This window comes from Pseudaestuariivita atlantica (genome assembly GCF_001205715.1).
Lineage (GTDB): Bacteria > Pseudomonadota > Alphaproteobacteria > Rhodobacterales > Rhodobacteraceae > Pseudaestuariivita > Pseudaestuariivita atlantica.
In genome coordinates this window covers 167663-222616 of the sequence record NZ_AQQZ01000001.1, presented here as the reverse complement: position 1 = coordinate 222616, position 54954 = coordinate 167663, and the positions used below count along the sequence as shown (strand labels likewise).

60 protein-coding genes and 4 tRNA genes (1 of these 64 running past the window's edge) are annotated in these 54954 nt (G+C 66.7%); 16 read left to right on the top strand and 48 right to left on the bottom strand.

The genetic code is table 11. The features are described from left to right. From ATO11_RS01115 to ATO11_RS21990, 9 genes are all read right to left on the bottom strand, one after another. Window positions 1-98 carry the 5' portion of a GNAT family N-acetyltransferase gene (locus tag ATO11_RS01115; RefSeq protein WP_050528988.1) on the bottom strand. 487 nt of this gene lie to the left of the window's left edge, so 98 of the gene's 585 nt are visible here — the first part of the coding sequence; it begins with the start codon at window positions 96-98; its stop codon lies beyond the left edge, outside the window. After that, window positions 95-487, bottom strand: coding sequence for a ketosteroid isomerase-related protein (locus tag ATO11_RS01110; RefSeq protein ID WP_050528987.1), 393 nt, complete (start codon window positions 485-487; stop codon window positions 95-97). The genes ATO11_RS01115 and ATO11_RS01110 overlap by 4 nt, the downstream gene beginning before the upstream one ends. Before the next feature lie 3 nt (window positions 488-490). Next, window positions 491-937, bottom strand: coding sequence for an arsenate-mycothiol transferase ArsC (locus tag ATO11_RS01105; RefSeq protein WP_242601323.1), 447 nt, complete (start codon window positions 935-937; stop codon window positions 491-493). Between the two features lie 21 nt (window positions 938-958). Beyond that, on the bottom strand, window positions 959-1438 hold the full coding sequence (locus ATO11_RS01100) for a UPF0262 family protein (protein WP_050528985.1): 480 nt from the start codon (window positions 1436-1438) through the stop codon (window positions 959-961). A gap of 59 nt (window positions 1439-1497) precedes the next feature. After that, window positions 1498-2154 carry a hypothetical protein gene (locus tag ATO11_RS01095; protein WP_050528984.1) on the bottom strand — a complete coding sequence of 219 codons (657 nt, stop codon included), beginning with the start codon at window positions 2152-2154 and terminating at the stop codon, window positions 1498-1500. Continuing rightward, on the bottom strand, window positions 2151-3452 hold the full coding sequence (gene hisD, locus ATO11_RS01090; protein WP_050528983.1) for a histidinol dehydrogenase: 1302 nt from the start codon (window positions 3450-3452) through the stop codon (window positions 2151-2153). The genes ATO11_RS01095 and hisD overlap by 4 nt, the downstream gene beginning before the upstream one ends. 256 nt (window positions 3453-3708) lie before the next feature. After that, complete coding sequence (locus ATO11_RS01085; RefSeq protein ID WP_050528982.1) at window positions 3709-4167, bottom strand: DUF2948 family protein; 459 nt, start codon at window positions 4165-4167, stop codon at window positions 3709-3711. Beyond that, complete coding sequence (murA, locus tag ATO11_RS01080; RefSeq protein ID WP_050528981.1) at window positions 4164-5432, bottom strand: UDP-N-acetylglucosamine 1-carboxyvinyltransferase; 1269 nt, start codon at window positions 5430-5432, stop codon at window positions 4164-4166. Before murA ends, ATO11_RS01085 begins: the two co-directional genes overlap by 4 nt. 4 nt (window positions 5433-5436) lie before the next feature. Continuing rightward, on the bottom strand, window positions 5437-5595 hold the full coding sequence (locus ATO11_RS21990) for a hypothetical protein (protein WP_165586908.1): 159 nt from the start codon (window positions 5593-5595) through the stop codon (window positions 5437-5439). Window positions 5596-5727: 132 nt separating this feature from the next. On the opposite strand from ATO11_RS21990, the gene ATO11_RS01075 reads away from it, so the two are divergent. After that, window positions 5728-5802: transfer RNA gene (locus ATO11_RS01075), tRNA-Thr, on the top strand. A 145-nt stretch (window positions 5803-5947) separates the two neighbouring features. On the opposite strand, the gene ATO11_RS01070 is transcribed toward ATO11_RS01075, so the two are convergent. The 20 genes from ATO11_RS01070 to ATO11_RS00975 form a co-directional block, all read right to left on the bottom strand. After that, a tRNA-Asp gene (locus tag ATO11_RS01070) sits at window positions 5948-6024 on the bottom strand. An 86-nt stretch (window positions 6025-6110) separates the two neighbouring features. Continuing rightward, window positions 6111-6365, bottom strand: a complete 255-nt coding sequence (locus tag ATO11_RS01065; protein WP_050528980.1) for a hypothetical protein — start codon at window positions 6363-6365, stop codon at window positions 6111-6113. A gap of 381 nt (window positions 6366-6746) precedes the next feature. Next, a complete protein-coding gene (locus ATO11_RS01060) occupies window positions 6747-7676 on the bottom strand; it encodes a 3-hydroxyacyl-CoA dehydrogenase NAD-binding domain-containing protein (protein ID WP_050528979.1) in 930 nt (309 codons plus the stop codon). Between the two features lie 3 nt (window positions 7677-7679). After that, window positions 7680-8405, bottom strand: a complete 726-nt coding sequence (locus tag ATO11_RS01055; RefSeq protein ID WP_050528978.1) for an SDR family NAD(P)-dependent oxidoreductase — start codon at window positions 8403-8405, stop codon at window positions 7680-7682. Next, a complete protein-coding gene (locus tag ATO11_RS01050; protein ID WP_050528977.1) occupies window positions 8402-9820 on the bottom strand; it encodes an aminobutyraldehyde dehydrogenase in 1419 nt (472 codons plus the stop codon). Before ATO11_RS01050 ends, ATO11_RS01055 begins: the two co-directional genes overlap by 4 nt. A gap of 12 nt (window positions 9821-9832) precedes the next feature. After that, complete coding sequence (locus tag ATO11_RS01045; protein WP_050528976.1) at window positions 9833-10603, bottom strand: SDR family NAD(P)-dependent oxidoreductase; 771 nt, start codon at window positions 10601-10603, stop codon at window positions 9833-9835. Continuing rightward, window positions 10593-12110, bottom strand: a complete 1518-nt coding sequence (gene betC, locus ATO11_RS01040) for a choline-sulfatase (protein WP_207382926.1) — start codon at window positions 12108-12110, stop codon at window positions 10593-10595. Before betC ends, ATO11_RS01045 begins: the two co-directional genes overlap by 11 nt. Before the next feature lie 191 nt (window positions 12111-12301). After that, a complete protein-coding gene (locus ATO11_RS01035) occupies window positions 12302-13570 on the bottom strand; it encodes an ABC transporter permease (RefSeq protein WP_050528975.1) in 1269 nt (422 codons plus the stop codon). Next, window positions 13567-14346 (bottom strand): taurine ABC transporter ATP-binding protein, encoded by a 780-nt coding sequence (locus ATO11_RS01030; protein ID WP_423212693.1) that lies wholly within the window; start codon window positions 14344-14346, stop codon window positions 13567-13569. The genes ATO11_RS01035 and ATO11_RS01030 overlap by 4 nt, the downstream gene beginning before the upstream one ends. A 129-nt stretch (window positions 14347-14475) precedes the next feature. Next, entirely contained in the window at window positions 14476-15477 is a 1002-nt protein-coding gene (locus tag ATO11_RS01025; protein ID WP_050528974.1) for a taurine ABC transporter substrate-binding protein, read from the bottom strand. Window positions 15478-15689: 212 nt separating this feature from the next. Next, complete coding sequence (locus ATO11_RS01020; protein ID WP_050529391.1) at window positions 15690-16955, bottom strand: glutamate-5-semialdehyde dehydrogenase; 1266 nt, start codon at window positions 16953-16955, stop codon at window positions 15690-15692. Window positions 16956-17016: 61 nt separating this feature from the next. Then, entirely contained in the window at window positions 17017-18123 is a 1107-nt protein-coding gene (proB, locus tag ATO11_RS01015) for a glutamate 5-kinase (protein ID WP_050528973.1), read from the bottom strand. Next, window positions 18111-19148: a GTPase ObgE gene (gene obgE, locus ATO11_RS01010; RefSeq protein ID WP_050528972.1), complete on the bottom strand. Its 1038-nt coding sequence runs from the start codon at window positions 19146-19148 to the stop codon at window positions 18111-18113. Before obgE ends, proB begins: the two co-directional genes overlap by 13 nt. After that, window positions 19145-20158 carry a GNAT family N-acetyltransferase gene (locus tag ATO11_RS01005; protein WP_207382925.1) on the bottom strand — a complete coding sequence of 338 codons (1014 nt, stop codon included), beginning with the start codon at window positions 20156-20158 and terminating at the stop codon, window positions 19145-19147. Before ATO11_RS01005 ends, obgE begins: the two co-directional genes overlap by 4 nt. A gap of 8 nt (window positions 20159-20166) precedes the next feature. Further along, the gene (locus tag ATO11_RS01000) at window positions 20167-20703 is read right to left on the bottom strand and encodes a GNAT family N-acetyltransferase (RefSeq protein ID WP_050528970.1); all 537 of its coding nucleotides are present in this window, start codon (window positions 20701-20703) and stop codon (window positions 20167-20169) included. Further along, window positions 20700-21305: a LysE family translocator gene (locus tag ATO11_RS00995; RefSeq protein WP_050528969.1), complete on the bottom strand. Its 606-nt coding sequence runs from the start codon at window positions 21303-21305 to the stop codon at window positions 20700-20702. The genes ATO11_RS01000 and ATO11_RS00995 overlap by 4 nt, the downstream gene beginning before the upstream one ends. Continuing rightward, window positions 21302-21823, bottom strand: coding sequence for a GNAT family N-acetyltransferase (locus ATO11_RS00990; protein ID WP_050528968.1), 522 nt, complete (start codon window positions 21821-21823; stop codon window positions 21302-21304). The genes ATO11_RS00995 and ATO11_RS00990 overlap by 4 nt, the downstream gene beginning before the upstream one ends. Window positions 21824-21907: 84 nt before the next feature. Then, a complete protein-coding gene (rpmA, locus tag ATO11_RS00985; RefSeq protein ID WP_050528967.1) occupies window positions 21908-22177 on the bottom strand; it encodes a 50S ribosomal protein L27 in 270 nt (89 codons plus the stop codon). A gap of 6 nt (window positions 22178-22183) precedes the next feature. Next, window positions 22184-22909: a 50S ribosomal protein L21 gene (locus tag ATO11_RS00980; RefSeq protein ID WP_050528966.1), complete on the bottom strand. Its 726-nt coding sequence runs from the start codon at window positions 22907-22909 to the stop codon at window positions 22184-22186. A 231-nt stretch (window positions 22910-23140) separates the two neighbouring features. Then, complete coding sequence (locus ATO11_RS00975; protein ID WP_050528965.1) at window positions 23141-23956, bottom strand: DUF2059 domain-containing protein; 816 nt, start codon at window positions 23954-23956, stop codon at window positions 23141-23143. Between the two features lie 141 nt (window positions 23957-24097). On the opposite strand from ATO11_RS00975, the gene ATO11_RS00970 reads away from it, so the two are divergent. Beyond that, window positions 24098-24187 (top strand) — tRNA-Ser (locus tag ATO11_RS00970). Between the two features lie 84 nt (window positions 24188-24271). Here the strand turns inward: ATO11_RS00970 and ATO11_RS00965 are convergent. Beyond that, window positions 24272-25192 carry an NAD-dependent epimerase/dehydratase family protein gene (locus ATO11_RS00965; protein WP_050528964.1) on the bottom strand — a complete coding sequence of 307 codons (921 nt, stop codon included), beginning with the start codon at window positions 25190-25192 and terminating at the stop codon, window positions 24272-24274. 196 nt (window positions 25193-25388) lie between these two features. After that, a complete protein-coding gene (hemN, locus tag ATO11_RS00960) occupies window positions 25389-26747 on the bottom strand; it encodes an oxygen-independent coproporphyrinogen III oxidase (protein ID WP_050528963.1) in 1359 nt (452 codons plus the stop codon). Between the two features lie 54 nt (window positions 26748-26801). Here hemN and fnrL point away from each other — a divergent pair, with 54 nt between their 5' ends. The 10 genes from fnrL to ccoS all read left to right on the top strand — a co-directional run bounded on the left by fnrL (window position 26802) and on the right by ccoS (window position 35810). Next, window positions 26802-27530 carry a transcriptional regulator FnrL gene (fnrL, locus tag ATO11_RS00955; protein ID WP_050528962.1) on the top strand — a complete coding sequence of 243 codons (729 nt, stop codon included), beginning with the start codon at window positions 26802-26804 and terminating at the stop codon, window positions 27528-27530. 110 nt (window positions 27531-27640) lie between these two features. Continuing rightward, entirely contained in the window at window positions 27641-28063 is a 423-nt protein-coding gene (locus ATO11_RS00950) for a universal stress protein (protein ID WP_050528961.1), read from the top strand. Between the two features lie 92 nt (window positions 28064-28155). Beyond that, on the top strand, window positions 28156-29781 hold the full coding sequence (gene ccoN / locus ATO11_RS00945) for a cytochrome-c oxidase, cbb3-type subunit I (protein WP_050528960.1): 1626 nt from the start codon (window positions 28156-28158) through the stop codon (window positions 29779-29781). Window positions 29782-29794: 13 nt separating this feature from the next. Continuing rightward, window positions 29795-30520: a cytochrome-c oxidase, cbb3-type subunit II gene (ccoO, locus tag ATO11_RS00940; RefSeq protein ID WP_050528959.1), complete on the top strand. Its 726-nt coding sequence runs from the start codon at window positions 29795-29797 to the stop codon at window positions 30518-30520. Window positions 30521-30530: 10 nt separating this feature from the next. Next, window positions 30531-30761 (top strand): cbb3-type cytochrome c oxidase subunit 3, encoded by a 231-nt coding sequence (locus tag ATO11_RS00935; protein WP_082176114.1) that lies wholly within the window; start codon window positions 30531-30533, stop codon window positions 30759-30761. Next, the gene (ccoP, locus tag ATO11_RS00930) at window positions 30754-31608 is read left to right on the top strand and encodes a cytochrome-c oxidase, cbb3-type subunit III (RefSeq protein WP_050528957.1); all 855 of its coding nucleotides are present in this window, start codon (window positions 30754-30756) and stop codon (window positions 31606-31608) included. Before ATO11_RS00935 ends, ccoP begins: the two co-directional genes overlap by 8 nt. Window positions 31609-31685: 77 nt before the next feature. Continuing rightward, on the top strand, window positions 31686-33098 hold the full coding sequence (ccoG, locus tag ATO11_RS00925) for a cytochrome c oxidase accessory protein CcoG (protein WP_050528956.1): 1413 nt from the start codon (window positions 31686-31688) through the stop codon (window positions 33096-33098). Further along, window positions 33095-33544 carry a FixH family protein gene (locus ATO11_RS00920; protein WP_050528955.1) on the top strand — a complete coding sequence of 150 codons (450 nt, stop codon included), beginning with the start codon at window positions 33095-33097 and terminating at the stop codon, window positions 33542-33544. The genes ccoG and ATO11_RS00920 overlap by 4 nt, the downstream gene beginning before the upstream one ends. Further along, entirely contained in the window at window positions 33541-35676 is a 2136-nt protein-coding gene (locus ATO11_RS00915) for a heavy metal translocating P-type ATPase (RefSeq protein WP_050528954.1), read from the top strand. Before ATO11_RS00920 ends, ATO11_RS00915 begins: the two co-directional genes overlap by 4 nt. After that, the gene (ccoS, locus tag ATO11_RS00910; RefSeq protein ID WP_050528953.1) at window positions 35673-35810 is read left to right on the top strand and encodes a cbb3-type cytochrome oxidase assembly protein CcoS; all 138 of its coding nucleotides are present in this window, start codon (window positions 35673-35675) and stop codon (window positions 35808-35810) included. The genes ATO11_RS00915 and ccoS overlap by 4 nt, the downstream gene beginning before the upstream one ends. A 23-nt stretch (window positions 35811-35833) precedes the next feature. Here the strand turns inward: ccoS and ATO11_RS00905 are convergent. From ATO11_RS00905 to iscR, 13 genes are all read right to left on the bottom strand, one after another. Further along, window positions 35834-35910 (bottom strand) — tRNA-Arg (locus ATO11_RS00905). Window positions 35911-35974: 64 nt separating this feature from the next. Then, on the bottom strand, window positions 35975-37477 hold the full coding sequence (locus ATO11_RS22455; RefSeq protein ID WP_134643047.1) for a calcium-binding protein: 1503 nt from the start codon (window positions 37475-37477) through the stop codon (window positions 35975-35977). 67 nt (window positions 37478-37544) lie between these two features. Continuing rightward, window positions 37545-38765: a cysteine desulfurase gene (locus ATO11_RS00895; RefSeq protein ID WP_050528951.1), complete on the bottom strand. Its 1221-nt coding sequence runs from the start codon at window positions 38763-38765 to the stop codon at window positions 37545-37547. After that, window positions 38758-39369, bottom strand: coding sequence for a Yip1 family protein (locus ATO11_RS00890; RefSeq protein WP_165586907.1), 612 nt, complete (start codon window positions 39367-39369; stop codon window positions 38758-38760). The genes ATO11_RS00895 and ATO11_RS00890 overlap by 8 nt, the downstream gene beginning before the upstream one ends. A gap of 2 nt (window positions 39370-39371) precedes the next feature. Next, window positions 39372-39848, bottom strand: a complete 477-nt coding sequence (locus ATO11_RS00885; RefSeq protein WP_050528949.1) for a hypothetical protein — start codon at window positions 39846-39848, stop codon at window positions 39372-39374. A 3-nt stretch (window positions 39849-39851) separates the two neighbouring features. Next, on the bottom strand, window positions 39852-41126 hold the full coding sequence (gene sufD / locus ATO11_RS00880; protein WP_050529390.1) for a Fe-S cluster assembly protein SufD: 1275 nt from the start codon (window positions 41124-41126) through the stop codon (window positions 39852-39854). Continuing rightward, entirely contained in the window at window positions 41126-41881 is a 756-nt protein-coding gene (sufC, locus tag ATO11_RS00875) for a Fe-S cluster assembly ATPase SufC (protein ID WP_050528948.1), read from the bottom strand. Before sufC ends, sufD begins: the two co-directional genes overlap by 1 nt. A 75-nt stretch (window positions 41882-41956) precedes the next feature. Then, complete coding sequence (locus ATO11_RS00870) at window positions 41957-42394, bottom strand: hypothetical protein (RefSeq protein WP_050528947.1); 438 nt, start codon at window positions 42392-42394, stop codon at window positions 41957-41959. A gap of 147 nt (window positions 42395-42541) precedes the next feature. Further along, window positions 42542-42853: a heavy metal-binding domain-containing protein gene (locus ATO11_RS00865; RefSeq protein ID WP_050528946.1), complete on the bottom strand. Its 312-nt coding sequence runs from the start codon at window positions 42851-42853 to the stop codon at window positions 42542-42544. Then, window positions 42850-43176, bottom strand: a complete 327-nt coding sequence (locus ATO11_RS00860) for a hypothetical protein (protein ID WP_050528945.1) — start codon at window positions 43174-43176, stop codon at window positions 42850-42852. The genes ATO11_RS00865 and ATO11_RS00860 overlap by 4 nt, the downstream gene beginning before the upstream one ends. Before the next feature lie 16 nt (window positions 43177-43192). Continuing rightward, window positions 43193-44716, bottom strand: a complete 1524-nt coding sequence (gene sufB / locus ATO11_RS00855; protein ID WP_050528944.1) for a Fe-S cluster assembly protein SufB — start codon at window positions 44714-44716, stop codon at window positions 43193-43195. A 12-nt stretch (window positions 44717-44728) separates the two neighbouring features. Then, complete coding sequence (locus tag ATO11_RS00850) at window positions 44729-45808, bottom strand: cysteine desulfurase family protein (protein WP_050528943.1); 1080 nt, start codon at window positions 45806-45808, stop codon at window positions 44729-44731. 61 nt (window positions 45809-45869) lie between these two features. Beyond that, window positions 45870-46328: a Fe-S cluster assembly transcriptional regulator IscR gene (gene iscR, locus ATO11_RS00845; protein WP_050528942.1), complete on the bottom strand. Its 459-nt coding sequence runs from the start codon at window positions 46326-46328 to the stop codon at window positions 45870-45872. A gap of 170 nt (window positions 46329-46498) precedes the next feature. On the opposite strand from iscR, the gene ATO11_RS00840 reads away from it, so the two are divergent. After that, window positions 46499-47152 (top strand): alpha/beta hydrolase, encoded by a 654-nt coding sequence (locus ATO11_RS00840; protein WP_050528941.1) that lies wholly within the window; start codon window positions 46499-46501, stop codon window positions 47150-47152. A gap of 2 nt (window positions 47153-47154) precedes the next feature. Further along, complete coding sequence (locus ATO11_RS00835) at window positions 47155-47397, top strand: hypothetical protein (RefSeq protein WP_050529389.1); 243 nt, start codon at window positions 47155-47157, stop codon at window positions 47395-47397. A 118-nt stretch (window positions 47398-47515) separates the two neighbouring features. Here the strand turns inward: ATO11_RS00835 and katG are convergent, their stop codons facing one another. Continuing rightward, on the bottom strand, window positions 47516-49699 hold the full coding sequence (katG, locus tag ATO11_RS00830; protein WP_050529388.1) for a catalase/peroxidase HPI: 2184 nt from the start codon (window positions 49697-49699) through the stop codon (window positions 47516-47518). A gap of 137 nt (window positions 49700-49836) precedes the next feature. On the opposite strand from katG, the gene ATO11_RS00825 reads away from it, so the two are divergent. Then, window positions 49837-50736, top strand: coding sequence for a hydrogen peroxide-inducible genes activator (locus tag ATO11_RS00825; RefSeq protein ID WP_050528940.1), 900 nt, complete (start codon window positions 49837-49839; stop codon window positions 50734-50736). Between the two features lie 3 nt (window positions 50737-50739). On the opposite strand, the gene ATO11_RS00820 is transcribed toward ATO11_RS00825, so the two are convergent. Beyond that, window positions 50740-51186, bottom strand: a complete 447-nt coding sequence (locus ATO11_RS00820; RefSeq protein ID WP_050528939.1) for a MarR family winged helix-turn-helix transcriptional regulator — start codon at window positions 51184-51186, stop codon at window positions 50740-50742. Continuing rightward, window positions 51179-52321, bottom strand: coding sequence for an Acg family FMN-binding oxidoreductase (locus ATO11_RS00815; RefSeq protein WP_242601321.1), 1143 nt, complete (start codon window positions 52319-52321; stop codon window positions 51179-51181). The genes ATO11_RS00820 and ATO11_RS00815 overlap by 8 nt, the downstream gene beginning before the upstream one ends. A gap of 145 nt (window positions 52322-52466) precedes the next feature. On the opposite strand from ATO11_RS00815, the gene ATO11_RS00810 reads away from it, so the two are divergent. Beyond that, entirely contained in the window at window positions 52467-53645 is a 1179-nt protein-coding gene (locus ATO11_RS00810) for an alpha-hydroxy acid oxidase (RefSeq protein WP_050528938.1), read from the top strand. A 111-nt stretch (window positions 53646-53756) separates the two neighbouring features. On the opposite strand, the gene ATO11_RS00805 is transcribed toward ATO11_RS00810, so the two are convergent. Continuing rightward, entirely contained in the window at window positions 53757-54899 is a 1143-nt protein-coding gene (locus ATO11_RS00805) for an MFS transporter (RefSeq protein ID WP_050528937.1), read from the bottom strand. Window positions 54900-54954 lie beyond the last annotated feature (55 nt).

The window sequence follows — 54954 nt, the reverse complement described above, 5'->3', positions numbered from 1 at the left end:
AGGTACGGCCATTCGCGGAAGACACCGATGCGCAGGCGGGCGACGTCCGGCAGCGCATCCTGCAGCGCCGCGCCGGTCAGCACCTCGACCCGGATCATCCGGCCACCTGCCGCATCCAGTCGGCAAGGTTGTAATAGGTCACGACCCGCGTAATGCGCCCGTCCGCGACCGTGAAAAACGACCCCGCCGGCAGGCGATAGGTCTGGCCCGCCGCCTCGGGCAACCCATCGTCGGTGGCGAGGTAGGTGCCGTTCACCACGTATTCGGCAGCGGCGCGGGTGCCGCCTTCGGCCTCGAACACCACCATGTCGGTCAGCGTTTCGCGGTAGCAGCGGGACATGTGGGCGCAAAATTCGCGGAAGGCGTCGGTGCCCGTGCGCACCGCGCCCTCGTTCACGTGATGCGCCACCTGCGGATCAAGGCAGGCGATCATCCCGTCGATATCGCCCGCGTTGAACGCGACGAAATAGCGGCGGATCAGGTCCATCCCCTACCCTCCTTCCGGCGTGCCGAACCGCGCGATCAGGCGCTCGCGGATCTGGTCACGCGCCTCGCGGTACTGGCGCAGCTTGGCCTCCCGCGTCTCCCCCACGCCGGTCGGGTCCATGATCGGCCAGTATTCCACGTCGAGGTGGAAATACCGCGTCAACTCCAGCGCCCGCCGCTGGCTGGCGGGCGACAGGGCGACGACAAGATCGAACGAGCCAAGGTCATCGCCCCATTCTTCCATGTCGTCGAATGAACGCGACCGGTGCCGCGACAGTTCGACCCCCAGTTCGGCGCAGACCGCGATGGCGAACCCGTCGATTTCAAGGTCGTTGTGTACGCCCGCCGACTGCACGTAGGTCCCGGTGCCGTAGAGTTGCTTCATCATCCCCTCGGCCATGGGCGAGCGGATGGCGTTGTGATCGCAGCAGAACAGCACCGACGTGGGCATGGGCTGGTCCGCAGGCATCGATCAGCCCCCGAAATGCAGGACGCAGACCAGCGTGAAGAGGCGCCGGGCCGTGTCGCCGTCGATCTCCACCTTGCCCTCCAGCCGTTCCTCGAGGATGCGCGCGCCCTCGTTGTGGATGCCGCGGCGGGCCATGTCGATGGTTTCGATCTGCGCCGGTGCGGCCGTTTTCACGGCGTCGAAATAGCTTTCGCAGATCTGGTAGTAATCCTTCACCACCTGCCGGAAGGGCGACAGGGACAGGTGAAACTCGGCCGCGGGGGCGTCGGCCTCGGTCTTCACGTCGAAGACCAGGCGCTTTTCGCGGATCGCGAGGTCCAGCTTGAAAGGGCCCGGCGGCACGTCGCGGCCGGTCTTTGCCGGCAGGGCAAAGCTGTTGTCTTCCAGAAGATCGAAAATCGCCACCTTCCGCTCCTGCTCGATTTCCGGCGTGGGCGGGGCGAGGTTGCTGTCATCCAGCGCGATATCGACGATGCGGGACATGGGACCGTTTCCTGTAACTGGCACGAGGCGTAGCGGAGCATATCCGCATTGGCAATCCGTTACGCCGCGACGATCAGCGCCGCGATCAGCAGGATAAAGCCGAGGATCCGCGGCGCGTGGACCGGCCAGTTCCGCACAAGGTTGCCCCGGTGGGGGTGGTACATCACGAGGAAGGGCAGAAACACCATCTGGAACAGCGGGTAGATGCCGTTCCACCCGCCCTCGGGCGGGTCGAGCGTGACGCCGACGATGATCGCCGTCGCAGCGATAGGCCAGCCATAGACCACGAACCGCCCCAGCAGGCTGCCCGATGCCGGACGGTCGAGGTCATAGACGCGGGCGGCGTGGGGCAAGCGCCGTGGCAGAAGGAACCCGGTAACGACGCCGATGATCAGCCCGGTAACGGCTGATTCACGCAGGTCATCGAGCGTGATCGCGTCCCCCGTCCACGTCGCAAGCGCGGTCAGAGCCACGAAAAACGCAACCACCGTGCAGACGAACAGCCACCGGACGGGGTTGAGGATCCGGGAGGCGATCCCGGTTTCCCCGGTTTCCGCCCCGGCGGCGCTGCTTTCCAGCGCGGGCTGAGCAAGCAGGCCAAGCGCCGCGGCCAGCATCACGCGGGACATCAGATCGGGCGCGTCAGGTGACAGGCCCCAGACCAGACCCGCCAGGGCGACGGGAATGATGATGAAGGTGATGGGCAGCCCCCTCACCGGTTCAGCCGTTCCAGCCGCGCGGTCACGCTCAACCCGTGCGCTTCGAGGCTTTCCGAGGCCGCCAGCCGTTCGGCGGCGGGGCCGATGGCGCGCAGCGCGTCGGGCGTCATCTTGGCAAGCGTCGTGCGTTTGAGGAAGTCCATGACCGACAGCCCGGAGGAGAACCGCGCCGACCGCGCCGTGGGCAGCACGTGGTTCGGCCCGCCGACGTAATCGCCGATCGCTTCCGGCGTCCACTGGCCGATGAAGATCGCGCCGGCGTGGCGGATGCGGTCGGACAGGGCGTCGGGATCGGCGACGCAGAGTTCAAGGTGTTCAGGCGCGATGCGGTCGCTCAGCGCCACCGCCTCGTCCAGCGAGGCGACGGTGACAATCGCGCCGAAATCGCGCCAGCTGGCACCCGCGATGGCACGACGTTCCAGCGTTTCCAGCCGCTTTTCAACGGCTTGCGCGACGGCCTTGCCAAACTCCGCATCGGTCGTGATCAGGATCGACTGCGCGCTTTCGTCGTGTTCGGCCTGGCTCATCAGGTCGAGTGCGATCCAGTCGGGGTCATTGTCGCCATCGGCGATCACGAGGATTTCCGACGGGCCCGCGATCATGTCGATCCCGACCTTGCCGAAGACCCGCCGCTTGGCGGCGGCGACGAAGGCGTTGCCGGGGCCGGTGATCTTGTCGACCGGCGCGATGGTGTCGGTGCCATAGGCGAGGGCCGCCACGGCCTGCGCGCCGCCGATGCGATAGATTTCATCCACCCCCGCCGTGTGCGCGGCGTAAAGAACCAGCGGGTTCACCGCGCCGTCGGGCGTGGGCACGGTGATCGCCAGCCGTTCGACGCCCGCGACCTTGGCGGGGATCGCGTTCATCAGGACCGATGACGGGTAAGAGGCAAGACCACCCGGCACGTAAAGGCCCGCAGCACTTACGGCGGTCCAGCGCCAGCCAAGCTCTGCCCCGTCGGGATCGGTCCAGCGCGCGTCCTGCGGCATCTGGCGGACGTGGTAGGCGCGGATGCGTTCGGCGGCGAGGTCGAGCGCCGCCTTGTCCTCGGGCGCAACCTTCGCGCACTCCGCGGCGATCTCGTCGGACGAAAAGCGCAGCGTTTCGGGCGTCAGCGTCACGCGGTCGAACTTTTCGGTCAGCTCCAGCACGGCGGCATCGCCACGATTGCGCACATCGTCGATGATGCCCGCGACGACGGCATCCACGTCGGGGCTGTCTTCCCGCTTGGCGGCCAGAAGCGCCCGGAACCGGGGTTCGAAATCAGCGTCGCGCGTGTCGAGGAACTGGGGCATCGGACGTCCTTCCATGTCCCGGCGGGGTTAGCAAAGGGCGCGGGGCGTCTCAAGCGGGTGTGACACCAAGACACCTGAGCCTTGCCTGCGCGGAATCAAGGCCGAAGGCCGCCGCGCATCGCCGGGCCGCCCCCCGGCACGGCGATTTGGCCGCCGCACGCGCCTTGTCCGAGCCTATTGCGGGTATGGCCAACATAAAGAGAGACAGCACAACCGGTGGATCGCCGCACCGCGGCCCGCCGATGCGCGGCTCGGCTCACTCCGGGTGCGTCGGCGCCTTGCCCGACGGCGCGGCATAGGGGCGCGTCACGTCCTTCAGCCGCACGTCCAGCGCCTCGACCGTGATCCGCAGCGCGCCGTCGCCGGCAAGCGTCAGGTGCACGTAACCTGTCCCGTCCTCGCCCGGCTCGAACGAGACGGACAGAAGCGACAGCACCGTGTCTCCGTCTCGCGCGATGCCCTGGCTGGCCACGGCAACCACGTCGGACACGACCAGCAGGGACCGCACGCGTTCAGCCTCGGCCCGGCCCTCTTCCCATCGGAAGCGGTTGATAAGCGCGACGAACTGGCGATCCTTGCGCACCCATTTCAGGTCCGCGCCCGACAGGACCGCGTCCTGCACCAGCGCCGACAGGACCTGCAGGTCCTCGACATCCATCGCGCCGAGGTTGACGGGGCGTTCCCGCCCGTCTTCGAACCGCGCGTCCCCCGTCACTGGGCCCGCACCCGTTCGATCCGGGCACCGACGCCGCCCAGCTTTTCCTCGATCTTCTCGTACCCGCGGTCGAGGTGGTAGACCCGGTTCACCGTGGTCTGGCCTTCCGCCGCAAGCCCCGCAAGGATCAGCGAAACCGAGGCGCGAAGGTCGGTCGCCATGACCGGCGCACCCTTCAACCGCTCGACGCCCGTGACCGTCGCTGTCCCGCCATGCACATCGATCCGCGCGCCCATGCGCACCAGTTCAGGCGTGTGCATGAACCTGTTTTCGAATATCTTTTCCTCCAGCACCGACACCCCGTCCGCCGTGCACATCAGCGCCATCATCTGCGCCTGCAGGTCGGTGGGGAAGCCGGGGAAGACCTCTGTCGTGACGTCCACGGCCTTCACGCGCCCGTTCTTGCGCGCGACCTTCAGGCCCTTTTCCGTCTCGGTCACCGACACGCCCGCCGCGTCGAGCTTTTCGCAGAACGCCTCGATCAACCCGATGCGCCCGCCAAGGCATTCGACCTCGCCACCCGCGATCACGGGGGCCAGCATGTAGGTGCCCAGTTCGATCCGGTCGGTGACGACGGGGTGGGTCGCACCGTGCAGCCGGTCCACGCCCTGGATCTCGATGGTCGAGGTCCCCTCGCCCTCGATCTGCGCGCCCATCTTCTTCAGGCACGCCACCAGGTCGACGATTTCAGGCTCGCGCGCGGCGTTCTTCAGAACCGTCGTGCCCTTGGCAAGCGTCGCCGCCATGACAAGGTTCTCGGTCGCGCCGACGGAGGGGAAGCGCAACTCGTGCACCGCGCCTTTCAGGCCACCGGGGGCCTTGGCGTGCAGGTAGCCGTCCTTCAACTCGATCTCGGCACCCAGCGCCTCGAGCCCGACGGTGTGAATGTCCATCGGGCGCGCGCCGATCGCGCACCCGCCAGGCAGCGACACGACGGCGCGGTGTTCGCGTGCCAGCATCGGCCCCAGCACGAGGTTCGACGCCCGCATCTTGCGCACGATGTCGTAATCGGCGGTGTGGTTGCTGATCGTCTTCGACGACATCGCCACCACCTGCCCTTCGGCCAGCGCCGACACCTCCGCGCCCAGCGACGACAACAGCGCCGTCATCGTGCGGATATCGCTCAGCCGCGGCATGTTCGTCAGCGTCAGCGGCTCCTCGCTCAGAAGCGTGGCGGGCATCAGCGTCAGCGCCGCGTTCTTGGCCCCCGCGATAGGGATCTGGCCGTTCAGCGCGCCGCCACCCGTGACAATGATCGAATCCATGTACTCAGTCCTGACCTGTCTTCGGAGGTTTGCCTCCCGTGTCCCCCCGCACCCGCGCCTGCGCCTTGCGGCGCGCCAGGTTTGCCTTCAGCGCCGCTTTCAACCGCTCGTCGCGGGTTGCGGGCTCTTTCCGGTCCTTGGGCGTGTCCGGGGTTCTGCTCATGTGGGCCGTGGTACCGCAGGCGCGCGCAAGCGTCCAGAACAAGCCGCCCCGCCCCCGCGCCACGCCCGAGCTTTTTCACGATTTGACCGCTTGCGGTGCGTGAGATTTGCGTCTAACACGCCGCCCACGCGGGCTGCTGTAGCTCAGAGGTAGAGCACTCCCTTGGTAAGGGAGAGGTCGAGAGTTCAATTCTCTCCAGCAGCACCATCCCACCCCGGAAATCGGTCGTCAAACAGCCCCGCACCGGCGCGTTCGCGCACGGGTCGTCGGGCTTTGGCAAATTCCGGTTGCGCCACGCGCAAACGCGCTGCGCCACCAAGCCGGAACATGTCTGCGATGTCTGGAGAAGAAGTGGCGCGGTTGACGGGGCTCGAACCCGCGACCCCCGGCGTGACAGGCCGGTACTCTAACCAACTGAGCTACAACCGCGCGTGGCGTGCTGATTAGGCCAAGCACAGGGCGGCGTCAATCGGCATTTGGCGAGAAATCCGAAATTCGACGAGAACGTCGTGCGGTCAGCCGGCCTCGGCATATTCGGCGGCCACGCGGTCGAGCTCCGCCGACAGCAGGATCAACCGCGACACCGTATCCGATCCCTTGTCGCGCGCCAGTTCATAGGCGGCAAATTCGACCAGCCCGGCAGCGGCGGCCAAGGCGTTGCTCGTCGCCTGCTGACCGCCCTCGCGCTCCATGGCACGCAAATGTCTTTGCACGGCCTCGCGCACTTTCGGGCCATCGATCTCGTCGAAAATCAAACTGTCCAACGTCATTGCCGTAATGTCCTGAGTGTTCTCGTTATGCGGGAGTATCGGATGGCGGAAGGTACGGTTATGGGAAACTCATCATCATTTTCCACCTCGATTCAGCGCATGACGTCGCGTCCGGTTGGATATTCGACCCGTCATCATTCCCATCGGGAACAAGAAATGACGCAAAGCGAAGAAAATTCAACTGAAACGCGCGAGAATCGTTCTTGCGAGACGTGTGCGACACGTGCTTTGCACGCGGAACGGGCGATTGTCGCAAGCGCCTGATGCCTGCGGCCCCGCAAGCTCCTCGCCCCGCATCGGGAACAACGTGAGCGTGTCCCGCCGAGGATGCGCACGAACCAGCCCGGCGGTGCTGACCCGCCTCGCCCGTTCCGGCGCAACCTAGATGCGGGGCTTTCCAGCCGTTGCGCGCAGCATGGCCGTGATCAGGTCATCGCGCGCGGTCGCAAGGCTTTCAAGGTCGCGGCCATCCGTCGCCTCGGCCACGCCGTCTGCCAGCATCCGGATGACCTCAGGCGTCATGCGGGCGTCTTTCATGTCCGCCCACCAGCGATCAAAGCTCGGCCCGTAGCGGGCGCAGTATTCCGCGATCCCGCCCGGTCCGGCAGCCATGTGCCAGAGCGTTGTCGGACCGCCCGCCGCCCACCTTAATCCCGGCCCCGACCAGATCGCCTTGTCGATATCGCCGACGCTTGCGACCCCGTCGCGCGCAAGGTTGATCGCCTCGCGCCACAAGGCCGCCTGCAGGCGGTTGGCGACGTGGCCGGGGACCTCTTTCTGCACCCGGATCGTGACCTTGCCGTTGGCGGCATAGAGCGCCTCTGCCACCTCGACCGCGCCGGGGCGGGTGTGGTCGTTGCCCATCACCTCGACCAGCGGGATCAGGTGCGGCGGGTTGAACGGATGGCCAAGGATCAGCGGCGCGGGGTCGTCCCACGCCTCCTGCAACTCGCTCAGCATCAGGCCCGAAGCGGAGGTTGCGATGACCGCGTCCTGCCGCAGGTGCGGCTCGATCTCCTGGTACAGCGCATGTTTGACAGGCAACCGTTCAGGCACGTTTTCCTGAATGAAAACAGCGTCCTTCACGGCGTCCTTCGCGTTCTGCACGAAATCGAATTGCGGCGGTGCGTCGGCCCCCGTCAACCCAAGATCCTGCAAAACCGGCCACGCGTCGGCCACGTAGCGGCGCACGAAGGCCTCGGCCCCGTCGACCGGGTCGAACACCCGGACGGGGTGGCCACCCGCACAGAACAGGGCCGTCCAGCTGGCGCCGATCACGCCCGCGCCAAGTATCCCGATCGGTTCGCGCATCGCTTACCCTCCTCCCGGTTGGATGGGCGAGGCGGCGGTCATGCCCCCGTCCACCGTGAACATCTGGCCCGACGCGAACGCCGCCGCGTCCGAGGCCAGCCAGACCGCCATCGCGGCAATATCCGCCGGCTGGCCGAACCGGCGCACGGGGTGGCGCGCCAGCGCATCCGCCCGCGCCGCCGCCGGGTCGTCGGCCAAGGCGAACCCGGCCTCCAGCATGCCCGTTTCGATCCACCCCGGACAGATCGCGTTGCACCGGATCGCGGGGCCATGATCCACCGCGATGGACCGCGTCAGCCCGTGCACGAACGCCTTCGACCCGTTGTAAAGCGCCATCGACGGGTCCGCGACATGGCCCGAGATCGACCCGATATTGATGATCGACCCGCCCGCGCGCATGCGCGGGATCGCGGCGCGACAGGTGTTGAACACCCCCCGGCAATTGATCCCGACGACCGCGTCCCAATCGTCATCGGTGCTGTCGGCCACGGTCTTCTCGACCTGCACGCCCGCATTGTTCACCAGCACGTCCAGATCACCGATTTCCGACAGCATTGCAGCGACTTGCGCAGCATCGCTCACGTCACAGGTGACCCACCCAGCCAGGTCCCGCGGCGTGCGCCCGCAGGCAAACACTTCGGCCCCTTCGGCGCGGAACGCCTCGACGATGCCAAGGCCGATCCCGCCGCCGCCGCCCGTGACCAGCGCGCGTTTGCCCGCAAGCCTCAATGCGCCACCATCACGTGCCGGACCGAGGTATAGGCGTCGAGCCCGTAGACGGACATGTCGCACCCCGTGCCCGACCCTTTCATCGCGGCCCACGGCATCTCGGCGCAGGGCATCCCGTGGGTGTTGACCCATGTCATGCCGTACCGCAGCCGCGCCGACATCTGCATGGCCACGCCCACGTCGCGGGTCCAGACGCTGGATGCGAGCCCATAGCCGCTGGCATTGGCGATCTTCAGCGCCTCTTCGGCCTCGGAAAAGCGGCTGATCGTGACCACCGGGCCGAAGATTTCCATCTGCGCGACGTCGGCGGCGTTGTCGACATTGGCGAGCACCGTTGGCTGGTAGAAATACCCCGCCCCCTCGCCCGCGCTGCCGCCCTGCACGACCTCGACCGAGCCGCGCGCAGCCTCGACGAAGCCCGCCACGCGGTCGCGCTGCACGGCGTTGACGAGCGGCCCCATCTCGGTCCCGTCGGCATGGGGCGCACCCGTCTTGATCTGGCCCACAGCGTCCGCCGCGGCGGCCACCAGCCGGTCATAGAGGCCCGCCTGCACCATGATGCGTGTCGGCTGGGCGCAATCCTGCCCGGCATTGAAGAACGCGCCATAGCGGATCGTCTCGACCACCGCGTCCAGATCGGCATCGTCAAAGACGATGACAGGGGCCTTGCCGCCGAGTTCGAGGTGCACGTGCCGGATCTGCTGGCTGGCCGCGCGCATCGCGGCCTTGCCCGTCGCGGGGGAGCCGGTGATCGTGATCGCCTCCATCGCGGGGGCGTTGATCAGCCGGTCCCCGATGGACGGCCCGCGCCCGTGCACGATGTTCAGCACGCCCTTCGGCACGACGTCGGCCAGCAATTCACCCAGCCGCAGGGTCGATAGCGGCGTGATCTCGGACGGTTTCAGCACCATCGTGCAGCCCGCCGCAAGGGGCGCGGCGATCTTCCACGCGGCCATCATCATCGGGTAGTTCCACGGCGCGATGGCCGCGACCGGACCCACCGGGTCGCGTCGGATCATGCTGGTATGCCCCGCCACGTATTCCGCCGTGGCCGACCCCGACATCGTGCGCGCCGCACCCGCCATGAAGCGGTAGGTGTCGATGGTCAGCGGCATCTCGTCGTCGCGGGCCGACGGCCACGGCTTGCCCACGTCGAGGCTTTCCAGCTCCGCCAGCTCGTCCTGGTTGTCCTCGATCACCTGCGCGATGGTCAGAAGCAATTCGGCCCGCTCGCCGGGCGTGACCTGGCTGTAGCTTTCGAACGCCTCGGCACAGGTGGCGACCGCCGCGTCCAGCTGCGCCTCGGACGCCTCGGACACCCACGTGATCGCTTCCCCGGTCGAGGGGTTCACCACCTCCAGCGCTTCGCCCTCGCCCGCGACCAGTTCGCCATTGATCAGCATGTTCGTCTGCATCCCCGTCCCCTCCTAAAGCTTCATCTGCTGGACCTGCGCGCTCAGCCCGCCATCCAGCACCCACAATTGCCCGCTCGCATACCGCGCCTCGTCGGACGCCAGCCACAGGACAAGGTTCGCCACGTCCTCGGGCGTGCCGTAGGTGCGCATCGGGTGCACGTCGCGCACGGCCTGTTGCAGCGCGTCGATGGTCTTGCCGCCGCCGCCCGAGCCTTCGCCCGTGAAAAAGGATTGCAGCATGGGCGTGTCCACGTAACCGGGACAGACCGCGTTCACGCGGATGCCCTCCGGCCCGTGATCGCAGGCCATGGCGCGGGTCAGCGCGTGCACCGCGCCTTTGGTCGCGCAATAGGCCGCAAGGCCGGGATCGGCGATGAACCCGTCATAGGACCCGAAATTCACGATCGACGGCCCCTGCCCCTTCCGCAGAAGCGGCAGGAAATGCTTCGACGTCAGGAAGGTGCCGGTCACGTTCACCGCGAAGGAGCGGTTCCATTCCTCCAGCGACGTCTCCTCGATGGTCTTCTCGATCTCGATCCCGGCCGCGTTGACGAGGATGTCGAGCCGGTCGCCGACCTCCGTCACAGCGGCCTTCACCGACGCCTCATCGGTCACGTCCAGCGGTACGAAGCGAGACGGCCCATCAGGGCCGGCGAGCGATCCGTCCTCGGTGAGGTCACCCGCATAGACGGTCGCGCCCTCCCGCGCGAAGCGGTCGCAGATCGCGCGCCCGATCCCGCCGCGCCCTCCGGTGACGAAGGCGATCTTGCGCTCAAGCCTCATCCGACCCTCCCCGGAACGGCGGAAAGCGCCCCTTTTCCTGCACGACGCGGTAATCCATGTGGTTGCGCACGTATTCGTTCGACGCATCGCGCGGCGGCTGCCAGTCCCAGTGGGTCGGCTGGCCGTGCTGCATCCCGCGATAGACCGCCTGCCGCTGCGCCTGGTAGGCGAGGACATCGGCCGTCAGCGCCTCGAAATCCCAGCGGTCGGCCACCTCGGCGGCAAAGGACGCGGCCTCGTCGGCGTAATCGGGATCGTCGGCAAGGTTCACCTGCTCCTCGGGATCGTTCTCCACGTCGTAAAGCATCGGCGGATCGCCGGGTGCGGCCATGTACTTGAACGCGCCCCGGCGGATCATCACCTGCGGCACGTCCACGCCCTCGGCGCAGTATTCCGAGATCGCGGCGCCCTCGGTCGTCTCTCCCGCCAACTCGGGGACCAGTGACCGGCCTTCCAGCGGCAGGCCAAGCTCCGGCGCGGTGCCGCCAAGGTCCAGCAACGTCGGCACAAGGTCGACCAGCGAACAGGGGCTGTCACACGTCCCCGTCTCCACCCCCGGTCCGGCCACGATCAGCGGCACACGGGCGGAGTGTTCGAAATGGGTCATCTTGTACCAGAGGCCCCGCTCGCCCAGCATGTCGCCGTGGTCCGAGGTCACGATCACCACCGTGTCGTCCAGCTGCCCCGTCTCCCTCAGCGCCTTCAGCATGATGCCAAGGTTGTGGTCCACGTGGCTGACATTGCCGTAATAGCCCTGCCGCGCGCGGCGCACCTGGTCCTCGGTCGGGGGCGGCACAAGGTCGGTGCCGATGGCCGCGCGGATGCGCTGGGTCTGCGGGTCGTCGGCCTCGGGGATGGTGGGCAGGTCGATCTCGTCCGCGTCGTAGAGGTCCCAGAAATCGTGCGTGGGCAGGTAGGGATCGTGCGGATGGATCAGCGACAGGACCATGCACCACGGCGCCTGTTTCTGCATCGCGCGCTCGATCACCCAGCGGCGGGCGAGGAAGGTCGCCTCGTCGTCGTATTCCACCTGGAACGAGGTCGCGACCGGCCCCGCCTCGATCACGCTGTCGAGGTTGTGGTACCACTTGTCGATCCGCTCGTCCGGCGCGCGCCAGTCGGGAATCCACGCAAGGTCGGCGGGGTAGACATCGGTCGTCAGCCGCTCTTCGAACCCGTGCAACTGGTCGGCGCCCACGAAATGCATCTTGCCCGACAGGCAGGTGCGATAGCCCGCCTCGCGCAGGTAATGCGCGAAGGTCGGCGTGGCCGAGGGCAGTTCGGCGGCGTTGTCATAGGCGCGGATCGACGAGACGTGCTTGCCCGTCATGAACGCCGCGCGGGATGGCGCGCAGAGCGGCGAATTGCAATAGGCCGCATCGAACCGCATGCCGCGCTTGGCCAGCCGGTTCATGTGCGGCGTCTGCACGACGGGATGGCCATAGGCGCCGGTGAAATGCGGCGCCAGCTGGTCGGCCATGACGATGAGGATGTTGGGTGCGGACATGGAAATCTCCCGGAAAGCCAAAACAGACCGGGCGGCGCCCGGCGCGTCAGGCGGACGCGGGCGGCGGTTGGTAGGTCATGGGTTTCACATGTCTCACATGTGGCAGCTTGGCACAGGCACTGCGCGTGACGCCATGAAAAAGACGACACGCGCAGGTCGGTTTCAGCCGTGAAGCCGCCGGGCGGCGCCGATCAGGCGCGGCCCTTCCACGGAACAAGGAAGCGCTCGGCCTGCCGCATCAGGATGTCGATGCCGTACCCGATCACGCCGATCAGGATGATGCCGACGATCACGATGTCCGTCAGGTTGAACCGCGAGGCGACCATGATCATCATGCCCGCGCCCTTTTCCGCCGCGACCAGTTCGGCGGCAACCACGGTGCCCCAGCAGACCCCCATCGCGACGCGCGCGCCGGTGAAGATCTCGGGCAGCGAGTTCGGCACGATCACGTAGCGCATCACCTGCCACTTGCTGGCACCCAGCGAATAGGCCGCGTGTACCTTGGAAATGTTCACGCCCGACACCCCCGCCCGCGCGGCGATCGCCATGATCCACAATGCGGCGAGGAACAGCAGGATGATCTTGGCGTCCTCCTCGATCCCGAACCAGATGATGACCAGCGGGATCAGGGCCAGCGGCGGCACGGGCCGCATGAATTCCACGATCGGGTCGAACCAGCCCCGGAACCAGTTGCTGAGACCCATCGCGTAGCCCAGCGGGATGCCGATCAGCGCCCCGAAGAAGAAGCCCACGACCACGCGGAAGAGCGACCAGCCAAGGTGTTCGAGCACCGTGAAGTTCTGGTAGCCCTCTTGCGTGAGGTCGATGAACCGCGCCCACACGGCCTCGGGCGATGGCAGCCAGATCGGCTCCATCTGCATGCCCTTGGCGGGGGTGAAGTTGATCGTGCCCTTATCAGTAATCGCGACGGTGCCGTTGGCGGTGCGCACGCGTTCGCCGGCCGAAATGGGCTTGCCGTCGATCGCGATGATCTTCGCACCGTCGGCCTTGCGCTTGGCCTCGTCGTTCTTGTCCCAGAGGATAAGACCGGACCGCCACGCCCCGATCAGGACGCTGTCGTTCTTGGCAAACCCGTCGCCGGGATCGACCTCGGGCGCGTCGGGCTTCTGGTCGACGGGATGCACGCGCACCGTGACAACCGCGTCGTCGGTGCCGGCAGGCCCCTCGGCGGTGTAGGCGAACGAGGTATCGCCCACGAACGGCCCCGGCATGTGCAGGAATTTCGGCAGCAGGGCCGACCCGGTGAACATGCCCCACAGCACGAACAGCGCCACGACCGAGATGATCGAGGCCCACCTGTCCGCGCGCACGGCGCTTTCATCGCCGAATGTCACGGTCTTGAGCGAGGTGAAGTCGCGCGGCTGGGTGCGCCGCACGATGAATTTCACGGCAAAGAAGGCGCCAACAAAGATGGCGACGTAGATCAGAAGGGGGATCATGCGCCTGCCTCCTCGGTCCGGCCCATGATTTCTTCTTCCATGTCCCAGATCATCGACAGGATCTCCTCGCGCTTGGGCCCGTAATCGGGATGCGTCTTGACCTCGCGCAGGTCCTTGCCCACGCCCAGATCGGCAAAGGGCAGACGGTATTCCTTGTGAATGCGGCCCGGACGCGGGGCCATGACCAGCAGGCGTTCGCCCAGCAGCAGAGCCTCTTCGACCGAGTGGGTGATGAGGATGATGGTCTTGCCCGTCTCTTTCCAGAGCTTCAGGACAAGGCCCTGCATCTTCTCGCGCGTCAGCGCGTCGAGCGCGCCGAGCGGTTCGTCCATCAGGATGACGTCGGGATCGTTGGCAAGGCAGCGGGCCAGTGCCACGCGCTGCTGCATGCCGCCCGACAGTTCATAGACCATCTTTTCCTTGAAATCCTGCAGGCCCACCACGTCGAGCAGGTGGTCCACCGTCTCGCGGCTTTCCGCCTTGGGGGCGCCCTTCATCTTGGGGCCGAAGCCCACGTTGTCGCGCACGCTCATCCATTCGAACAATGCGCCCTGCTGGAACACCATGCCGCGTTCGGCGGCGGGTCCCTCGACCCGGTCGCCGTTCAGGCGGATTTCGCCCGAGGTGGGGGCGAGAAAGCCCGCGACGATGTTCAGAAGGGTCGTCTTGCCGCATCCGGACGGGCCAAGAACGGACATGAGTTCCCCGCTCTGCAGCGTCAGGGACACGTCCTGCAACGCCTGCACGTAATCGCCGTTCGGCAGGTCGAAGCGCATCGAGATGTTGTCGATCACTAGGTCGGACACGGTGTCCTCATATGTTTCGGAGGTTGGCGCAGCGGCCCCGGACACGGCCCGGAGCGGGTGGGCGCGCGAGACCTCCCGCGCGCCCGTCGTCGTATCGGATCAGTTCGCGATCGCTTCGAGCGGACCGGTGTTGACTGCATTCTCGTAGGTGTCGAGAGCGCCGTCGATCGAGCCGGCCTGCACGAAGACGTCGGCGACGCCTTTCATGAAGGACTGGGCATTGCCGCCCAGCCAGCCCGCGCCCAGCTGGTCTGCCACGGTCGGGAAGGTGAAGGTCGAGATGGTTTCCATCGTCGCCTGTTCATCCATGCCCGCATCCTTTGCGATCACCGGCAGCATCTTGGCGTGGTTCGCCTCGTCCGCCCACATCGCGTTGGCGTCGGCGGTGACCTTGAGGAATGTCGCCATCACGTCGCCGTTCTCGGCCACGAAGCCCGCGGGCGCCGAGGTCACGTCGAACACCAGGATGCCCAGTTCGGTCTTCTCGTCGCCGGTCAGCAGGACGTTGCCGTGCTCTTTCATGCGGCGCAGCGAGCCGCCCCAGCCGCAGGCCATGTCGACGGCACCCTGTGCCAGCGCGGCCGCGCCTTCCGGCGGGTTCATGTTGACGATTTCCATCGACGCCGGATCAACGCCGAAATGTTCCATCTGCTTGAGGTAGCCGTAATGGGCCGCGGTGCCGAGCGGAACGGCGACCTTCTTGCCGGCCAGTTCCGACGCGCTGTCCTTGTCGATTTCCAGTGCCGAGGCGACGACGCAGTTGTCGTTGTCGGCATAGGACACGGCCACGTCGACGATCTGCAGGTCCTGTCCACCCGAGGTGGCGACCACGAAGGGCGGCAGACCCTGGCTGACCGAGATCTGGATGTCGCCCGAGGCCATCGCGGCGGACATCGCGACGCCCGAGTCGAACGCGCGCCAGTTGACTTTCATGCCCAGCGCTTCGTCGTACATGCCTTCGACCTTGGCGAACTGGAAGGGCATCGGCCATTCCAGGAAGTAGGCGACGGTAATCTCGCCATGCGCGTCAGCCGCGGCCATCTGCGCCGAAAGCGCCATCGCGGTGCCCGCGAGAAGCGCGGTCAGGTTTTTGCGTTTCATGAAGTTCTCCCTTTTTCATGCAGGCCGCCGCATTGTTGTTATCGGGCGACCGGCCGGCGCACGCATAGCGGAACCGGCGTCTGACATCTTTCCGTCACACGCCGCGAAAGGCAACAGGTTCGTGCGCAAATGGAAAGCGTCAGTTGGACCGGGTGCATGAGTCCAGACGCCGGATTGCCCGGAAAACGCGCCGCGAAACCGGCCCGTGCCCCTTATCCGCGCACCGTGCCGTCGCCGGTCACGAGGTACTTGAAGCTGGTGAGCTGGGCCGCGCCCACCGGCCCGCGCGCATGCATCTTGCCGGTGGCGATGCCGATCTCGGCCCCCATGCCGAATTCGCCGCCATCGGCGAACTGGGTCGAGGCGTTGTGCATCAGGATCGCGCTGTCGAGCCGCTGGAAGAAGCGGTCGGCGGTGGGCTGATCCTCGGTCAGGATGCAGTCGGTGTGGCTGGAGCTGTAGCGGTTGATATGCGCGATGGCACCGTCCACGTCATCGACGACGCGCGCCGACATGATCATGTCGAGGTATTCGCGTCCCCAATCGTCCTCACTCGCGGGCACCGTGCCCTCGATATGCGCCAGCCCCTCGTCCACGCGCATTTCGACGCCCCGGTCGATCAGGGCGCGGATGACGCCCTGCCCCAGCGTGTCCACCACGTCGCGGTGGATCAGCAGGCATTCGGCGGCACCGCAGATGCCGGTGCGGCGGGTCTTGGCGTTCAGCACCACGTCAAGCGTCTTCTGCGGATCGGCGGCCTTGTCGACATAGATGTGCACGATGCCTTCGAGATGGGCGAAGACCGGCACCCGCGCCTCGCGCTGGACAAGGCCGACAAGACCCTTGCCGCCGCGCGGCACGATCACGTCGATGTAGTCGGTCATGGTCAGCATCTCGCTCACCGCGGCGCGGTCGCGGGTGGGCACGCGCAGGATCGCGTCCTCGGGCAGGCCGGCGGCGCGGAGGCCCGCCTGCAGGCAGGCATGGATCGCGCCCGACGAATGGAAGCTTTCCGACCCGCCTCTCAGGATCACCGCGTTGCCCGATTTCAGGCACAGCGCGCCCGCATCCGCCGTCACGTTGGGTCGTGATTCGTAGATCACGCCGATCACGCCGAGCGGCGTGCGGACCCGGCGGATATGCAGTCCCGAGGGCCGGTCCCATTCGGCCAGCACCTCGCCCACCGGATCGTCCTGCGCCGCGACCGCGCGCAGGCCGTCGGCCATGGCGGCGATCCGGGGCCCATCCAGCATCAGCCGATCCATCATCGCCTCCGACAGCCCCTTGTCCCGGCCATAATCGAGGTCCTTTGCATTCGCGGCGAGGACCTCGTCGCTCCCTTGCGTGAGCGCCTCGGCGGCGGCGTCGAGCGCGGCGCGTTTCCGGTCGGCCGGGGCGAAGGCGAGGATTGCCGCGGCGGCCTTGGCGCGCTGGCCGAGGTCGGCCATCAGGGCGGGGATGTCGCTGAGATCTTTCATCGGGTGGTCCTCGTGGCGCGGGAGGGAGCCTCCGGCGGACATATTTGTAAAGAGAAGAAGCCTAGAAAGCGAGATCGTCGCGATGGATGAGCGCGGCGCGGCCGGGATAGCCCAAGAGCGCCTCGAACCGGGAGGAGTGCTGGCCCTGGATGCGGGCGGCCTCGTCGGAGGTGTAGCGGGTAAGGCCTTGCCCGAGGCCCTGCCCGTCGGGGCCGAGCACCGCGACCGGGTCACCGCGTTCGAAGCTGCCGTCGATCCGGGTGACGCCAGTGGGCAGGAGCGATTTGCCGGAGGAGAGCGCGCGGACGGCGCCCGCGTCGAGGTGCACGCCGCCGCGCGGTTTCATCGCCGCGATCCATGCCTTGCGGGCCGAGGCCGGGTCTGTCTGCGGCGTGAACCATGTGACCGGGGCGCCTGTTTCCAGCGCGGCAAGGGCATGGTCTGGGGTGCCCAGCGCGATGGCCATGGCGCAGCCTGCCGCCGTGGCCGTCTTGGCCGCCATCAGCTTGGTCTTCATCCCGCCCTTGGACAGGCCCGAGCCGGCGTCACCCGCCATCGCCTCGATCGCCGGGGTGATGCGGTCGACCGTGTCGAAGCGTTTGGCGTTGGGGTTGGTGGCGGGGTTGGCGGTGTAGAAACCGTCCACGTCGGACAGCAGGATGAGGTGATCGGCGCCGACGGTGACCGCGATCTGGGCTGCCAGCCTGTCATTGTCGCCGAACCGGATTTCGTCGGTGGCGACGGTGTCGTTCTCGTTCACGATGGGCACGACGCCCAGCGACAGGAGCTGGCCCAGCGTGGCGCGCGAGTTGAGGTAGCGGCGGCGGTCGGCGCTGTCTTCGAGCGTGACGAGGACCTGCGCCGTCTTCAGCCCGTGCAGGCCCAGCGCATCCTCGTAGGCGCGGGCGAGCCGGATCTGGCCCACCGCCGCCGCGGCCTGCGATTGTTCGAGCGGCAGCGTGTCGGAGCCGAGGCCAAGCACGCCCCGGCCCAGCGCGATGGAGCCGGACGAGACGATCACCACGTCCGTGCCGCGCGCGCGGATCGCGGCGACATCGGCGGCAAGGGCGGTCAGCCAGGCGTCGCGCAAAGCGCCCGTATCGCGGTCAACAAGTAGGGCCGAGCCGATCTTGACGACGACGCGGCGGGCCTCGCTCAGGGGTGCCACGGCGTGTCCTCCCCGCCATCGGGGCGTTCGGCGCGGCGTTCGGTATCGATCACGCGGCGCAGCGCGCGCAGGACCTCGGGCACGCCCTGCCCCGACACGCCCGACATCACCATCACCTCGCCGCCCGAGGCCTCGGCCACTTCGGCGCGCTGCATCTCGGTCAGTTCGTCGTCGAGCGCGTCGATCTTGTTCAGCACCGTGATGCGCGGCTTGGTGGCGAGGTCGCCGCCATAGGCTTCAAGCTCGGTGATGATGGTGCGGTAGTCGGCGGCGGGGTCATCCACGGTGCCGTCGACCAGGTGCAAGAGCACGGCGCAGCGTTCCACGTGGCCGAGGAAGCGGTCGCCGATGCCGCGGCCTTCATGCGCGCCTTCGATCAGGCCGGGGATGTCGGCCACCACGAACTCGGTATTGTCGATGCCCACCACGCCGAGGTTGGGGTGCAGCGTGGTGAAGGGGTAATCGGCGATCTTGGGCCGCGCGTTCGAGGTCGCGGCAAGGAAGGTCGACTTGCCCGCGTTGGGCAGGCCCAAAAGACCCACATCGGCGATCAGTTTCAGCCGCAGCCACAGCGTGCGGTCAACCCCCGGCTGGCCGGGATTGGCGTGGCGCGGGGCCTGGTTGGTCGAGGTCTTGAAATGCAGGTTGCCGAAGCCGCCATTGCCGCCGCGCGCCAGCAGGACGCGGTCGCCCACGTTGACGAGGTCGGCGATCACGGTTTCCTCGTCCTCGTCGAGGATTTCCGTCCCGGCGGGCACTTTCAGCACGATGTCGTCGCCCGAGGGGCCGGTGCGGTTCTGGCCCATGCCGGGCCGACCATTGTCGGCGAACCAGTGCTGCTGGTAGCGGAAATCGATCAGCGTATTCAGGCCTTCGACCGCCTCGGCCCAGACCGAACCGCCCTTGCCGCCGTCACCGCCATCTGGCCCGCCGTATTCGATATACTTCTCGCGCCGGAAGCTGACCGCTCCGCCGCCGCCCGATCCGGAGCGGATATAGACCTTGCAGAGGTCGAGAAATTTCATGTGGCGGCCTCGAATGCGTTGCGGGTCAGGCGATAGAGCCAAATGGGCGCAGGCTCAACCCGCGCGGCGGATGTGCCCATGCCCGTGCCGGTCCGTTCGAACCCGATGGAGCGCAGGATGTGGTCGGAGGCCGGGTTGTCGGTGAAGACGTCCGCCGTCAGCGAAGCGAGCCCGAAGCGCGCGAACAGGTTGGCGCAGAAGGCCACCATCGCCGCGCGGCCATATCCCTGCCCCTGAGCCGCCGGGTCGAGGAAGTAGAACACGTCGGGCGCGTCACCCGCATCCACGCCGACGGACCCGATCAGCCTGTCATCCGCGTAGACCCCCAGGCGAAACGGCGGGGCCGACGCGTCACAGGTAGCCGCGATGAACTCCCCGGCCTCCGCCGTGGTCCAGTCGGGCGGGAACCTGAACAGCATGCGGCCCACCGATGCCTGGGTCACGATGTCCCGCAATGCCTCGGCATCCGTGCTTTGCATGGGGCGCAGCACCAGCGGCCCCGCCGTCAGCGCCACGGGGGTGCGCGCGGTCCAATCGTCACGGGTCAACCGCATCCCGCGCGACACGACATCGTCGCCCACGTACTCGGCTTTGCGCGGCGTGTCTTGCCCGGTGTAGGAAAATCCCAGCTTGACCAGCACACGCTGTGACCGGGAGTTGCCATAGGCATGGCTGCTTGGGATCACCGTGCCATTGCGGCGATGGAAGAAATCGTCGAGCGCCGCCGCGCTTGCCTCCCCGGCATAGCCGCGCCCCCAGACGCGCGGGGTGAACCAGAACCCCAACTCGTGCCCGGCGTTCACGACACCCACCGGCCCGCTGTCATCCTCTACAAGCCACACCGGCTGGTCGGCCACGCGGGCGATGAATGCCTGCGCGTCCGGCAGGCCGTAGGGATGCGGCATGGTCAACAGCCACCGTGCCACCAGCGGGTCATCCGCGATCCTGCGCAGCGCCGCCCCGTCGGCGGGCACGGGTCGGCGCAGAACCAGCCGACGGGTTTTCAGCACCGGAAGGGTCACATCTGTCTCAGGTAGGTCCAGGTGGGGACGTTTGCGGCACGGGCCACGCAATAGACCTCGGCATCGCCGATATAGGCGAAACCGCAATCGGTCAGCACCTTGGCAGAGACGGGATTGTCCTGGAACACCGACCCGAACACCGTCTTGCACCCCTGCGGGTTGGTATCGAGCAGCGCGTCGAGCCCTGCCCGCGTCACGCCCTTGCCCCAGAAGGCGGGCGCGACCCAGTAGCCGATCTCGGACTGGTCGTCCGACAGGCGTTCCAGCGACATCAGCCCCATCACCTCGGGCCCGCCGGTGCGGGTGCCGTCGAGGACCCAGACATCCTCGGTCCGGTCCCCGCTCAACGCGCGGACAAGGAATGCCTCGGTCGCGCCGGGCGGCAGGGGATGGGGGATCGACGTGGTCATCATCGCGATGCGCTGGTCGGACCCGTAATGCGAAATCAGCCCCGCATCGGAATGGCGCACCGGGCGCAGGTCGAACCGGTCGGTTTCGATCACCGGTTGCGCGGTCATGGTTGCAGCTGTCATGGGGTCTCTCCTCCCGCCAGCAGAACGTTGAGAACTGAAAGAACGATGAGCACCGCAAGCCCGACCATCAGGGCGCGTTCGTACCGCGTGCCCGCGACGGTGCGCGCAAGGCGGTCGCCGAAATAGGCCCAGACCGGGTGCAGCACCAGTTGCACGGCAAGGAACCCGGCGGCGACGGTCGCGGTGGCGATCAGTGCGGGTGTCGCCGGATCGACGAAGCCGGTAAAGGCCGTCAGGATCATCGCCCAGGCCTTGGGGTTGAGCGGGTGCACGGCGAGACCGGCCATCAGGCCGGGCGAGCGCCCCCCCGCCCCGGGTGCCAGACGCGTGAAGGCCACGCGCCACGCGAGCCAGCAGATATAGGCGACGGCCGCCCATTTCAGCGCCTCGAACACCGCCGGATACCGCGCCAGCACGCTCATCACGCCGAACCCGATGGGCCAGATGATCAGCTGCTTGCCCAACGCCACGCCCGCCACGAAGGGCAGCGCCCGGCGGAACCCCTGCGCCGCACCCGTCGCCAGAAGCGCCATGTTGGCCGGACCCGGAGAGCCCACCTGCGCGGCGGCGAAGACAAGGAAAGAGCCCAGGGCGACGCTCATGCCAAACCCTCCCACGCGTCGCGGGTCAGGCGGTAATTGGTCTGCGGCAGGTCCTCGCCCCGTGCCCGGCAGAACCCGGTGCAGGCGCCCTCGGCGCGGACGAAGCCCAGCTTTTCCAGCACCCGGACCGAGGCGGGATTGCCTTCGAACACGCAAGCCGAGACCTCTCCCGCATCCTTGGTCCGTTCGAAATACGCCCGCAGCATCAGCCGTGCGGCGCGCGTCGTGATGCCCTGCCCCCACGCCCTGCGCGCCAGCCAGTACCCGATCCGCCCGTCCACCCGCATCGTTCCGACGCAGGCACCCTGCCACTCGATCACGCCGGCGTCGGGCCAGAGCGGCGAGCCATCCTCGTTGGCCAGCTTCACGTCGGCCTCGGCGAAGGGATGGGGGATGCCCGCCGTCCACTTCGCGACCTCGAAATCGCCAAGACCCGCGACAATCGCGGGCACATCACCCGGCGTCGCCGGGCGCAGACGCAACGCGCCATCCTGAAGGACCTCAATGGGATGGGTCATGGCCCACCTCGCAAATTAAAAATGAAAAAGGGACCGGCGGTGTCGCCGATCCCTTTCAAGAAAACCCTAAATCGGGGGTTCGGCTTACTCGGCAGCCTCCGCCATTGGGAGAACCGAAATATACGTGCGGCCCTTGAAACCCTTGCGGAAGGTCACGGCGCCTTCTTCGGTCGCGAAGATGGTGTGATCCTTGCCCTGGCCCACGCCATCGCCCGGCCAGAACTTGTTGCCGCGCTGGCGCACGATGATGTTGCCGGGGATCGCATGCTGACCACCGAAGAGTTTCACGCCAAGGCGACGACCGGCAGAGTCGCGCCCGTTCCGGGATGAACCGCCTGCTTTCTTGTGTGCCATGAGGTCTTACTCCGCTTCCTTGGCGAACTCGGCCGCCTGTTCAATCCAGTTGTCCCGCTCGATCCGGCCCTTGAAGGACAGACGATCATCCATATAGGCAATCTCGTCCGAACCCCAAGCCGCGATCTGGTCGAAGTGGAACACGCCGTTCTCGTGCAGCAGGCCTTCGAGCTTCGGACCCACGCCCGAAATCTTCTTCAGGTCGTCCGGCTTGCCGCCGCGCGCTTCGGTCAGCAGGTTGGCGGGCTTGGTGCCTTCGCTGTCCGCTGCCGGCGCGGCCTCGGCCTTCTTCTCGGCCTTGGGGGCCTCGGCCTTCTTCTCGGCTTTCTTGGCGGGCTTCTTCGCCTCGGTCGCGGCGACGGCCACGGCTGCGACCGAACCCGCGCCGATGGCGGCCTTCACGCCGGTCTTGTCACCGCCCGATGCGAGGATCTCGGTGATCCGCACCATGGTCAGTTGCTGGCGGTGGCCCTTCGTGCGCTGTGAGCCGTGCTTGCGGCGGCGCTTGACGAAGTGGATGACCTTGTCGCCCTTGACCTGGTCCACGACCTCGGCCTGCACAGCGGCGCCGTCGACCACGGGCGTGCCCACGGTGACCTTGTCACCGCCCAGCATCAGGATCTCGTTGAATTGCACGGTTTCACCCGCATCCGCGGCAAGCTTCTCGATCTGCAGCGTGTCGCCGGATTGCACCCGGTACTGCTTCCCGCCGGTCTTCATGACTGCGAACATGTCGCGTCTCCTGTGTCTTTCGCGTCCCGAGGCACCGGTTCCGGTTTTCTGCGGGGGCTGTTTCGCGCGCCCCGCGCCATGGTAACAGCGCACGCCCTTCCGGCGTGTCATTGAAACGAGCCCGCGCAATGCGGCAGACGCCATCCAAAGTCAAGAGCCTTCCGGCGTGTCCCGCGACAAACCCGCAATCAGGGCCACGGTGTTTCTCGTCCGGGGCCCGTCGTGCGCGGACTACAGGTCCTGCACCTGCATCTCGCGCGCGATGGCGCGGCCCAGCGCATAGGAAATGTCGGAATACATCGCGTCGAACCCGGCAAAGAGCGCCCGGTTCAGCGCCATGCCCGCCTTGGTCGCCGACAGGTCGATGTAATCCTGCAGGACGTCATCCTCGACCGGCTTGTAGGCCAGCAGCAGGAAGCCGTAGACCCATTCGCGCGTGTCGCTGCGGGTCTCTTCCTCCTGCTCCCACACGTCGCGCAGGATGTCCTCGTCGCCAAGGTCCAGCGCCCCGCCATCGACGAGGCCCTGGTAGAAGACGATGTTGGAGTTGAGCGCGCCGACCACATTCGAATCCACGAGGTCGTTGACCTCTACGAACTCGGTGATCTGTCGGAAACGGTCGTCGGGGTTTTCCTCGGCGGCGTGGAAGGCGTCCTTCGCCGCTTCCTCGACCGCCTCGTCCATCATCGCCGCCCGCGCCGACAGTTCGAGCGAGATCAGCTGCCGCCCGCCGGGGCTTTCGAAGAAGTCGATCAGCGGCGTGATGTCGGTGCCGTCGATCGCCTCGGCGAAATTGACGCGCACCGTCTGTGTCATGCGGTCGGTGTCATAGATGCGCGCGACCGCCGCGCGCCAGCTTTCATCGGGGCCGCCGGGCACCATCTGCGCGGCCAGTTCGTCACCATAGGCAAGCCCCTCGTCGCGCATGATCGCCACGATCCCGTCCACACCCATCGCGTCGAGCAGCCGGTCCGGCAGGGACGGCTCGGACCATGCGAGCCCCGGCACGACGGCAAGGGACAGGGCGGCGAATGTGGCGCGGATCATGCGGGGCTCCGATTGGACGCGGGGTCATGGAGGAGGTAGCTTCTCGCCATGCGTATTCCAAGGCCCGGCAGGCGCGACAGGGGCGTTTTCGGCTTGCAGAGGCGGAAACCCACCGCTAAACGACCGCCACCAGACCCCCGCGGAGAGGTGCCGGAGTGGTCGAACGGGGCGGTCTCGAAAACCGTTGTGGGTGCAAGCCCACCCAGGGTTCGAATCCCTGTCTCTCCGCCACTATCCCGAAAAATCCTGCTTCATCAGCGCCTTGCGAGGCGATGTTGATGTTCTTTTTGCCCCGGCCCCGGTCGCTGGTCGACCCTAGGCCCTGGCCAGCCCCGCCGCTTCGAGGATCTCCCGCACCCCGTCATGCAGCGAAATCGTCGGCGTCCAGCCCAGCACCTCGCGGGCGCGGGTCGTGTCGAGCTGGGCAAAGCCGGGCTCGGTGCCGCTTTCGACGAATTCCAGCGCCAGTTCGCGGCCGCTCAATTCCTGCACCAGCGCGATCAGGTCGTTGATCGAGGTGCCCTGCCCAGTGCCGATGTTCACGATGCCCGATCCGCCGACCTTGATCGCGGCCTCGATGGCGCCGCGCACGTCGATGACGTTGACGTAGTCGCGCTGCATCTCGCCCGAACCGAAGACGCGGAAGGGCGTGCCGGTATCCATCGCGCTGACCATGGTGGGGATCACGCCGAAACCGGGCTTGATCGGCTGGCCGAGGCCATAGGCGTTGGTCACCCGCAGGATCGTCGCCTCGAGCGTGGTTTGCGCGGCGGCCTGCAGGTGCATCTCGACGATGGCCTTTTCCAGCCCGTACTCGGTTTGCGGGCTGCACAGGTGGGTTTCGTGGATCACCGCCTCGGACGTCGTGCCATAGACCGCGCCGCCCGACGACAGCAGGATGTAATGCGCGCGGCTGCCCGCGTTGATCAGTCCGTCGATGATCCGCAGGTGCGGCCGGATCCGCAGGTTGATGTCGCGCGTCTGCACCATTCGCCCGCGCCCGCGCGACACCAGGTCGACGATGACATCGGCGTCGCTCAGCCACTTGATGTCGACGGCTTCGAGGTCTTCGATTAGAACCGGCGCCGGAAGCCCGTCGATGTCGGGCGATGGCGTGGCGTGCCGCCTGACCCAGTGCAGGTCGACATCCGCCCGTCCCGAAAGGGCGCGCAGGACATGGGCCCCGATGAAGCCGGACCCGCCCAGCACCACGATTTTCAAAGTCTTGCCCGCCATTGCAAATGATCGTCCTGAAAAAAATCCATCACGTCCGCGCCGTGGCGCAGTTCGCATGTCGCTGGATATAAAGGGAGTTGCAAGCCTTGGCGATGCTCAAAATACCTCCGCGCCCCGCAACGCGACGGCCCTGCCAAGGAATTGGCCACGTGCGATGGCCCTTTCCCGTGTCGCGGGAGCCGGGCGTTGCAAGGGATCAGACGGCGAGGCTGTGGATGCCGGGGCGCGTGCCGCTTGTGTCCAGCCGCGCGGCCAGAAGCCGTGCCAGCGGTTCCAGTCCGGGCCTCAGGCGCAATTGCCCGCCCGTGCGCTCCAGCGCGCCGGGAAAGGTGCGGTCGAGGTCCAGAAGGCGCGCGCGCAGGTCGCCGGTGAAGGACGGATAGGTTTCGGCCATGTGGCGGGGGTCGATCGCGCCGTCGCACATCAGGCTTGAGATCAGCGCCCGCACGAACCGGTCCTGCCCGGACAGGACAAGCCCCTTGTGGCCCGCCAGCCCGCCCGCGCCGATCCGCTGGTTGTAGGCAGAGGTCGGGACCGCGTTCTGGCTGTAGCCCTGCGGGAAACTCGATATCGCCGAAGCACCAAGACCGATCAGCGTGTCGCAGGGATCGTCGGTATAGCCCTGGAAATTGCGCTTCATCCGGCCGTTTCGCGCGGCCACGGCAAGGCTGTCACCGGGACGCGCGAAATGGTCGATGCCAAGCGCGTCGAACCCCCAGGTAACCAGCTGGTCGCGCGCGATTGCCGACATCTTGTAGCGGCGTTCGGGGTCCGGCAGGGCGACGCTGGGTATCATCACCTGCCGCTTGCTCATGTGCGGGACATGGGCATAGCCGTAAAGCGCCAACCGGTCCGGCGACAGCGTCACCACCTGTTTCAGCGTCGCCAGCAATCCAAGCGAGGTCTGGTAGGGCAACCCGTACAGAAGATCGACGTTCAAGCTGCGCACGCCGTTGCGCCGCAGGCGCGTGATCACGTCCTGCGTCACCCCGAAACCCTGCTCGCGCCCGATGGCCTTCTGCACGCGGGGGTCGAAATCCTGCACGCCGACGCTGGCGCGCGTCATGCCCTTCTCCGCCAGCGCGTCGAGCACGTCCTGCGCTGCCTCGGTCGGGTCTATCTCGACCGAGAACTCGAACTCGGGACTGCGGGCGAACACGGCGTCGATCCGGTCGATGAGCCGCGTCATCATGTCCCCGCTCAGAAGCGTCGGCGTTCCTCCGCCAAGGTGCAGCCGCGCCATCGGCGGGCGCGCCTCGCCCAGTGCCCCGGCGACCAGGTCGATTTCGCGGAACAGCACGTCAAGATAGGCCTCGACAGGTGCCAGCGTCTTGGTGCCTTGCGTCCGGCAGGCGCAGAACCAGCAGAGCCGCCGGCAGAACGGGACGTGGACGTAGACCGACACGGGCTTGTCCTGCGGCACCGCCCGCAACCAGTTGCCCTGATTCTGGGCACCGACATCCGGTTCGAACCGGTTCGCGGGCGGATAACTGGTGTAGCGCGGGACCTTGGCGTCAAAAAGCCCGAAGCGTCTGAGTGTGTTTGCGTGATCCATGACACAAGGCTATGCTCGGGTTTTTCGGGCAACCTTGATCTGGGTCAATCATCCATGACTTTTGTGTTCAACGAACGGGACGGATGCGGCAAATGCCCGATCCGGCATCGCGCCATCTGCGCCCGTTGCGACGACGAAGAGATGGAGTTGCTCGAAAAGACCAAGTCCTACGTCACGTTCGAGGCGGGCCAGACCATCGTCTGGCGCGGCGACACCCTTAAATACTTCTCGTCCGTCGTGCTTGGCATCGCGTCGCTGTCGCGCACGCTGGAAGACGGGCGCACCCAGATGGTGGGCCTTTTGCTGCCCTCCGACTTCATCGGCAGGCCGGGGCGCGAGACGGTGGATTTCGACGTGACCGCCGTGACCGATGTCACCCTCTGCCGGTTCGAGCGTAAACCGTTCGAGCGGCTGGTCGAGGACCTGCCGCACCTGTCGCACCGCGTCATGGAGATGGCGCTTGATGAGTTGAGCGCGGCGCGGGAGTGGATGGTGCTTCTGGGTCGCAAGACCGCGCGCGAAAAGATTGCGACCTTCATCGAGATGATCGTGCGCCGCGACACCGTGCCGACGCATGACGCCCCGCGCCACGTCCTGCCGCTGACGCGCGAGGAGATCGCGAATTTCCTCGGCCTGACGATCGAAACGGTGAGCCGCCAGCTTTCGCTGATGAAAAAGGACGGGATCATCACCTTCAGCGACCGCCGCAGCTTTGTCATCAACGACCTTGCGGCGCTTCAGGACGCGACCGGCGACGATGCCGATGGCGGCGTGATCATCTGACGGCGCGCGCCTTTGCGGGCGCGGCAGGCAAACATCCGCAAACTTGACCCAAATCAAGGTATGCCGCGCGGGATTCGGCGATTCTTGCACCAGACTGCAAGGAGATCGTCATGTACCCTCATATCCTCGTTCCTGTTGACCTCGCCGATACCGAGAAAGTCAAACGGTCCGTTGCCACGGCGCGGGCGCTGCTCGCGCCGCAAGGCAAGATCACGCTTCTGAATGTGGTTGCCCCCTTCCCCACCAGCATCGATGTCTACGTCCCCGCCGATATCGTCACTCAGGCGTTCGAGAACGCCAAGACCAAGCTTGCCGCCCTGTCCCAGGAAATAGGCATCAAGGATGCGGTGACCCTGCAGGGCGGGGTCGGACGCAGCATCGTCGACTGGGCGGACGAACATGCGGTGGACTGCATCGTGATCCCGTCCCACCAGCCGGAGCTGTCCGACATCCTTCTGGGATCGACCGCGGCATGGGTTGTGCGCCACGCGCAATGCTCGGTCCATGTCCTGCGCAAGCGCGCCGCGGATTGATCCAGATCAAGGCGGGCCGACCCCGGCCCGCGATACCTCCCACCCAGACTGGAAGATTTTTGCGCGTTCGGCGCGGATGAAGGGAACCGGCCATGGCCATCGTCAAACTGATATTACTGGGTCTGATCGCGCTGTTCGCGGCGCTTGCGACCGACCTTGGCCAGGACCTGGCCTATCGCGTTCACGCGGTCATCATCTTCGTGGTGGCGGTGGGCCTGTTCATCCGCGAATTGCGCAACGTGGGCGAACCCGCCGCGCCGGTTCCGACCGACCAGTATAACGACGACGTCGTGCGCGCCGGCGTGATCGCGACCGCCTTCTGGGGCATCGCGGGCCTGACCGTGGGCGTGCTGATCGCGCTGCAACTGACCTTCCCGGTGCTCAACTTCGACTGGGCGCAACCCTTCGGCAATTTCGGGCGCCTTCGGCCGCTGCACACGTCGGCAGTGATCTTTGCCTTCGGAGGCAACGCGCTGATCGCGTCGTCGATCTATATCGTGCAGCGCACGTCGCGCACGCGCCTTTACGGCGGCAACCTCGTCTGGTTCGTCTTCTGGGGCTACCAGCTGTTCATCGTGCTGGCGGCGACCGGCTACCTGCTGGGCGCCACGCAATCCAAGGAATATGCCGAACCGGAATGGTACGTCGACATCTGGCTGACACTTGTCTGGGTCGCCTACCTCGTCGTCTTCCTCGGCACCATCATCAACCGGCGCGAGCGGCACATCTACGTCGCCAACTGGTTCTTCCTCGCCTTCATCATCACCGTCGCGATGCTGCACGTGGTCAACAACCTCGCCGTGCCGGTGAGCATCTGGGGCTCGAAATCCGTCCAGCTGTTCGGCGGCGTGCAGGATGCCATGACGCAATGGTGGTACGGCCACAACGCCGTGGGCTTCTTCCTGACCGCGGGCTTCCTCGGCATGATGTACTACTACGTGCCCAAGCAGGCGAACCGCCCGGTGTACAGCTACAAGCTGTCGATCGTGCACTTCTGGGCGCTGATCTTCCTCTATATCTGGGCCGGTCCGCACCACCTGCACTATACCGCGCTGCCCGACTGGGCCTCGACCCTCGGCATGGTTTTCTCGGTCATCCTGTGGATGCCGTCCTGGGCGGGCATGATGAACGGGCTGATGACGCTGAACGGCGCGTGGGACAAGATCCGCACCGACCCGATCATCCGCTTCCTCGTGGCCAGCCTTGCCTTCTACGGCATGTCGACCTTCGAAGGGCCGATGATGTCGATCCGCGCGGTGAACTCGCTGTCGCACTACACCGACTGGACCGTGGGCCACGTGCATTCCGGCGCGCTGGGTTGGAACGGCATGATCATCTTCGCGATGATCTACTTCCTGACGCCCCGCCTGTGGAACCGCGGCGCGATGTATTCCAACGCCGCGATGAACTGGCACTTCTGGCTCGCCATGATCGGCATCGTCCTCTACGCGGCGTCGATGTGGGTGTCGGGCATCATGGAAGGCCTGATGTGGCGCGAGGTCGATGACCAGGGCTTCCTCGTCAACTCCTTCGCCGACACCGTCAGCGCCAAGTACCCCATGTACCTCGTGCGCAGCCTCGGCGGCATCCTCTACCTCGCCGGTGCCGGGATCATGTGCTGGAACATGTGGATGACGATCCGGGGTTACGCCCGCGTCAGCCAGCCCGTCGCACAAATGACCCCGCCCGCGGGCGCAACCGCCGCACCGGCCGAATAAGGAGCTTCGACCAATGGCCCTCATCGACAAACACGTCGTCCTCGAACGCAGCCCCTCGCTCCTGCTGGCCTTCTCGCTCACCGTGGTGACGATCGGCGGGATCGTAGAAATCGCGCCGCTCTTCTGGCTGGAGAACACGATCGAGGAGGTGGACGGCATGCGCCCCTACTCCCCGCTCGAACTGGCCGGGCGCGACATCTACATCCGCGAAGGCTGCTACGTCTGCCACAGCCAGATGATCCGCCCCATGCGGGACGAGGTCGAACGCTATGGCCCCTACTCGCTGGCCGCCGAAAGCATGTATGACCACCCGTTCCAGTGGGGGTCGAAACGCACCGGGCCGGACCTGGCCCGCGTGGGCGGGCGGTATTCCAACGAATGGCAACTCGCCCACCTGATCGACCCGCAATCGGTCGTGCCGGAAAGCATCATGCCGGGCTACGGCTTCTTGCTGAACGCCAGCCTCGACGGCGACGATATCGGCGACCTGATGCGTACGCACCGCATCGTCGGCGTGCCCTACACAGACGAGCAGATCGCGAACGCCGCGTCCGATTTCCGGGTGCAGGCCGATCCCGATGCCGACTGGGACGCCATGGTCGAGCGCTATCCCGGCGCCGCCATTGGCAACTTCGACGGCCAGCCACAGGTGACCGAGATGGATGCGCTGATCGCCTACCTGCAGATGCTCGGCACGCTGGTCGATTTCTCGACCTTCGTGCCGGATGCGAGCCGCTGAGGAGCAGACGATGGAAACCTATTCGACACTCCGCGCCTTCGCCGACAGCTGGTTCCTGATCGCGATGGTCGCCTTCTTCCTCGGCACGTGGGTCTATGCCTTCTGGCCATCCCTCAAATCCTCCCGTGACGCCGCCGCGTCGATCCCCTTCCGGGACGACGAGACCGGCACCGGTTGCACCGGGTCCTGCGAGACCTGCACCTGCAACACCGACATTTCCAAGGAGCTCCGCAATGGATAAGCCCCGCGTTGACAAGCTGACCGGTCGCGAGACCATGGGTCACGATTTCGACGGCATCGAGGAGTTGAACACGCCGATGCCGCGGTGGTGGCTCATCACCTTCTACCTCACCATCATCTGGGGCGTGGCCTACACCATCGCCTACCCGGCATGGCCCATGATCTCGGGCGCGACGGCGGGGCTTCTGGGCTATTCCACCCGCGCCGAGGTGGCCGAGCAGATCGCACGCCACGATGCCGCGAACGCGGATCTGACAGAGGCGCTGCTGGCCGTCGATCTGGCGGCGCTCGAACCCCAGGCCGACGTGCACCGCTATGCCGTGGCGCGTGGCGGCGCGGTGTTCCGCGCCCAGTGCAGCCAGTGCCACGGCGCGGGTGCTGCGGGCGGGCCGGGTTATCCCAACCTGCTCGACAACGACTGGCTCTGGGGCGGTGACCTGACCAACGTCGCGTTCTCGGTCCGCCACGGCATCCGCAACGATACCGACACGGATGCCCGCTGGTCGCAGATGCCCGCCTTCGGCGAAATCCTCTCGCCGGAAGAGATCGAATCGCTTGCCGATTTCATCCCCACACTGCCCGTTATCGGAGGAGAACGCGGCGGTGGGGCCACCCTGTTCGCGGAGAATTGCGCGTCGTGCCACGGAGCCAACGGCACCGGCGACCGCGAACAGGGTGCGCCCAACCTTGCAGACGCGATCTGGCTGTACGGCGGAGACCGCGACAGCCTGATCGAAACGATCACCTATTCCCGCTTCGGCGTGATGCCCGCCTGGGGGCAGCGGCTGAGTGAAGAGGACGTGCGGGCGGTCTCCACCTACGTGCACAGCCTCGGCGGCGGTGAATAGGCAAACTTGACGCAGATCAAGGTACCCGGCTTCGGCCCATCCTAGGGTCACCTTGCAATTCAGGGTGACCCGTTTTCATGACTGACTCCTCCCCAAGCCTCTACGCCGCGCGCGAACCGGTCTTCCCGCGCCGCGTCAAGGGCCGCTTCCGCAATCTCAAATGGGTCATCATGGCCCTGACACTGGGCGTCTACTACCTGACCCCGTGGATCCGCTGGGACCGTGGGCCCAACCTGCCCGACCAGGCGGTGCTGGTGGACCTTGCGAACCGACGATTCTATTTCTTCTGGATCGAGATCTGGCCGCACGAATTCTATTTCGTCGCGGGGCTTCTGATCATGGCGGGGCTGGGCCTGTTCCTGTTCACCTCGGCGCTGGGGCGGGTCTGGTGCGGCTATACCTGCCCGCAAACGGTGTGGACCGACCTCTTCATCCTCGTCGAGCGCTGGATCGAGGGCGACCGCAACGCCCGCGTCAAACTGCACCGCAGCCCGTGGTCGCTGCGCAAGGCGCGGTTGCGGGTGACCAAGTGGGTGGTCTGGGCGCTGATCGGCCTCGCCACCGGCGGGGCGTGGGTGTTCTATTTCGCCGACGCGCCGACGCTGGCGGCGCAATTCGCCACCCTCTCGGCCCCGCCGGTCGCGTGGATCACCGTTGCGGTTCTGACCGCCACCACCTTCGTCCTTGGCGGTTTCATGCGCGAACAGGTCTGCATCTACATGTGCCCCTGGCCGCGCATCCAGGGCGCGATGATGGACAACGACACGCTGACCGTCGCCTATCGCGACTGGCGCGGGGAGCCGCGCGGCAAGCTGCACAAGGAGGGCGTCGGCGACTGCGTCGACTGCATGGCCTGCGTGAACGTCTGCCCGATGGGCATCGACATCCGCGACGGCCAGCAGATGGAATGCATCACCTGCGCGCTGTGCATCGACGCCTGCGACGACGTGATGGCCAAGCTCGGCCGCCCGCGCGGCCTGATCGACTACCTCGCCCTGTCGGACGAGGCGCGCGAGCGCGCGGGCGAGCCGCCCAAGCGCCCGTGGCAGCACATCTTCCGGCCACGCACGATCCTCTACACCGCGCTCTGGTCCGCGATCGGGCTTGCCATGCTCTATACCCTGTTCATCCGGCCCGAGATCGAGATGACGGTCGCGCCCGTGCGCAACCCGACCTACGTGGTGATGTCCGACGGCGCGGTGCAGAACGCGTTCGAACTGCGCCTGCGCAACAAGAATGGCGAGCCGCGCATGTTCGGCGTGCATGTCAGCGGCGATCTGGCCCTGCGCCTGCGTATCGAAGGCACGCCCTACTCGGCCATCGAGGTCCCCGCCGACGACACGCTCAAACTGCGCGTCTACGTCACCGCTCCCGGCGGGTCCGCCGTCGCGCGCACCGCGACGACCGACATCCGCTTCTGGGTCGAAGACAACCAGAGCGGCGAACGCGCCTACAAGAACTCGATCTTCAACGGGAGAACCGACGGATGAAACAGGTCACCGGCTTCCACGTCTTTGCCATGTTCGCACTGGGCTTCGGCATCATCATCTCGGTCAACCTCGCACTCGCCTTCAGCGCCGTGCGCACCTTTCCGGGTCTGGAGGTCAAGAACTCCTACGTCGCCAGCCAGACGTTCGACGCCGACCGCGCCGCGCAGCTTGCGCTTGGCTGGGACGTCTCCGCCCGGCTTGACGGAGACCTTCTGATCCTCAGCATCCTGAAGGGCGGTGCCCCGGTCGAGGCGGTGATCGAACAGGCGACCTTCGGGCGCGCCCACACCGTCAATGCCGACCAGGAACCCGCCTTCGCGTTCGACGGCCGGGCCTACACTGCGCCGGTCGAGGCCGATGGCGGCAATTGGAACCTGCGGCTCGTCGCGCGCGCGGCGGACGGCACCCTGTTCCGGCAACGCATCGTGGTGGATACCCCGAAATGACCATCGCCCTTCCCGCCAATGCCGCGCCCGTCCCGGCCCCGCCTGACGCGCAACGCGAGGCCGGGCAGGTCCTGCTGTCCGTCCCCGGCATGCGCTGCGCCGCCTGCATCGCCGCGATCGAGGACCGCCTGAACGCGCTGCCCGGCGTGGCATCGGCCCGCGTGAACCTCAGCCGGAAGCGCGTCACCGTGGACACGTCGCGCCCCGCCGGCGACATCGTCCGCGCGCTGTCCGAGATCGGCCACGACGCCTACCCGCTCGACACCGTGGCCCTTGCGACCGAAACCGACGTGACGGGGCGCGATCTCTTGATGCGCGTGGGCGTCGCCGGGTTCGCCATGATGAACGTCATGCTGCTGTCGGTCGCCGTCTGGTCGGGGGCCGAGGGCGCGACGCGCGACCTGTTCCACCTGATCTCTGCCGCCATCGCCATTCCCTGCGTGATCTATTCCGCGCAACCCTTCTTCGCACATGCATGGACGGCGCTGCGCGTCGGGCGGCTGAACATGGACGTGCCCATCTCGCTCGCCATCCTGCTCGCCGCCGCGATGTCGCTTTACGAGACGCTGAACGGCGGCGCGCATGCCTATTTCGACGCCGCCCTGTCGCTGACCTTCTTCCTGCTGATCGGGCGTTGCCTTGAACACCGCACCCGCGCCGCCGCGCGGTCCTCGGCCCGCGAACTGGGCGCGCTGGAGGTGCACGAGGCGCGCCGCCAGACGGCGGACGGGTTCGAAACCGTCCCGATCCGGGTGCTGAACCGGGGGGATACCATCCTTGTTCCCACCGGCATGCGCGTGCCCGTGGACGGCACCCTCACCAGCGCCGGGGCGCATACCGACCGCGCCTTCCTGACCGGCGAAAGCGCGCCGGTGAGCCACGCCGCGCAAGACCTCGTCCACGCGGGCGAGATCAACCTCGGCGCGCCCTTCACGCTGATCGCCACCGCCGTCGGGCAGGACACGCGCCTGCAGCAGATCGCGCGGATGGTCGAGACGGCGGAAACCGCGCGCAACCGCTACACCTCGCTCGCCGACCGCGCCGCGCGCATCTACGCGCCCGCCGTGCACGTCCTTGCGCTGGCGACATTCACGGGCTGGATGGTGGTCTCGGGCGACGTGCGCCTCGCGCTCAACATCGCGATCGCCGTCCTCATCATCACCTGCCCCTGCGCGCTTGGCCTCGCCGTGCCCGCCGTGTCGACCGCCGCCATCTCGCGGCTCTACCGCCTCGGTTTCCTCGTCAAGTCGGGCACCGCGCTCGAACGCCTGGCCGAGGTGCGGACGGTCCTGCTCGACAAGACCGGCACGCTGACGACGCCCGGCTTTTCCTTCGACGCTGGCCTCCTCGTACCTGACGAGCGCCGCATCGCCAAGGCGCTGGCCCATGCCAGCGCGCATCCCCTCTCCCGCGCGCTTGACCGCCACCTCGGTGCCGAGGCCGCCGCCGACCTCGCGGACGTGACCGAAGCGCGGGGCAACGGCATCTCGGCCATGGCCGACGGCACCCCCGTCGCGCTTGGCCGCGCCGCGTGGCTTGGCGGCGACGGCGATGGGCTCGCCCTGAAGATCGGCGCGCGGATCATCGACCTGCCCTATGAAGAGACCTTGCGCGACGGCGTGGCCGAGATGACAGGCGGCCTGCGCGCCGCCGGGCTCGACCTTGAAATCCTGTCGGGAGACACCCCCGACCGGACCAGACGCCTCGCCCGCCTGACCGGCATCCCGAATTTCGAGGCCAGCCTGTCGCCCGAGGCCAAGACCGACCGCGTCACGCAACTGACCGATGCGGGCGCGCTGCCCTGCATGATCGGCGACGGGCTGAACGACACCATCGCGCTCAGCCGCGCGCATGCCTCCATCGCGCCGGGCACCGCGCTCGACGCCGCGCGCAACGCCGCTGACGTGGTGGTGATCGGCGGTGGCCTTGCGCAGGTGCCGCGCCTCTTCGCCGTGGCGCGCAAGGCGGTGCGGCTGTCGCGCCAGAACTTCGGCATCGCGCTGGCCTATAACGCGGTCGCGATCCCCGTCGCGGTGCTGGGCTATGCCACTCCGCTCCTCGCCGCGCTCGCCATGTCGCTGTCTTCGATCACCGTGCTTCTGAACGCGATCCGCGTGGGACGGGTGCAATGAACGTGCTGGTCTTTCTCATCCCCGTCTCGCTGCTGCTCGGCGGCGCCGGGATCGTGGCCTTCATCTGGACGCTGAAATCCCGCCAGTACGACGACCCCGACGGCGAGGCCGCACGCATCCTGCTCGACGACTGAGCACGGCTGTCCTGAAGGGGAAATGGCGCACCTGAGAGGATTCGAACCTCTGGCCTCTGCCTTCGGAGGGCAGCGCTCTATCCAGCTGAGCTACAGGTGCCTGCGGCCGTGTATAGGCCGGGCGCGCGGCGGCGGCAACGGCAGAAATGCGCGACCGGGATCGCCTAGACCAGCACGATATCCCCGTCGAGCATCGCCGGATCGGTCACCCCTGTCAGGAAGACCGAGGTGCCGTCGTCGAAGTCGAACCGCAGGCCCCGCGCGAAGACGGTGCCGTAGTCGGCGAGGATCGTGGCGATGTCGGTGGACCCGGCAGCGGCGACCAGTTCGGCCTCCAGCCACAGGCTGTCCACGCCCGCTTCGAAATCGCCGATCGTGTCGGCGCCGTCGCCTTCCCGCAGGACGAACACGTCCGCGCCTGCACCGCCGAGGTGGTGATCGTCGCCTCCGCCTCCGAAGTGCCGGTCATCGCCGTCCCCGCCGCGCAGGGTGTCGTCGCCCGCGCCGCCGTCGACCGTGTCGTCGCCCGACTGCCCGCGAACAATGTCCGCACCATCCTGCCCGCGCAGCAGGTCGTTCCCGGCCCGCCCGCGCATGACGTCGCCATCTGCCCCGCCATAGGCGGTATCATCGCCGGTACCACCGAACATGCTGTCCGACCCGTCCGCGCCGGACATCAGGAACCCCTCGGCCGGGGCGGCCAATCCCGGCAACGCGCCCATCAGGTCGTCCCCGAACCCGCCAAGCAGCGTGTCCGACCCGCCCGAGGCGATCAGCGTGTCATCTCCGAAATGCGCGTTCAGCAGGTCATCGCCTGGCCCGCCGTCCAGAAGGTCATTGCCCGCCTCTCCCAACAGCGTGTCGGATCCCGCACCGCCGCTCAGGTCGTCATCGCCTTCGCCGCCGCGCACGACGTCATCGCCCGCCCCGCCATCGACGGTATCGTTGCGGAAGTCGCCGGACAGCAGGTCGTTGCCCGCGCCGCCCTCGATCAGGTCGTGGCCGTACCACCCGGCGATCGTGTCGTCGCCCGATCCGCCCAGCAGCGTCTCGTTCCCGTAACCGCCGTAGACACGGTCGCTGCCCGGACCGCCCTCGATGAAGTTGCGACCGAAGAACCCGGTCAGGATATCGTCTCCCTCCCCGCCGATCACGGTGGCGCCGAAGGTTGCGCGCACGGAATCGTCACCCGCCCCGGCATCGACGAAACTGCCGTCGCCCGCGAGGAAATCCCAGTCTCCCGCTCCGGCAAAGAACTGCGCGCCCGACCCCAACGACACGTTGGCCGGTGCCGCGTCCAGCAGCGCGAGGAATTGCAGGCCGGCGGCGAAGGGATCGGATTGCGCGACGTCGAGGATGGTCTGGTAGGTCACCGCGTCAAGAATGCCGTCGGGATTGGCCACGCGGTAGAGCGTGTCGCCCGAGACCGCGTCGAACACGTAGATTTGCGTGATCGTGCCGCCGGTCATCGCAAGTGGCGACCCCGACAGCGCAAGGTCATCGCCCTGAAGGACGACGCGGATGCCGGCCTCGATGATGGTGACCCGCTGAACAAGGCCGTTGCCGATGGACGGACCGGGGATCAGCGGCCCGCGGGCATAGCCGAATACGGCCTCTTCGAGAAACGGAATAAGGTTGTTGTCGAATACGGTAATCGAATTGGACACGGACACGCCCTCCAGAAAAATGACTTATCCCGGAAGACTACCTCAAGTTGATCGATCCGCCAAAGGTTCAGGCGAACAGGTCGTGCGCCAGTTCCAGCGCCTCGATCAGCGCGTCCACTTCTGCCTTGGTATTGTACATCCCGAACGACGCGCGGCAGGTGGCGGTCACGCCAAGGTGGTCCATCAGCGGCCCGGCACAGTGGTGGCCCGCCCGCACCGCGACGCCTTTCTTGTCGAGGATGGTCGAGATGTCATGCGCATGCGCCGCGCCGTCCAGCGTGAAGGAAAAGATCGCGGCCTTGCCCGGCGCGTTGCCCTGCACGTTCAGCCAGTTCAGCCCGTGCAGCCGACCCCCGGCATACGAGGCCAGATCAGCCTCGTGCACGGCGATGTTCTGCATCCCCACGTCCATCATGTAGTCGAGCGCCACGCCCAGCCCGATCTGCTGCACGATGCCGGGGGTTCCGGCCTCGAATTTCATGGGCGGGTCGTTCCACGTGATTTTGTCACGGTGGACCTCGCGGATCATGTCGCCGCCGCCCATGAAGGGCTGCATCTCGTCCATGCGCGCGCGCTTAATGTAGATCGCGCCGGACCCTGACGGGCCATACAGCTTGTGCCCCGTGATCGCGTAGAAATCGCAATCAATGTCGGTCACGTCGACCGGGCCATGCACCGCCGCCTGTGAACCATCGACCAGCACCGGCACGCCTCTGGCATGCGCCTCCCGGCAGATGGTTTTCACGTCGACCTGCGTGCCCAACACGTTCGACAGGTGAGAGACGGCAACGAGCTTTGTCTTGGGGCCGATGGCGTCGATCACCTTCTGCGGGTCGAGTGATCCGTCGGGTTCGATCTCCACCCATTTCAGCACCACGCCCTGCCGCTCGCGCAGGAAATGCCAGGGCACGATGTTGGCGTGATGCTCCATCACGGTCAGGACGATCTCGTCACCCGCCTGCATCCGCGGCATCGCCCAGCCATAGGCAACGAGGTTGATCGCCTCTGTCGTGCCCGAGGTGAAGACGATCTCGTTCTCGTCCTTGGCACCCAGGAAGCGCGCGATGGTGCCGCGCACGGCCTCGTACCTGTCGGTGGCGAGGTTCGACAGGTAATGCAGCCCGCGATGCACGTTGGCGTATTCCATCGAATAGGCCTGCGTGACGGCGTCGATCACCACCTGCGGCTTCTGCGCCGAGGCGCCGTTGTCGAGGTAGACAAGCGGCTTGCCGTTCACCTCGCGCGCGAGGATCGGAAAATCGGCGCGAATGCGCTCCACGTCATACATTTGCGGGCATCCCCCCTGCCCCGACGCCCATCAGCGCCAGAAGCATCGTCAATCCCAAGGTCAGGCCGACCACCCACGCGAACATCACACCGAGCGCCTTCATCAGGCTGTCGAAACCATGGGCGCAATCCACGAAATTCACCGTCATCCACAGCGTCACGGGCAGGACCGCGATGCTGAGAAGGGCCGCGATCGGCGCCAGTATCAGCCCCAGCACGAACAGCACGGCCTGGAAGACCAGCATCACCACCTGCAGCCACGTGATCAGCACGGCCATATCCTCCAGCCGCCCCGTCCCGCCCAGTGCGCGGCCGGTCCAGTGGAAACCGAAGATGAACACCACCGTGCCCGCGAAATTGATCAGCGCGAAGATGACAGGGCGTCGCATCATCTCGAACATCTGGACCTGGATCGGCGTCCATTCCGGCGGCGGCGTGGTCACGCCGAGGATCGGAAGCGAGGTCAGGATCGCGCCCAGCGCGCAGGTCGCCGCCAGCGCCATCCAGACATGTTCGCGCGACAGGTTCATCGCCATCAACAGCCGCGCCACGCCGCGCGGGTCGGTGACCGACTGTGTGATCCACCAATGCCAGGGTTGTCCCATCATCATCGTGTCACCTGTCGCAAACCGCTGATCCAGAACCAAATGAAGACCGCGAACCAGATCGCGCCCACGATGGACGCCGCCGGTCCCGGCCCGGTGAAGCCCAGCGTCAGGCCATATAGCAGGATCAGGGGCGATGTCGCCAGAAGCGGCCAGAACAGCGTGATGCGCGCGGGGTATCCCGGTTCGGAATAGCCGAACGCGCGCAGCGCCATCGTGACGATCAGCGCGATCACGTAGAACATCAGCGGCGCGATGAACACCCATGCCAAAAGCGACGCGCCCAGCAAGGGCGCAAGCTCCACCTGTTCAAGATGCGCGCGGCGGTTCAGCACCGGCCATTGCGAGATGAAGACCAGCACGCAGGCCGCCATCAGGATCGCAAGCGCGCGGTCCTCGCGCGGGCCCATGTCCAGCAACCGCCGCATCACCGTGCCGGGCCGCCGGTACGTGGCCACGATATCGCGCGTCACCGACATGGCTCAGCGCCGCCGCTTCAGCCAGTTTTCCAGCCGCGCCAGCATGTCGGCGCGCAGGGCCTCTGCCTCGATCTCGTCCACCGCCTCGGCAAGGAAGGCGAGCGTCAGAAGGTCCGTCGCCTCGTCCCGCGACACGCCGCGCGAGCGCAGGTAGAACAAGGCCGTCTCGTCGATCGCGCCCGAGGTCGACCCGTGCGAACAGGCGACGTCATCGGCATAGATTTCAAGCTCGGGCTTGGCGAGGAACTGGCTGTCATCGTCCAAGAGCAGCGACTGGCTGATCTGGTAGCCGTCGGTCTTCTGCGCGCCTTCCTTCACAAGGATCTTGCCCTGGAACACGCCCACCGCGCCGTTGCGCAGCACCTTCTTGAACACCTGCCGGCTTTCGCAATCCACCGCGTCGTGGGTGACGAACACCGTGTCGTCGTGATGGAAATCGCCGTCGCCGACGCAGGCTCCCGCGACATGGGCCACCGCGTTGTCGCCCGTCAGATCGACCACGCATTCGTTGCGCGTCAGACGCCCGTTCACCGTCAGGGTGAAGGACTTGAACACCGATTCCGTGCCCAGCCGGGCAAAGATGTGGGTGACCGCCCGCCGCTCGTGATCGCGGCCCTGCGCGCGCACGTGGTGGAACGCCGCGCCGTCGGCCACGTCCACCTCCATCACCATGTTGAGCCGTGCCGCCGCCGGGCCGTTTTCCAGCAGCGTGACCTCGGCCCCCGCATCGAGCTTGACCACGTGGTGCAGCATCGCGTCCGAGGTTTCGCTCGCATGCTCGTAGACAAGGTTGATCGGCCGTTCGGTCTTGCCCGTGACGTGGATCAGAACCCCGTCGCTGGCAAAGGCGGTGTTCAGCGCCGCCAGCGCGCGCGGCACGTAGTGACCCGCCGCCTCGAGCGAACCGTAGGTCTCCGCCGCCCAGTGGATATCGGCGGGCTCGGCCAGCCGGTCGATCCGCACGCCCGCCATCTCCAGGTCGTCCGAGCGTTCGGCGTCGAACACGCCGTCGACGAACACGATGGTCAGCCGGTCGATCCCGTCGAACAGCCGTCCTTCATCGTTGTGGAACAGCGCGGCCGCGGGCGCCTGGTAGTCGACCAGCGTGTCGGGCCGGGTGTATTTCCAGTATTCGTCCCGCCGTGCCGGCAGGCGCATCTCCTGCACCCGCTTGACCGCCGCATCCCGCGCCGGCCCGGTCCACGCCGCCGCGTCGGGCCGCGCGATGTTCAGCAACCGCACCTCGGTGGGGTCATGTTTCAGTTGCGGTTTGGCCATCATGCCACCTCGGCAAGGATATCGGCATAGCCGTTGTTCTCGACCTCCAGAGCAAGCTCCGGCCCACCCGATTTCACGATCCGGCCGTCGGCCATGATGTGCACGACGTCAGGTTTGATATGGTCGAGCAGCCGCTGGTAGTGCGTGATGACAAGAAAGCCCCGCCCCTCGGCACGCAGCGCGTTCACACCGTCGGCCACCAGCTTCATCGCGTCCACGTCGAGGCCGGAGTCGGTCTCGTCGAGAATGCACATCTTCGGTTCCAGCATCGCCATCTGCAGGATCTCGTTGCGCTTCTTCTCGCCGCCCGAAAAGCCCACGTTGACGGGACGCTTCAGCATCTCGGCATCGATGTTCAGCGTCCTGGCGCGCGCGCGCACGACCTTCAGGAACTCGGTCGCCGACATCTCTTCCTCGCCGCGAGCCTTGCGCTGTGCGTTCACCGCCGTGCGCAGGAAGGTCATGTTGCCCACGCCGGGGATCTCGACCGGGTACTGGAACGCAAGGAACAGGCCTGCCGCCGCGCGCTCTTCCGGCTCCATGTCGAGGATGTCCTCGCCCTCCAGCGTCGCCGTGCCGTCCGTCACCTCGTATCCGTCCTTGCCGGACAGCACGTAGGACAGGGTGGACTTGCCTGACCCGTTCGGCCCCATGATCGCGTGCACCTTGCCCGCCTCGACCGTCAGGTCGACACCTTTCAGGATCGCCTTGTCCTCTTCTTCAAGAGAAGCGTGCAGGTTCTTGATTTCAAGCATGATTTGTCCTTCTGGAAACAGCAGAACAGGCAGCGCCGCTGGTGCGGGCCGCCTGGAAACAGGATGTGGGGGATGTCAGTCCAGCAGGTCTGCGGGCAGATACGCCAGAACCGGGTCGAGATAGGCCACGCGCAGCTCCGCCGGATCGGAATTCATCACCGTCTGCGGATCGGGCAGCAGGTCGTGCATCACGCCGATCGTCAGGCCAAGGCCCAGCATGAGCGAAAACACGTGCTTGGTCGAGGTCAGCGACACCGCGAAGGCCACGCACAGCGACAGAACGCCCGCAACGGCGGCGTCGGCGATCCACGGCTCCAGCCCCTCGGGCAGGAAGGCCAGCATTTCGGGTGCGAATTTCGCCAGAACCGGCCCGGCAAAGGCCCCCGCCACGCCAAGGCCAAGCGACCACAGGAACGACACGGTCTTCGGACCACGCTGACTGTCGGGGACGTAGCGACGTGCGGACCGGTTTTCGATCGTCTGGATTCGCTGCCCAAAGCTCGCTTGTGCCATTCCTCCCATCGTGCCTCACCTCTCCGCTGTGTGTTGGACCGATGCAATTTGATTCAACTATGTGGCAGCGGTGTGGCACGCTCTGGGTCAAAACGGGACGTCCCGTTTCGTGACGTAAGGGCACGAAATATGGCGAAAATATGCGGTTCATCCCAGAACCACCGCCGTGCCGGAGGCCGAGACCATCAGCATGTTGTTAACCACTTCGTAGTCGAGGTCGACGCCCACGACGGCCGTGGCCCCCTTGGCCCGCGCCCGCTCTTCCAGCTCGCGCAGCGCCGTCTCCCGCGCCTCGCCGAGGCTCTCCTCGTACGCGCCAGACCGCCCGCCGATGATGTCGGTGATCCCGGCAAACACATCGCGGAAGATGTTCGCGCCCAGGATCGCCTCGCCCACGACGATGCCCTTGTATTCGGCGATCTGGTAGCCCTCGACCGAGGGGGTGGTGGTGACGATCATCGACTGACCTCCTGCGCGCGCACCTGTTCCGCAAGGCTCCGCAATGTCCGTTTCGCCGCGGCGACCGATTGCCGACGCCACCGGAAATAAACCCACATCACGCCCGCCGCGAGGACACCGCCCAGCACAAGGCCCAGCCCGACCGCGTCAAGCGACACGTTCACGCCCGCATCGGTTCGCCAGAACGCGAAATCCCCGAACGCCCAGATCAACGCCACACTTGCCAGTCCCCATGCGAAGGGCCAGATCAGCGCCGCCTCCGCCGCCGGGTCCTTGGTGGCGCGAGAGGCCAGCGTGTCGATATCCTTGGCTGTCAGGGTCATCGCGTTTTCCGGGTCCTTAACCCACCGACCCTTCAAGCGAGATCGCAACCAACTGCTGCGCTTCCATCGCGAACTCCATCGGCAGCGCCTGCAGCACGTCCTTGCAAAACCCGTTGACGACCAGCGCCACGGCCTCTTCCTCGTCCATGCCGCGCTGGCGGCAATAGAATAGCTGATCGTCGTCCACCTTCGACGTCGTCGCCTCGTGCTCCACGCGGCTCGAGTTATTCTTCACCTCGATATACGGCACCGTATGTGCCCCGCACTTGTCACCGATCAAGAGCGAGTCACACTGGGTATAGTTCCGCCCGTTCTTCGCCTTCGGATGCATCGACACAAGGCCCCGATAGGTGTTCTGCGCCTTGCCCGCGCTGATCCCCTTGGACACGATCCGCGATTTCGTGTTCTTGCCCAAATGGATCATCTTGGTCCCGGTATCGGCCTGCTGGTAATTGTTCGCGATGGCGATGGAGTAAAACTCGCCTTGGCTGTCATCGCCGCGCAAAATGCAGGACGGATACTTCCACGTCACCGCCGATCCCGTCTCCACCTGCGTCCACATCACCTTGGCCCGGTCGCCCCGGCAATCGGCGCGCTTGGTCACGAAGTTATAGATGCCGCCCTTGCCGTTCTCGTCGCCGGGGTACCAGTTCTGCACGGTCGAGTACTTAACCTCGGCATCTTCCTCGACGATGATCTCGACCACCGCGGCGTGCAGCTGCGAGGTATCGCGCTTCGGCGCGGTGCAGCCTTCGAGGTAGGAAACGTAAGACCCCTTGTCGGCAATGATCAGCGTCCGCTCGAACTGCCCGGTATTCTCGGCATTGATCCGGAAGTATGTCGACAATTCCATCGGGCAGCGCACGCCCGGCGGCACGTAAACGAAGGAGCCGTCCGAGAACACGGCCGAATTCAGCGTCGCATAATAGTTGTCCGACACCGGCACGACCGACCCAAGGTACTTCTTCACCAGATCGGGATGTTCCCTGATCGCCTCGGAAATCGAGCAGAAGATCACGCCCGCCTTCTTCAACTCCGCCTGGAACGTGGTGCCCACGGACACGGAGTCAAACACCGCATCCACCGCGACCTTGCGGCCTTCGGCGGGCGCATCCTCGGCCCCCTCGACACCGGCAAGGATCATCTGCTCCTTCAGCGGAATGCCCAGCTTTTCATAGGTGGCGAGCAGTTTGGGATCGACCTCGTCCAGCGACTTGGGCTTCACCTCCATCGATTTCGGACGGGCATAGTAATACTGGTCCTGGAAATCGATCTCGGGGTAGTCGACCATCGCCCATTTGGGCTCTTCCTTCTCCAGCCAGCGGGCATAGGCCTCCAGCCGCCACTCGGTCATCCACTCCGGCTCTTCGTTCTTCCCGGAAATCAGGCGCACGATATCAGGGTTCAGGCCCTTCGGCGCGAACTCCATCTCGATGTCGGTCTCCCAGCCGTACTTGTAGGCACCGCCCACTTCGCGGACCAGTTCGACGGTCTCTTCCTCGACCCCGTCCTTGACCTTCACATCATCCAAAGCAGCCATCCTGATCCTCTCTCACGCGACCTTCGCGCGGAACCTGTCGTGGGCCCTGAGCCACGCCTCGGCGAATCTCATGACCTCGTCTTCCGTTGTGTCCGGCCCCAGCGACACGCGCACCGCGCTCGCCGCCGTCACCTCGTCATATCCCATCGCGCGCAACACGCGGCTTGCCTTCACCTTGCCCGACGAACAGGCCGACCCGGCGCTGATCGCGAAACCCGCAAGGTCCATCGCCATCACCTGCGTCTCCCCCTTCCAGCCGGGGGTCGCAAAGCAGGACGTGTTGGGCAGCCGTGGCGCATCTTTCCCGACAAAAATAGTCTGATCTGCGCTGGCCGCAATGGCGTTTTCTAGAATGTTTCTAAGTTTTTCGACACGCGCCCAGACACCTGCCTCCAGATCGCGCTCCGCCGCCGCACAGGCCGCCCCGAACCCCGCGATCCCGATCACGTTCTCGGTGCCCGACCGGCGCCCCTGCTCCTGCCCGCCACCGGTGATCTGCGCCTGCACATCAACACCCAGCTTCAGACACAGGGCTCCCACACCCTTCGGCCCGCCCAGCTTATGCGCCGACAGCATCAGGTAATCCGCCCCCAGCACGTCGACCGAGGTCCGGACCTTCCCCGCCAGCTGAACCGCGTCGACCAGCACCATCGCACCCGACGCCCAGGCCACCTGCGCCCAGCGGAAATTGTCCTGCAACACGCCGGTCTCGGAATTGGCCCCCTGCATCGCCAAAAGCGACCCCGGCACCGCCTTGAAGGGCGCAACCTCCCCGTTCGGCAACACAGGCAGGTCAGACGTCATATGCGCACTGACAGCATCATGCTCGAACCCCGCCGCCGCCACCTCGTGCCCGGCACAGGCCAGCGCCGCCGCCTCCGTCGCGCCCGAGGTAAAGACCACCTCGTTGCGGTCGATCCCCACCAGGCTCGCGACCTGCCCCCGCGCCCTCTCAACCAGCGCCTTGGCCGCGCGCCCCTCGGCATGCACGCTCGACGGATTGCCCACGACATCCATCGCCGCGATCATCGCGTCGCGCGCCTCACGCCGCAAAGGCGCCGTGGCATTCCAGTCGAGGTAGGTCCGCTCCACGTCTTCTTCTCTTTCCAAATATGGCGGGGGCGCGGGGGCTGGCCCCCGCTCCCGCCCTCTCCTACTCGTCCACCATCTCGAACAGCGACGGCACGGCGGGGCACGGCGCAAGCTCGTTCTCGATCACGTCCGACAGGCGGGTCTGGTGCAAGAACACGTAGACATGCGCGCTGAACCCCTCCCACAACCGGTTGGTCAGCGATTGCGCCCGGCTGCCCGACTGGCCGCCGCTCGCGCCCGCGCCCTTGTGCAGCGCGTTGACCGTCTCGTCCACCGCCGACAGCACGTCCACCACCCGGATCTCGGACGCTGGCCGCGCCAGCCTGTACCCCCCGCCCGGACCGCGCACCGATTCCACCAGCCCCGCACGCCGCAACTTGACGAACAGCTGTTCGAGATAGGGAAGCGACATGTCCTGCCGCCGCGCGATGTCGCCCAGCGGCACCAGCGCGCCGTCCGGCTGCAACGAGATATCGGCCAGCGCCAGCATCGCGTACCGCCCCTTGGTCGACAGTTTCACCGTGCGTCCCCCCAAGGCTCGCGGCAAACGATTGACGGACCCAGCCGCAACGCTTATGTCCGCTTCACTCAAGCGCCCTGTCAGGGGCAAGTTTAGAACCATTCTAAGATGTGCGCCGGGGCAGCGTCAACCGCCTCGCCCGGACCCGCGCACACCAAAGGGAACCGCCCATGCCCGAGGTCATCTTCCCCGGCCCCGAAGGCCGGCTCGAAGGCCGCTATCACCCGCAGAAGGACCGCGACGCGCCGATCGCCATCGTGCTGCATCCGCATCCGCAATTCGGCGGGACGATGAACAACAAGGTCGTCTACAACCTGCACTACGCCTTCTACAACATGGGCTTCACCGTGTTGCGCTTCAATTTCCGCGGCGTGGGCCGCAGCCAGGGCGAATACGACCAGGGCGTGGGCGAACTCAGCGACGCGGCCTCGGCGCTCGACTACCTGCAGTCGATGAACAACAATTCCAAGCACTGCTGGGTCGCGGGCTTCTCGTTCGGGGCGTGGATCGGCATGCAACTGCTGATGCGCCGGCCCGAGATCACGGGCTTCATCTCGGTCTCTCCGCCCGCCAACATGTACGACTTCTCCTTCCTCGCGCCCTGCCCCTCCTCGGGCCTCATCATCAACGGCTCGGCCGACCGGGTGGCACCGCCCGCCGATACCGTCTCGCTGGTGAACAAGCTGCACGAACAGAAGGGCATCACCATCACCCATACCGAGCTCGAAGGCGCCGACCACTTCTTCAAGGAGCCGCACATGGACGACATGATCGGCAACGTGACGGATTACGTGAAACGCCGCCTGACGGAGACGTCGCGGTGAAGATGGCCGAAGAGCTGGCCGAGGCGCTGGCCCGCGACGTCATCGCCGCGCAGAAGGAACTGGGCGACGAGGAACTCGTCAACGACGTCTCGAAACTGCTCGAAGCCTCCTCGACCACCATGCAGGAAGCCTTCCTGACCGCGGCCCGCGTGCTCATCTCCGAGGAACGCGCGCGCAAGATGCTCGACCAACGCCTCGACGCGGCCCTCAAGGCGGCCCGCGCCGCGCAGGACCCACCCGCGTAGGTCGGGTGCTCGCCACCCGACACCGACCCCGGCTCAACGACGAAGGCCCGCACGTCACCGCGCGGGCCTTCGGTTTTTCAGGCAGGTAGGTCGGGTGATCTCACCCGACCCGCCCGGATCACATGTCGAACCGGCCCGCATCCATGACCTTGGTCCAGACGCGGACGAAATCGCCGACGAACTTCGCCCCGGCATCCGACGCGCCGTACACCTCTGCCAGTCCCCGCAATTGCGAGTTCGAGCCAAAGACGAGGTCCACCGCCGTGGCCGTCCAGCGCTGCTCGCCACTGTCGCGGCCCTTGCCGACATAGGTGCCGTCCGCCTCTTCCGACCAGACCGTACCCATGTCGAGCAGGTTGACGAAGAAGTCGGTCGTCAGCGCACCGGGACGGTCGGTCAGCACGCCCAGCGACGTGTTGCCGGTATTCGCCCCGATCGCGCGCATGCCGCCCACCAGCACCGTCATCTCCGGTGCCGTGAGGCCCAGAAGCTGCGCCCGGTCGATCATCAGTTCGGCCTGCGGCCGCGCCTCTTCGGTCCATGCGTGGTTGCGGAACGCGTCCGAGGTCGGCTCCAGCGGCGCGAAGCTGTCCGCGTCCGTCATCTCCTCCGTCGCATCGGTCCGGCCGGGCGTGAACGGCACCTCGATATCGTGGCCCGCCGCCTTCGCCGCCGCCTCGACACCGGCGCAGCCCGCCAGCACGATCAGGTCGGCCATCGACACCTTCTTGGCGTCACCGTCAAAGCCCGCCTTGATGCCGTCCAGCATCTCCAGCACCTGCGCCAGTTCGTCCGGGTCGTTGACCGCCCAGCCGTTCTGCGGTGCCAGCCGCACCCGCGCGCCGTTCGCGCCGCCACGGCGGTCCGACTGGCGATAGGTCCCGGCCGAGGCCCAGGCCGCCTTCACCAGCGCCGTCACCGGCAGGCCGGCATCGAGGATCTTCGCCTTCAGGCCCGCCACGTCCGACGCATCGACCAGCGCGTGATCGACCGCGGGAACCGGGTCCTGCCAGATCAGCGGCTCCGCCGGTTGCAGCTTGCCCAGACCCATATCGTAGGGGCCGCTGTCGCGGTGGGTCAGCTTGTACCACGCCTTGGCAAAGGCCTCGGCGAACTCCGCCGGGTTCGACTGGAACCGTTTCGAGATCTCGATATAGGCCGGGTCCGTCCGCAGCGCCATGTCGGCGGTGGTCATCATGATCGGCACCGTCCCGTCGAGGTCCGACGCGGGCGCGCGGTCTTCTTCTTTCAGGTTGACCGGCTGCCACTGGTTGGCCCCCGCAGGCGACTTGGTCAGCTCCCAGTCATAGCCGAAGAGCACGTCGAAATAGGACATGTCCCACGCCGTCGGCGTCGGCGTCCACGGGCCCTCGATCCCGCTGGTGATCGCGTCGCGGCCCTTGCCCGACGCATGGGTGCTGAGCCAGCCAAGGCCCATGTCGGTCAGGCCCGCGCCCTCGGGTTCCGGCCCCACCAGCCCGGCATCACCGGCACCGTGCGCCTTGCCGAAGGTGTGGCCACCGGCAACCAGCGCCACGGTTTCCTCGTCGTTCATCGCCATCCGGGCGAACGTCTCGCGGATGTCGCGGGCCGACCCCATCGGATCGGGATGCCCGTTCGGCCCCTCGGGGTTGACGTAGATCAGGCCCATCTGCACCGCGGCCAGTGGGTTGGCCAGCTCGCGGTCACCGGAATACCGCTCGTCCCCCAGCCACGTCGTCTCGGGACCCCAGTAGATGTCGTCCTCGGGTTCGTGCACGTCCTCGCGCCCACCGGCAAAGCCCCACGTCTTGAAGCCCATCGTCTCCAGCGCGACGTTCCCCGCGAGGATCATCAGGTCGGCCCATGACAGCGCCGCGCCGTATTTCGCCTTGATCGGCCACAGCAGGCGCCGCGCCTTGTCGAGGTTGCCGTTGTCCGGCCACGAGTTCAGCGGCGCGAACCGCTGCGTGCCCGACCGCGCCCCGCCGCGCCCGTCCTGGATGCGGTAGGTTCCGGCCGAGTGCCACGCCATGCGGATGAAGAACGGCCCGTAATGGCCGTAATCGGCGGGCCACCACTCCTGGCTGTCGGTCATCAGCGCGCGCAGGTCCTCGACCACACCGTCAAGGTCCAGCCCCTTGAACGCCTCGGCATAGTTGAAGGCGGCCCCGAACGGGTTCGCCTCGGCCGCGTTCTGGTGCAGGACTTTCAGGTTCAGCTGGTTCGGCCACCAATCCTGGTTCGCCGTGCTTGCGCTGTTGCGCGCGGTACCGTGCATGACCGGGCATTTGCCCTCGCCGTCCGTGGGGGATCCGTCCATCATCTTGGGCTCCTGTCGCATGTGCGTGGTTGTCGTGGGAGAGGTCGCAGGCCGCGACTCGTCTCGATGCCACCTTGTACCAGTGATTTGGAATAAGTCTAAGTTGCGTTTTCTGATATCGGCCATAAGCTGCCCTGATCATGAACCTGACCCTCAAACAGCTCCGCTACGTCGATGCGCTGGCCCGGCACCGCCATTTCGGACGCGCCGCCGATGCCTGCGCCGTGTCGCAGCCCGCCCTGTCGATGCAGATCGGCGCGCTCGAAGACACGCTCGGCCAGCCGCTGTTCGAACGCGGCCCCCGCGCCGTCCTGCCTACCCGGCTGGGAGAGACCTTCGCCGCCCGCGCCGCCGCCATCCTGCGCGCGGTCGACGACCTCGGCGACCTTGCCCGCGCCAGTTCCGAAGTGCCGGGCGGGCGGATGCGCCTTGGCGTGATCCCCACGATCGCGCCCTACCTCGTGCCGCACCTGATCCCCGCGCTGGCCCGCGCCCTGCCGGACCTCGACCTGCATATCCGCGAAACGACGACCGCGCGACTGGTGGAGGAGTTGAAGGACGGCCGCATCGACACCGCCATCCTCGCCCTGCCCTCTGGCGACCCGCTCCTGTCGGAAACGCCGCTTCTCTCCGAACATTTCGTGCTGGTCCGCCCCGACAATGCGACCGGCCCCTCTCCCACGCTCGACGACCTCGGCTCCGAACGGCTGCTGCTGCTGGAGGAAGGCCACTGCCTGCGCGACCAGGCCCTGTCCTTCTGCAGCACCGCGCGCGGTGGGGCACGCGACGGTCTCGACGGCTCCTCGCTGTCGACGCTGGTCCAGATGGTGGGGGCCGGACTGGGCATCACCCTGATCCCGGAAATGGCGATCCCCATCGAAACCCGCTCCGCCGCGGTGCGCATCAGCCGCTTCCATGGCGCGCAACCGGGCCGCGACATCGGCATGGTCTGGCGCCGCACCTCGCCGCTCGAAGACCACCTGCACCGGATCGCCGGGATCGTCCGCACCGTCGCCGAAGGCCTCCGCTCTGACTAGCCGTCAGTCCCGCGCCGCATCGAGTATCTTCCGCAACTCCGCCAGTTCCGGCACCAGTCGCGCAACCCGGTCGGGCGCGAACTCGCCCACCATCGCCTCCATGTCGGCAGAGATGTCGCGGATCGCGCGATCCCGTACGTCGCGCCCGGCCTCGGTGATCCACACGCATTTACTGCGCGCGTCTTCGGGGTTCACCCGCATCTCGATCAAGGCGCGCTTCTCCAGTCCCGCGAGCGTATGCGTCATCGACGTCTTCGGCACCTGAAACGCGCGGGCCAGACGCAGGGGCGTCTGGCCATCCTGTACCCGGATCAGGTGGTTCAGCACGCCGAAATGACTCACCAGCAACCCCTCGGGCAATCGCGCTTCCAGCACGGTGCGGCTCAGTTGCGACAGGATGCCGATCTCGTTGAAGAGCGCGAAATACAAGGGGATATCGGCGTCACGCATTCACGACCTTTGCCTCGATGGGCCAGCGCGGGCTGGGCGGCACGTCGGGCGCGAAGCCCACGCGCGCCCACATTTGCACGGTCTCTCCCGGATTGGCCAGACGTCCGTGGACGTCGGTGTAAAGCGGCGCCATCTCGGAATATTCCTGCAACGCCTGGCTGAGAGGCTGCACGCCAAGCCCGACCCGCGTCGCGGCAAGGTGAAACCGCATCCAGTCGCGCCCCGCCGCGATCTGGTCCGCGCGCGTATTGCCCTGCGTACACAGCCACACATGCCCGCCCGCGGTCGTGACGTTGGCCATCACCGCGTCATAGCCCGAGCGGAACACGATCCCCTCGGGGTCGAGCGCGGTCTCGCGCGTCAACAGCCCCAGCCGCCCCAACGCCTGGAACATCGGTCCACCGAGGTCGATCCCGTCGGGCTGGGCGTTGATCTCGGCCCGGCCAATGCGGAACACGTCCACGGATTCCCGGTAGGTGCGCGGCGTGCGCAATTCGATATCGAACGCGGCAACGCTCAGGTCGATCAACTGCCCGATCCGCTCCGGGTCATTGGTGCCGTCGAACCGCACGCCGTGCCGACCCGCTGCCAGCACCTCCGCCAGAAGCGCGTCCGGAACGATCCGCTCGGCATAGGGCTCCTTCTGCGTCCGCCGATGCGCGATCTGCGCGAAATCGGGATCGGGTTCCGCCGCACCCGCGGCAAACCGCGCGATGGCCACCGGCCGCGCATCCAGCGCCCGCGCGTCTGATCCTTCGGGAAACAGCTCTGTCGTCACCGCGTAACCCTCCTCCGCCGCCGCGATCGCCAGCGTTTCGAGGAAACAGCCAAGCCCGATCACGATCTGGCGGCTGAACGGGTCGGTGTGCGGCAACAGCTTCTCGGGATTGGCGTAAAGAACCACCGTGTCCGGTGTCCCGATATCCACCAGCCACGGCTGCTGGTTGTGCGGGTTGGGCGCAAGGATCGCCCAGCTGAGCGCCCGCAGACGCGGATCGTCATAGTCGCCCGCCAGCCGCCACGGCGCACGCGCCTGCAACGGCGGGACACCAAGCTCCACCGCGCCAGCCCCTGCCGCCAAGATCACCCCGCCCCCGACAAGGGCCAGCGTCCGCCTGCGTGTCAGTCTCGTCATGGGAACCTCTTTTGATACGATATCGCACCAATTAGTACGAATTCGTACCACTGGCAACAATAAAGTTCGATATCGTACCAAATGCCGGGTACTTGCCCCTTTATCCCGATATTGGTAAGCAAACCTAACCAATATCGAGGGTACCATGCCGGTCATCACCAATATTCAGGACCTCCAGCGCCTGCACAAACGCCGCACGCCCAAGATGTTCTACGATTACTGCGAATCCGGCAGCTGGACCGAACAGACCTTCCGCGCCAACAGCGCCGATTTCGACCGCATCCGCCTGCGCCAGCGCGTCGCCGTCGACATGACAGGCCGCTCCACCGCCACGCAGATGATCGGGCAGGACGTCGCCATGCCCGCGGCGCTCGCCCCCGTCGGCCTCACCGGCATGCAATCCGCGGATGGAGAGATCAAGGCCGCCCGCGCCGCCGCGAAATTCGGCGTCCCCTTCACGCTGTCGACCATGTCGATCTGCTCGATCGAGGACGTGGCCGAGGCCAGCCCCGCCCCCTTCTGGTTCCAGCTCTACACGATGAAGGACCTCGACTTCACCACCCGCCTGATCGAACGGGCCAAGGCTGCGGGCTGCTCGGCCCTCGTCATCACGCTTGACCTGCAGATCCTCGGCCAGCGCCACCAGGACCTCAAGAACGGCCTCTCCGCGCCGCCCAAGTTCACCCTGCCCGTGCTCGCCGACCTCGCCACCAAGTGGCGCTGGGGCATGGGCATGCTCGGCACCAAGCGCCGCCAGTTCGGCAACATCGTGGGCCATGTCGACGGCATCTCCGACACCCGCAGCCTCGGCGCATGGACGGCCGAACAATTCGACCCCCGGCTCGACTGGGACCAGGTCAAACGCCTGATGGACCTCTGGGGCGGCAAGGTGATCCTCAAGGGCATCCTCGATCCCGAAGACGCCGTGAAGGCCGCGGACACCGGTGCCGACGCCATCGTCGTGTCGAACCACGGCGGCCGCCAGCTCGACGGCGCCATGTCCTCGATCGAGGCACTCCCCGCCATCGTCGACGCCGTCGGCAACCGGACCGAGATCTGGCTCGACAGCGGCATCCGCTCCGGCCAGGATATCCTCAAAGCCCTCGCCCTTGGCGCGAAGGCCACGATGATCGGCCGTTCATGGGTCTACGGGCTGGGCGCGATGGGCGAGGCCGGCGTCACCCGCGCCCTGGAAATCCTGCACCGCGAACTCGACATGACGATGGCCCTCTGCGGCAGGCAAAAGGTCACCGAACTCGGCCGCGACATCCTCCTCCTGCCCCCCGATTTCGGACGCACCCACATCCCCGCTTCTTCTCTTTGACAAATATGTCCCCCGGAGGGCCGGCCCGCCCCACGTCCCCCGCGCGGTCAAAAAGGCCGCCGGCCCGCCACCCCGCGCCAGAATAAAGCGCGGCGCAGCCGCACATTCAGGTCACGCCCGCTCCGCCCTGCGCAGGAAGGCGAGCCAAAGCGGTACGCTGGCAAGCAGGATCGCCACGCAGATGAACGACCCCCGCAGGCCCACAGCCTCGGAGACCAGACCCATCATCGGCGGCCCGAAAAAGAAGCCGAGATAGCCGATGATCGCCACCCGGCTGATCGCCACCGTGCGCCGGTGGGCCGGAACGCGCCGCCCGACCAGCGCCAGCACCATGGGCGCGATCACGCTCACCCCCAGCCCCAGCACGGCGAAGCCGAGATAGGCCACCCACTCCGCCTGCGCCGCCGCCGCGATCAGTGCGCCCGCGCCCGCCATCAGCGCCGCCCAGAAGGTCACGGTAGCCTCGTGGAACCGCGCCACCACCGCCTGCCCCGACAACCGGCCCACCGCCATGGTCAGGCCCAGCATGGTGGGGCCCAGCGCGCCCTCGGCGGCGTTGCCGCCCAGCGACCGCTCGATATGCAGGGCCGACCAGCCCTCCGTCGCGTTCTCCGACAAAAACCCAATCAGCACGATCAGCCCGCCCCACCAGACCGCCCTTCCCATCCGGTAGCCCTCGGCATCGCCGTCATCGGCGGGCGCGTCCCGCGGCGGCTCGATCATCCACCACGCCGCCAGCGCCACCACGCCCAGCCAGATGGCGAACATCGTCTCCACCGGCACGCCCGCCTCCCGCGCAAGGCCCGAGGTGAACGCCGCCCCGGCATAGGCGACCGAGAAGAACCCGTGGTTGAGGTTCATCAGCGACGCCTGCTCGGCCCCCTCGATCCCCGCCAGCCGCGCATTCATCACCACGTCATGCAGCCCCGATGCCGCACCGGTGAAGAACAGCGCCAGCGCGAACACCCACAGCACGGGGGCCGCGACCATGAACTGCCCCGCGACCAGCAACAGCACCGCGCCCAGCGCCAGCGCCCAGCGGCCCGTCACCCGGTCGTAAAGCGGCGCGGTCAGCATCGCGCTCACCGCCCCCGCCGACCCGAACAGAAGCGCCACGCCGAACGCCCCGTCACCGGCGCCAAGGCCCGCCTTGATGTCGGGCACGTAGGCCGCGTAGGCGCCCCACAGCACGCCTTGCGCCATGAAGGCGGGCAGCGTCGCTCGGGACAGGGTGAAATCGCGTTTCCAGCTCATACCGCAGGGGTTCCACAGCCCCGCCCGCCCCGCAAGCCATCCCCGCATCAAAAAG

Coding starts and splice junctions, on each gene's coding strand:
- ATO11_RS01110 (WP_050528987.1), bottom strand. CDS start 487: ATGGACCTGATCCGCCGCTATTTCGTCGCGTTCAACGCGGGCGATATC.
- ATO11_RS01105 (WP_242601323.1), bottom strand. CDS start 937: ATGCCCACGTCGGTGCTGTTCTGCTGCGATCACAACGCCATCCGCTCG.
- ATO11_RS01100 (WP_050528985.1), bottom strand. CDS start 1,438: ATGTCCCGCATCGTCGATATCGCGCTGGATGACAGCAACCTCGCCCCG.
- hisD (WP_050528983.1), bottom strand. CDS start 3,452: ATGCCCCAGTTCCTCGACACGCGCGACGCTGATTTCGAACCCCGGTTC.
- murA (WP_050528981.1), bottom strand. CDS start 5,432: ATGGATTCGATCATTGTCACGGGTGGCGGCGCGCTGAACGGCCAGATC.
- ATO11_RS21990 (WP_165586908.1), bottom strand. CDS start 5,595: ATGAGCAGAACCCCGGACACGCCCAAGGACCGGAAAGAGCCCGCAACC.
- ATO11_RS01065 (WP_050528980.1), bottom strand. CDS start 6,365: ATGACGTTGGACAGTTTGATTTTCGACGAGATCGATGGCCCGAAAGTG.
- ATO11_RS01060 (WP_050528979.1), bottom strand. CDS start 7,676: ATGCGCGAACCGATCGGGATACTTGGCGCGGGCGTGATCGGCGCCAGC.
- ATO11_RS01050 (WP_050528977.1), bottom strand. CDS start 9,820: ATGCAGACGAACATGCTGATCAATGGCGAACTGGTCGCGGGCGAGGGC.
- ATO11_RS01045 (WP_050528976.1), bottom strand. CDS start 10,603: ATGAGGCTTGAGCGCAAGATCGCCTTCGTCACCGGAGGGCGCGGCGGG.
- betC (WP_207382926.1), bottom strand. CDS start 12,110: ATGTCCGCACCCAACATCCTCATCGTCATGGCCGACCAGCTGGCGCCG.
- ATO11_RS01035 (WP_050528975.1), bottom strand. CDS start 13,570: ATGATCCCCCTTCTGATCTACGTCGCCATCTTTGTTGGCGCCTTCTTT.
- ATO11_RS01030 (WP_423212693.1), bottom strand. CDS start 14,346: ATGCGCTTCGACCTGCCGAACGGCGATTACGTGCAGGCGTTGCAGGAC.
- ATO11_RS01025 (WP_050528974.1), bottom strand. CDS start 15,477: ATGAAACGCAAAAACCTGACCGCGCTTCTCGCGGGCACCGCGATGGCG.
- ATO11_RS01020 (WP_050529391.1), bottom strand. CDS start 16,955: ATGAAAGATCTCAGCGACATCCCCGCCCTGATGGCCGACCTCGGCCAG.
- obgE (WP_050528972.1), bottom strand. CDS start 19,148: ATGAAATTTCTCGACCTCTGCAAGGTCTATATCCGCTCCGGATCGGGC.
- ATO11_RS01000 (WP_050528970.1), bottom strand. CDS start 20,703: ATGACAGCTGCAACCATGACCGCGCAACCGGTGATCGAAACCGACCGG.
- ATO11_RS00995 (WP_050528969.1), bottom strand. CDS start 21,305: ATGAGCGTCGCCCTGGGCTCTTTCCTTGTCTTCGCCGCCGCGCAGGTG.
- ATO11_RS00990 (WP_050528968.1), bottom strand. CDS start 21,823: ATGACCCATCCCATTGAGGTCCTTCAGGATGGCGCGTTGCGTCTGCGC.
- rpmA (WP_050528967.1), bottom strand. CDS start 22,177: ATGGCACACAAGAAAGCAGGCGGTTCATCCCGGAACGGGCGCGACTCT.
- ATO11_RS00980 (WP_050528966.1), bottom strand. CDS start 22,909: ATGTTCGCAGTCATGAAGACCGGCGGGAAGCAGTACCGGGTGCAATCC.
- ATO11_RS00975 (WP_050528965.1), bottom strand. CDS start 23,956: ATGATCCGCGCCACATTCGCCGCCCTGTCCCTTGCCGTCGTGCCGGGG.
- ATO11_RS00965 (WP_050528964.1), bottom strand. CDS start 25,192: ATGGCGGGCAAGACTTTGAAAATCGTGGTGCTGGGCGGGTCCGGCTTC.
- hemN (WP_050528963.1), bottom strand. CDS start 26,747: ATGGATCACGCAAACACACTCAGACGCTTCGGGCTTTTTGACGCCAAG.
- fnrL (WP_050528962.1), top strand. CDS start 26,802: ATGACTTTTGTGTTCAACGAACGGGACGGATGCGGCAAATGCCCGATC.
- ATO11_RS00950 (WP_050528961.1), top strand. CDS start 27,641: ATGTACCCTCATATCCTCGTTCCTGTTGACCTCGCCGATACCGAGAAA.
- ccoN (WP_050528960.1), top strand. CDS start 28,156: ATGGCCATCGTCAAACTGATATTACTGGGTCTGATCGCGCTGTTCGCG.
- ccoO (WP_050528959.1), top strand. CDS start 29,795: ATGGCCCTCATCGACAAACACGTCGTCCTCGAACGCAGCCCCTCGCTC.
- ATO11_RS00935 (WP_082176114.1), top strand. CDS start 30,531: ATGGAAACCTATTCGACACTCCGCGCCTTCGCCGACAGCTGGTTCCTG.
- ccoP (WP_050528957.1), top strand. CDS start 30,754: ATGGATAAGCCCCGCGTTGACAAGCTGACCGGTCGCGAGACCATGGGT.
- ccoG (WP_050528956.1), top strand. CDS start 31,686: ATGACTGACTCCTCCCCAAGCCTCTACGCCGCGCGCGAACCGGTCTTC.
- ATO11_RS00920 (WP_050528955.1), top strand. CDS start 33,095: ATGAAACAGGTCACCGGCTTCCACGTCTTTGCCATGTTCGCACTGGGC.
- ATO11_RS00915 (WP_050528954.1), top strand. CDS start 33,541: ATGACCATCGCCCTTCCCGCCAATGCCGCGCCCGTCCCGGCCCCGCCT.
- ccoS (WP_050528953.1), top strand. CDS start 35,673: ATGAACGTGCTGGTCTTTCTCATCCCCGTCTCGCTGCTGCTCGGCGGC.
- ATO11_RS00895 (WP_050528951.1), bottom strand. CDS start 38,765: ATGTATGACGTGGAGCGCATTCGCGCCGATTTTCCGATCCTCGCGCGC.
- ATO11_RS00890 (WP_165586907.1), bottom strand. CDS start 39,369: ATGGGACAACCCTGGCATTGGTGGATCACACAGTCGGTCACCGACCCG.
- ATO11_RS00885 (WP_050528949.1), bottom strand. CDS start 39,848: ATGTCGGTGACGCGCGATATCGTGGCCACGTACCGGCGGCCCGGCACG.
- sufD (WP_050529390.1), bottom strand. CDS start 41,126: ATGGCCAAACCGCAACTGAAACATGACCCCACCGAGGTGCGGTTGCTG.
- sufC (WP_050528948.1), bottom strand. CDS start 41,881: ATGCTTGAAATCAAGAACCTGCACGCTTCTCTTGAAGAAGAGGACAAG.
- ATO11_RS00870 (WP_050528947.1), bottom strand. CDS start 42,394: ATGGCACAAGCGAGCTTTGGGCAGCGAATCCAGACGATCGAAAACCGG.
- ATO11_RS00865 (WP_050528946.1), bottom strand. CDS start 42,853: ATGATCGTCACCACCACCCCCTCGGTCGAGGGCTACCAGATCGCCGAA.
- ATO11_RS00860 (WP_050528945.1), bottom strand. CDS start 43,176: ATGACCCTGACAGCCAAGGATATCGACACGCTGGCCTCTCGCGCCACC.
- sufB (WP_050528944.1), bottom strand. CDS start 44,716: ATGGCTGCTTTGGATGATGTGAAGGTCAAGGACGGGGTCGAGGAAGAG.
- ATO11_RS00840 (WP_050528941.1), top strand. CDS start 46,499: ATGCCCGAGGTCATCTTCCCCGGCCCCGAAGGCCGGCTCGAAGGCCGC.
- ATO11_RS00835 (WP_050529389.1), top strand. CDS start 47,155: ATGGCCGAAGAGCTGGCCGAGGCGCTGGCCCGCGACGTCATCGCCGCG.
- katG (WP_050529388.1), bottom strand. CDS start 49,699: ATGGACGGATCCCCCACGGACGGCGAGGGCAAATGCCCGGTCATGCAC.
- ATO11_RS00820 (WP_050528939.1), bottom strand. CDS start 51,186: ATGCGTGACGCCGATATCCCCTTGTATTTCGCGCTCTTCAACGAGATC.
- ATO11_RS00815 (WP_242601321.1), bottom strand. CDS start 52,321: ATGACGAGACTGACACGCAGGCGGACGCTGGCCCTTGTCGGGGGCGGG.
- ATO11_RS00810 (WP_050528938.1), top strand. CDS start 52,467: ATGCCGGTCATCACCAATATTCAGGACCTCCAGCGCCTGCACAAACGC.
- ATO11_RS00805 (WP_050528937.1), bottom strand. CDS start 54,899: ATGAGCTGGAAACGCGATTTCACCCTGTCCCGAGCGACGCTGCCCGCC.